General features: G+C 59.7%; 55 protein-coding genes (2 of these 55 cut by a window edge). 37 read left to right on the forward strand and 18 right to left on the reverse strand.

Annotation, left to right across the window (positions count from 1 at the left end):
* From QSJ80_RS09000 to QSJ80_RS09020, 5 genes are all read right to left on the reverse strand, one after another.
* Positions 1-559, reverse strand: the 5' portion of a protein-coding gene (locus QSJ80_RS09000; protein ID WP_285764103.1) for a pyridoxine 5'-phosphate synthase. It extends 203 nt beyond the left edge of the window; only the first 559 of its 762 coding nucleotides appear in the window; the start codon lies at positions 557-559; its stop codon lies off the left edge, out of view.
* Between the two features lie 80 nt (positions 560-639).
* Complete coding sequence (locus tag QSJ80_RS09005) at positions 640-1,230, reverse strand: peptidylprolyl isomerase (protein WP_285764104.1); 591 nt, start codon at positions 1,228-1,230, stop codon at positions 640-642.
* Between the two features lie 119 nt (positions 1,231-1,349).
* Complete coding sequence (locus tag QSJ80_RS09010) at positions 1,350-2,045, reverse strand: TIGR04211 family SH3 domain-containing protein (protein ID WP_285764105.1); 696 nt, start codon at positions 2,043-2,045, stop codon at positions 1,350-1,352.
* A 28-nt stretch (positions 2,046-2,073) separates the two neighbouring features.
* Positions 2,074-2,373, reverse strand: a complete 300-nt coding sequence (locus tag QSJ80_RS09015; RefSeq protein WP_285764106.1) for a YciI family protein — start codon at positions 2,371-2,373, stop codon at positions 2,074-2,076.
* Between the two features lie 46 nt (positions 2,374-2,419).
* Complete coding sequence (locus tag QSJ80_RS09020) at positions 2,420-3,145, reverse strand: VC0807 family protein (protein ID WP_285764107.1); 726 nt, start codon at positions 3,143-3,145, stop codon at positions 2,420-2,422.
* Between the two features lie 135 nt (positions 3,146-3,280).
* Between QSJ80_RS09020 and QSJ80_RS09025 the strand changes: the two genes are divergently transcribed.
* The 5 genes from QSJ80_RS09025 to rluB all read left to right on the forward strand — a co-directional run bounded on the left by QSJ80_RS09025 (position 3,281) and on the right by rluB (position 7,796).
* Positions 3,281-4,150: a PHP domain-containing protein gene (locus QSJ80_RS09025; RefSeq protein ID WP_285764297.1), complete on the forward strand. Its 870-nt coding sequence runs from the start codon at positions 3,281-3,283 to the stop codon at positions 4,148-4,150.
* A gap of 56 nt (positions 4,151-4,206) precedes the next feature.
* Positions 4,207-4,827, forward strand: a complete 621-nt coding sequence (locus tag QSJ80_RS09030; protein WP_285764108.1) for an L-threonylcarbamoyladenylate synthase — start codon at positions 4,207-4,209, stop codon at positions 4,825-4,827.
* A gap of 198 nt (positions 4,828-5,025) precedes the next feature.
* Positions 5,026-5,871 carry a segregation and condensation protein A gene (locus tag QSJ80_RS09035; RefSeq protein ID WP_434219177.1) on the forward strand — a complete coding sequence of 282 codons (846 nt, stop codon included), beginning with the start codon at positions 5,026-5,028 and terminating at the stop codon, positions 5,869-5,871.
* Positions 5,868-6,827, forward strand: coding sequence for an SMC-Scp complex subunit ScpB (gene scpB / locus QSJ80_RS09040; protein WP_285764109.1), 960 nt, complete (start codon positions 5,868-5,870; stop codon positions 6,825-6,827). The genes QSJ80_RS09035 and scpB overlap by 4 nt, the downstream gene beginning before the upstream one ends.
* A 96-nt stretch (positions 6,828-6,923) precedes the next feature.
* A complete protein-coding gene (gene rluB, locus QSJ80_RS09045; RefSeq protein WP_285764110.1) occupies positions 6,924-7,796 on the forward strand; it encodes a 23S rRNA pseudouridine(2605) synthase RluB in 873 nt (290 codons plus the stop codon).
* Positions 7,797-7,802: 6 nt separating this feature from the next.
* On the opposite strand, the gene QSJ80_RS09050 is transcribed toward rluB, so the two are convergent.
* The 4 genes from QSJ80_RS09050 to QSJ80_RS09065 all read right to left on the reverse strand — a co-directional run bounded on the left by QSJ80_RS09050 (position 7,803) and on the right by QSJ80_RS09065 (position 12,797).
* The gene (locus tag QSJ80_RS09050; protein WP_285764111.1) at positions 7,803-8,720 is read right to left on the reverse strand and encodes a DUF1853 family protein; all 918 of its coding nucleotides are present in this window, start codon (positions 8,718-8,720) and stop codon (positions 7,803-7,805) included.
* A gap of 35 nt (positions 8,721-8,755) precedes the next feature.
* Positions 8,756-10,618: a DUF4382 domain-containing protein gene (locus QSJ80_RS09055; protein ID WP_285764112.1), complete on the reverse strand. Its 1,863-nt coding sequence runs from the start codon at positions 10,616-10,618 to the stop codon at positions 8,756-8,758.
* Between the two features lie 70 nt (positions 10,619-10,688).
* Positions 10,689-12,095 carry an ATP-binding protein gene (locus tag QSJ80_RS09060; protein ID WP_285764113.1) on the reverse strand — a complete coding sequence of 469 codons (1,407 nt, stop codon included), beginning with the start codon at positions 12,093-12,095 and terminating at the stop codon, positions 10,689-10,691.
* Positions 12,096-12,110: 15 nt separating this feature from the next.
* Complete coding sequence (locus QSJ80_RS09065) at positions 12,111-12,797, reverse strand: response regulator transcription factor (RefSeq protein ID WP_285764114.1); 687 nt, start codon at positions 12,795-12,797, stop codon at positions 12,111-12,113.
* 177 nt (positions 12,798-12,974) lie between these two features.
* Here QSJ80_RS09065 and QSJ80_RS09070 point away from each other — a divergent pair, with 177 nt between their 5' ends.
* Positions 12,975-13,475 (forward strand): Spy/CpxP family protein refolding chaperone, encoded by a 501-nt coding sequence (locus tag QSJ80_RS09070; protein WP_285764115.1) that lies wholly within the window; start codon positions 12,975-12,977, stop codon positions 13,473-13,475.
* 122 nt (positions 13,476-13,597) lie between these two features.
* Positions 13,598-14,140, forward strand: a complete 543-nt coding sequence (fldB, locus tag QSJ80_RS09075; RefSeq protein ID WP_285764116.1) for a flavodoxin FldB — start codon at positions 13,598-13,600, stop codon at positions 14,138-14,140.
* Between the two features lie 12 nt (positions 14,141-14,152).
* On the opposite strand, the gene dapE is transcribed toward fldB, so the two are convergent.
* The 4 genes from dapE to QSJ80_RS09095 all read right to left on the reverse strand — a co-directional run bounded on the left by dapE (position 14,153) and on the right by QSJ80_RS09095 (position 18,324).
* Entirely contained in the window at positions 14,153-15,301 is a 1,149-nt protein-coding gene (gene dapE / locus QSJ80_RS09080; protein ID WP_285764117.1) for a succinyl-diaminopimelate desuccinylase, read from the reverse strand.
* Positions 15,301-16,338 carry a 2,3,4,5-tetrahydropyridine-2,6-dicarboxylate N-succinyltransferase gene (gene dapD, locus QSJ80_RS09085; RefSeq protein ID WP_285764118.1) on the reverse strand — a complete coding sequence of 346 codons (1,038 nt, stop codon included), beginning with the start codon at positions 16,336-16,338 and terminating at the stop codon, positions 15,301-15,303. The genes dapE and dapD overlap by 1 nt, the downstream gene beginning before the upstream one ends.
* Before the next feature lie 42 nt (positions 16,339-16,380).
* Entirely contained in the window at positions 16,381-16,728 is a 348-nt protein-coding gene (locus QSJ80_RS09090; protein ID WP_285764119.1) for an ArsC family reductase, read from the reverse strand.
* A gap of 93 nt (positions 16,729-16,821) precedes the next feature.
* On the reverse strand, positions 16,822-18,324 hold the full coding sequence (locus QSJ80_RS09095; protein ID WP_285764120.1) for a putative bifunctional diguanylate cyclase/phosphodiesterase: 1,503 nt from the start codon (positions 18,322-18,324) through the stop codon (positions 16,822-16,824).
* Between the two features lie 156 nt (positions 18,325-18,480).
* Here QSJ80_RS09095 and QSJ80_RS09100 point away from each other — a divergent pair, with 156 nt between their 5' ends.
* Both QSJ80_RS09100 and QSJ80_RS09105 read left to right on the forward strand, forming a co-directional pair.
* Positions 18,481-19,635, forward strand: a complete 1,155-nt coding sequence (locus QSJ80_RS09100; RefSeq protein WP_285764121.1) for a low temperature requirement protein A — start codon at positions 18,481-18,483, stop codon at positions 19,633-19,635.
* 300 nt (positions 19,636-19,935) lie between these two features.
* A complete protein-coding gene (locus QSJ80_RS09105; protein WP_285764122.1) occupies positions 19,936-22,476 on the forward strand; it encodes a TonB-dependent receptor in 2,541 nt (846 codons plus the stop codon).
* A 62-nt stretch (positions 22,477-22,538) separates the two neighbouring features.
* Here QSJ80_RS09105 and nth read toward each other — a convergent pair whose 3' ends face one another.
* The 3 genes from nth to map form a co-directional block, all read right to left on the reverse strand.
* Complete coding sequence (gene nth / locus QSJ80_RS09110) at positions 22,539-23,207, reverse strand: endonuclease III (protein ID WP_285764123.1); 669 nt, start codon at positions 23,205-23,207, stop codon at positions 22,539-22,541.
* A 37-nt stretch (positions 23,208-23,244) separates the two neighbouring features.
* A complete protein-coding gene (locus tag QSJ80_RS09115; RefSeq protein ID WP_285764124.1) occupies positions 23,245-25,950 on the reverse strand; it encodes a [protein-PII] uridylyltransferase in 2,706 nt (901 codons plus the stop codon).
* A gap of 128 nt (positions 25,951-26,078) precedes the next feature.
* Positions 26,079-26,849 (reverse strand): type I methionyl aminopeptidase, encoded by a 771-nt coding sequence (gene map / locus QSJ80_RS09120; RefSeq protein ID WP_285764125.1) that lies wholly within the window; start codon positions 26,847-26,849, stop codon positions 26,079-26,081.
* A 373-nt stretch (positions 26,850-27,222) separates the two neighbouring features.
* Between map and rpsB the strand changes: the two genes are divergently transcribed.
* The 15 genes from rpsB to rnhB all read left to right on the forward strand — a co-directional run bounded on the left by rpsB (position 27,223) and on the right by rnhB (position 42,312).
* On the forward strand, positions 27,223-27,966 hold the full coding sequence (gene rpsB, locus QSJ80_RS09125; protein WP_285764126.1) for a 30S ribosomal protein S2: 744 nt from the start codon (positions 27,223-27,225) through the stop codon (positions 27,964-27,966).
* A gap of 128 nt (positions 27,967-28,094) precedes the next feature.
* On the forward strand, positions 28,095-28,958 hold the full coding sequence (gene tsf, locus QSJ80_RS09130) for a translation elongation factor Ts (RefSeq protein ID WP_285764127.1): 864 nt from the start codon (positions 28,095-28,097) through the stop codon (positions 28,956-28,958).
* Positions 28,959-29,086: 128 nt separating this feature from the next.
* On the forward strand, positions 29,087-29,830 hold the full coding sequence (gene pyrH, locus QSJ80_RS09135) for a UMP kinase (RefSeq protein ID WP_285764128.1): 744 nt from the start codon (positions 29,087-29,089) through the stop codon (positions 29,828-29,830).
* On the forward strand, positions 29,820-30,377 hold the full coding sequence (gene frr, locus QSJ80_RS09140) for a ribosome recycling factor (protein WP_285764129.1): 558 nt from the start codon (positions 29,820-29,822) through the stop codon (positions 30,375-30,377). Before pyrH ends, frr begins: the two co-directional genes overlap by 11 nt.
* Before the next feature lie 25 nt (positions 30,378-30,402).
* A complete protein-coding gene (uppS, locus tag QSJ80_RS09145; protein ID WP_285764130.1) occupies positions 30,403-31,143 on the forward strand; it encodes a polyprenyl diphosphate synthase in 741 nt (246 codons plus the stop codon).
* Positions 31,136-31,990: a phosphatidate cytidylyltransferase gene (locus QSJ80_RS09150; RefSeq protein ID WP_285764131.1), complete on the forward strand. Its 855-nt coding sequence runs from the start codon at positions 31,136-31,138 to the stop codon at positions 31,988-31,990. Before uppS ends, QSJ80_RS09150 begins: the two co-directional genes overlap by 8 nt.
* Before the next feature lie 15 nt (positions 31,991-32,005).
* Positions 32,006-33,181 carry a 1-deoxy-D-xylulose-5-phosphate reductoisomerase gene (ispC, locus tag QSJ80_RS09155; protein ID WP_285764132.1) on the forward strand — a complete coding sequence of 392 codons (1,176 nt, stop codon included), beginning with the start codon at positions 32,006-32,008 and terminating at the stop codon, positions 33,179-33,181.
* 66 nt (positions 33,182-33,247) lie between these two features.
* Complete coding sequence (gene rseP / locus QSJ80_RS09160) at positions 33,248-34,603, forward strand: RIP metalloprotease RseP (protein ID WP_285764133.1); 1,356 nt, start codon at positions 33,248-33,250, stop codon at positions 34,601-34,603.
* A 228-nt stretch (positions 34,604-34,831) separates the two neighbouring features.
* Complete coding sequence (gene bamA / locus QSJ80_RS09165; protein ID WP_285764134.1) at positions 34,832-37,414, forward strand: outer membrane protein assembly factor BamA; 2,583 nt, start codon at positions 34,832-34,834, stop codon at positions 37,412-37,414.
* Positions 37,415-37,485: 71 nt separating this feature from the next.
* Positions 37,486-38,001, forward strand: coding sequence for an OmpH/Skp family outer membrane protein (locus tag QSJ80_RS09170; protein WP_285764135.1), 516 nt, complete (start codon positions 37,486-37,488; stop codon positions 37,999-38,001).
* A gap of 25 nt (positions 38,002-38,026) precedes the next feature.
* Positions 38,027-39,067: a UDP-3-O-(3-hydroxymyristoyl)glucosamine N-acyltransferase gene (gene lpxD, locus QSJ80_RS09175; RefSeq protein WP_285764136.1), complete on the forward strand. Its 1,041-nt coding sequence runs from the start codon at positions 38,027-38,029 to the stop codon at positions 39,065-39,067.
* A 131-nt stretch (positions 39,068-39,198) separates the two neighbouring features.
* Positions 39,199-39,636 carry a 3-hydroxyacyl-ACP dehydratase FabZ gene (gene fabZ, locus QSJ80_RS09180; RefSeq protein WP_285764299.1) on the forward strand — a complete coding sequence of 146 codons (438 nt, stop codon included), beginning with the start codon at positions 39,199-39,201 and terminating at the stop codon, positions 39,634-39,636.
* A gap of 92 nt (positions 39,637-39,728) precedes the next feature.
* A complete protein-coding gene (gene lpxA, locus QSJ80_RS09185) occupies positions 39,729-40,508 on the forward strand; it encodes an acyl-ACP--UDP-N-acetylglucosamine O-acyltransferase (RefSeq protein ID WP_285764137.1) in 780 nt (259 codons plus the stop codon).
* Positions 40,509-41,699, forward strand: coding sequence for a lipid-A-disaccharide synthase (lpxB, locus tag QSJ80_RS09190; protein ID WP_285764138.1), 1,191 nt, complete (start codon positions 40,509-40,511; stop codon positions 41,697-41,699).
* 1 nt (position 41,700) lies between these two features.
* Positions 41,701-42,312, forward strand: coding sequence for a ribonuclease HII (gene rnhB / locus QSJ80_RS09195; RefSeq protein WP_285764139.1), 612 nt, complete (start codon positions 41,701-41,703; stop codon positions 42,310-42,312).
* Here rnhB and QSJ80_RS09200 read toward each other — a convergent pair.
* Together QSJ80_RS09200 and QSJ80_RS09205 are read right to left on the reverse strand one after the other, a co-directional pair.
* Complete coding sequence (locus tag QSJ80_RS09200) at positions 42,309-43,583, reverse strand: HlyC/CorC family transporter (protein WP_285764140.1); 1,275 nt, start codon at positions 43,581-43,583, stop codon at positions 42,309-42,311. The two genes, rnhB and QSJ80_RS09200, sit on opposite strands and share 4 nt — an antisense overlap.
* Before the next feature lie 63 nt (positions 43,584-43,646).
* Entirely contained in the window at positions 43,647-44,438 is a 792-nt protein-coding gene (locus QSJ80_RS09205) for a cytochrome C assembly family protein (protein ID WP_285764141.1), read from the reverse strand.
* 174 nt (positions 44,439-44,612) lie between these two features.
* Between QSJ80_RS09205 and ffh the strand changes: the two genes are divergently transcribed.
* From ffh to QSJ80_RS09270, 13 genes are all read left to right on the forward strand, one after another.
* Positions 44,613-46,040: a signal recognition particle protein gene (ffh, locus tag QSJ80_RS09210; protein ID WP_285764142.1), complete on the forward strand. Its 1,428-nt coding sequence runs from the start codon at positions 44,613-44,615 to the stop codon at positions 46,038-46,040.
* 207 nt (positions 46,041-46,247) lie between these two features.
* Positions 46,248-46,490, forward strand: a complete 243-nt coding sequence (gene rpsP / locus QSJ80_RS09215; RefSeq protein ID WP_285764143.1) for a 30S ribosomal protein S16 — start codon at positions 46,248-46,250, stop codon at positions 46,488-46,490.
* Between the two features lie 38 nt (positions 46,491-46,528).
* Positions 46,529-47,068, forward strand: a complete 540-nt coding sequence (gene rimM / locus QSJ80_RS09220; protein WP_285764144.1) for a ribosome maturation factor RimM — start codon at positions 46,529-46,531, stop codon at positions 47,066-47,068.
* Between the two features lie 11 nt (positions 47,069-47,079).
* Positions 47,080-47,847 (forward strand): tRNA (guanosine(37)-N1)-methyltransferase TrmD, encoded by a 768-nt coding sequence (trmD, locus tag QSJ80_RS09225; protein WP_285764145.1) that lies wholly within the window; start codon positions 47,080-47,082, stop codon positions 47,845-47,847.
* Between the two features lie 117 nt (positions 47,848-47,964).
* On the forward strand, positions 47,965-48,318 hold the full coding sequence (gene rplS, locus QSJ80_RS09230) for a 50S ribosomal protein L19 (RefSeq protein ID WP_285764146.1): 354 nt from the start codon (positions 47,965-47,967) through the stop codon (positions 48,316-48,318).
* Positions 48,319-48,575: 257 nt separating this feature from the next.
* Complete coding sequence (gene xerD / locus QSJ80_RS09235; protein ID WP_285764147.1) at positions 48,576-49,481, forward strand: site-specific tyrosine recombinase XerD; 906 nt, start codon at positions 48,576-48,578, stop codon at positions 49,479-49,481.
* Between the two features lie 211 nt (positions 49,482-49,692).
* On the forward strand, positions 49,693-50,430 hold the full coding sequence (locus QSJ80_RS09240; protein WP_285764148.1) for a DsbC family protein: 738 nt from the start codon (positions 49,693-49,695) through the stop codon (positions 50,428-50,430).
* Positions 50,431-50,660: 230 nt separating this feature from the next.
* Entirely contained in the window at positions 50,661-51,980 is a 1,320-nt protein-coding gene (locus tag QSJ80_RS09245; protein WP_285764149.1) for a homoserine dehydrogenase, read from the forward strand.
* 44 nt (positions 51,981-52,024) lie between these two features.
* Entirely contained in the window at positions 52,025-53,413 is a 1,389-nt protein-coding gene (thrC, locus tag QSJ80_RS09250; protein ID WP_285764150.1) for a threonine synthase, read from the forward strand.
* A 64-nt stretch (positions 53,414-53,477) separates the two neighbouring features.
* Positions 53,478-55,211, forward strand: a complete 1,734-nt coding sequence (recJ, locus tag QSJ80_RS09255) for a single-stranded-DNA-specific exonuclease RecJ (protein WP_285764151.1) — start codon at positions 53,478-53,480, stop codon at positions 55,209-55,211.
* Positions 55,199-56,146: a DMT family transporter gene (locus QSJ80_RS09260; RefSeq protein ID WP_285764152.1), complete on the forward strand. Its 948-nt coding sequence runs from the start codon at positions 55,199-55,201 to the stop codon at positions 56,144-56,146. The genes recJ and QSJ80_RS09260 overlap by 13 nt, the downstream gene beginning before the upstream one ends.
* The gene (locus QSJ80_RS09265; RefSeq protein ID WP_285764153.1) at positions 56,143-56,769 is read left to right on the forward strand and encodes a LysE family translocator; all 627 of its coding nucleotides are present in this window, start codon (positions 56,143-56,145) and stop codon (positions 56,767-56,769) included. Before QSJ80_RS09260 ends, QSJ80_RS09265 begins: the two co-directional genes overlap by 4 nt.
* Positions 56,770-56,953: 184 nt before the next feature.
* Positions 56,954-57,671: the start of a M1 family metallopeptidase gene (locus QSJ80_RS09270; protein ID WP_285764154.1), read on the forward strand. Its footprint extends 1,646 nt past the window's final position; 718 of the gene's 2,364 nt are visible here — the first part of the coding sequence; its start codon is at positions 56,954-56,956; its stop codon lies off the right edge, out of view.

Genomic DNA, 57,671 nt, shown 5'->3' on the forward strand with positions numbered 1-57,671 from the left:
GCGCCTGCAGCAGGGCAGGTAAGTCGGCGGACTGCTGTTGTGCGGCCCAGGCAAACGGACCTGTATAGAGTTCAATCCTGTCTGCGCCAACGTCCTTTGCCAGGCTGATCTGTTCGATATCCGGGTCCATAAACAGACTCACACGCATACCGGCATCCCTGAGCTGCGCGATTACCGGGCGCAGTTTGTCGCCACTGCTTTTCAGGTCAAAACCATGGTCGGACGTGAGCTGGTCGTCACTGTCCGGCACCAGCGTGCACTGGTCCGGGCGGGTTTCAAGCACCAGCGGAATGAAGCCCGGGTAGCTGCCTTTGGCCGGCGCAAACGGGTTGCCCTCGACATTGAATTCGATCCCCGCCTTTTGGCGGCAGAGTGCAGCCAGTGCGCGGACGTCGTCGGGGCGGATATGTCGCTGGTCCGGACGCGGGTGCACAGTGATACCGTGGGCGCCGGCGGCGATACAGGTTTCCGCATGCGCGACGACACTGGGGTAGTCACCTTCACGTGAGTTGCGGATCAGGGCGATCTTGTTGAGGTTGACACTGAGTGCGATCGTCATTGGTGCTTCCGTTGCTAGCGGGAATTGGAAGGTTGAGTGTCGCGCGCGCGACACTGCAACAAGTATATTGTGGGAGGGGCTTATTGCGTGGTGTCGTTCGAGGCGTTGCGCGCTTCCGCTGATTCGACACGGCGCGCTTCGAGGATGCGTACCGGCACGTTTGGTGCGTCCGGCCACATGCGATAGATACCGCGCGGCTCTTTTGCCAGCTGGTCGATCACGCGCATGCCCTCGACAACGTGCCCGAATACGGCGTAGCCCGGCTTGTCCTTGCTGCCATCCAGGCGCTTGTTGTCCACGAGGTTGATAAAGAACTGCGCGGTTGCACTGTCCGGATCATTGGTGCGCGCCATGGCGACCGAGGTACGGACGTTGCTCAGGCCGTTGGCTGATTCGTTCACAACCGGCTCGCGGGTTTCCTTTTTCTGGAAGTCGAAAGTGTAACCGCCGCCCTGCGCCATGAAGCCGGGGATCACCCGATGGAAAATGACGCCGTTGTAGAAGCCGCTGTCGACATACTGAAGAAAGTTTTCCACCGTCTGGGGCGCCTTGTCCTTGTCCAGGCGGAGCTTGACGTTGCCCAAGTCTGTCTTCAGTTCAACGAAAACCGGTTCTGCAAGTGCGGTTGAGGCGAGCAGGGTGGCCGCGAGGCCGATCAGCAGTTTCTTCATTGCAAATTTCCTTTTATGTTCGTCTGGCGACGACCCCGGTGCGGCACAATCCGTCACCGGGGGAGTTCCATTACCCAATTATCCGGACCCGACGGGCCAGGCGGCTGGTGGGTAGCTTGTCAGTTGGCCCACTCGGAATGACGGCGCTTGCGGCGCGGCATCAGCAGCGGTGCAATCACGGCCAGAAAGAATCCTCCGGCCAGGGTCAGGCCGCCGTAGGCATACCATTTGTGTGCGTCAGCCTTTTCCAGCCGCTGGACTTCCGCCGACGACATAACGAACTTCTGTTTCAGCAGCTCGTGCTTTTCCAGCAGGTCCTGGTGCACCTTGTGCAGGTTTACTGCATCTTCCGAGATGGCGCGCAGTTCGCGCAGCTGCTTGTCCAGGGTGCTGGCCGTCTGGCGGGTGGTCTCCAGCTCGGCGGCCAGCTGGTTATTGGCGTCTTCCAGGCGGCGGACTTCGCCGCCCAGATTGCCCTGCAGTTTTTCAAAGCGTTGCAGGCGTGCTTCTGCTTCAGCAAGCTTCAGCTGGGCGACCGGCTCGCTGACCAGGTACTGGCGGCGTACCCAGCCTTCTGTGCCGCCGCTGGTGACGATACGGGCCCAGCCCTCATCGGGGGCGTCCTCAAGCAGCTCCATTTGGGTGCCTGAAGGTAGGCCGCGGTGAACGATGCGGAATTCATTGCCCTTTCCCGCGCGCACAGGTACGTGCAACTGGTCGGTGATATAACGGGTCTCCGCAGCGTGTCCTTCGAACGGTGCAAGCAGGAAAACGGGTGCGAACAGTGCGATGGTCTTGGTGATGTGCTTTTTCATTTTTATCGGGTACAGCTTTTAATGAAATTCAGGGTAATACTTTTTTATAGGGTTTGACGGTGACGCTGGCATATACGCCGGCTGCAACGTAGGGGTCTTCATCGGCCCAGGCTTTCGCCTCTTCAAGGGAGGCAAATTCGGCAATGACGAGAGAACCGCTGAAACCGGACTCGCCCGGGTCTTCCGCATCGATGGCGGGGTGCGGGCCGGCGACCAGCAGCCGCCCCTGCTCCTTGAGCCTGGTCAGTCTCGCAATATGGTCTGGCCTGGCCTGCTTGCGCAGGGGCAGGCTGTTTTCAACATCTTCACTGATAATGGCATACCACATGGTCTATCCCTGTTTTCGTTATAAATGTCTGGTTACGGGTGGCTACTTACTGGTGTACGACAATCTCTTCCAGGGTTAATTCCGTTAACCGGGTAATACGGCGGAACAGGAAGAACATGGTCGCCATCAGTATGAGCATGGCCGGCAATGCGATAACCGGGAAGCTGAGGGCGGTCATCTTGCCGAGTTCCTCGTTGAAAGCTTCGGTGCCCGGAGGGCTCACCAGCAGAATTTTTGCCAGCAGGTAATTTAGGGTCGAGGAAACAAAAAACGAGCCGGCAATCATCCAGGAAGCATGGCTGAGTGTCTGATCGAAGCGCGCACTGTTACCTTTTTCGGCCAGGGCGCGGGCAATGCGCTCTACCTGCAGGACGCGGTCGTTATACAGCAGCGTCTTGACCAGCGGCCAGGGGGTATACAGGGAAATCACCGTGGCGATACCAAGCAGGCCCGGAATGGCGGCTTCCTTGATGGCGATGTACTTGGCGTCGAGTTCCAGCAGGCTGATGCCACCGGTGAGGCAGATGCTGATCACGCCGAGTGCGGAGAAAAAGTTGACCTTGCCGGAGCGCAGCAGGTCGCGTGCACCGTAGGCGAGGGGGAACGCCAGCGCTACCACGATGGCCCATTTGGTACCGAGCATATCCTCGCCTGACGCCTTGGTCAGGATCAGCGTCGGGATCAGGATGTTCAGGGCCAGGTTGGCCAGAAGGCTCTCGCGCTTTTCAGGCTTGGCGACAGCGTTACCGGCGTTTTCGGGAGTTTCGGTCATTTGCAATTCCAGTGATAATACCTACCCATCGCTGGGCGGGCTCAGGGCCGCCTATTCTACCGCATCTAGGAGGCGCCTGATTTGTGTACTGCTGAGTCACCGCAGAATTCCCGGTCAGTCGGGCCGTCGCGGGAAATGCCGTTTCACGGGCAGGTTGACCTGCACTGTCACAGTAGCTGTTCGGACGGTATTTTAAGTCCTGCGGCGCTGGTGTCGAGGGCGAAGGCTAACGGTGTGGAAGTACTGGCGCTGACTGATCACGACACCTGTGCCGGGATTGCCGAGGCTGTTGCCGCTGGCGCAGGCCTGGGCGTCGAGGTGATCGCCGGTATCGAAGTGTCGGTAGCCTGGGGCAAGCGCCAGTTACATGTGCTGGGCCTGGGGGTAGACCCTGAGCACCCATCAATGGAGGCGCTGGTGCAGGCGCAGCGCCGGCGGCGCGAAGCGCGTGCGGAAATTATCGCGCAGCGGCTGGAAAAACGCGGTTTCCACGGCGCCTTGGCTGGTGCCAGGGCGCAGATGGAAGAGGGGGCGGAAGTGCTGGCACGCCCCCATTTCGCGCGCTGGCTGGTTGCGGCGGGGCATGTGGACAGCGCCACCCGCGCCTTCAAGAAGCTCCTCGGGCCGGGCAAGATCGGCGATGTGAAGCCCGACTGGCCCGAACTCGCTGAAGTTGTGGAATTGTTGCATGAGTGTGGCGGCCTCGCGGTACTGGCGCACCCATTGAAGTACGGCTTCACCCGCACGGTATTGCGGCGCCTGCTGTCTGCGTTTGAGGAATGTGGCGGCGATGCGGTGGAGGTGGTCTGCGGGCAGCAGACGCCGGTGCAGACCCGGGACCTGGCCGCGATGGCAGTGGAGGCGGGCCTGGCGGGCTCGATCGGCAGCGATTTCCATACGCCGGGTCAACCCTGGGCGGAACTGGGTATCGCGCGGATGCCCGATGGTGTCGAGCCGGTCTGGAACTTGTGGCAGAATGGTCGCCCAATCCGGCCAGTCCGGTAGGGGGCGGGGGCCCAACGTATCAGTAGCGCTGAGAAGCGAAGTTTGGGGGAGTAGAAGTGGCCCAGTTTTTCCAGATTCATCCGGAGACGCCACAGACGCGTCTTATTGCACAGGCTGCCGGCATTGTCGCCGCCGGTGGCATCATCCTTTTTCCGACGGATTCGGCTTACGCGATAGGCTGCCGGCTGGGTGACAAGCTGGCGATGGAGCGTATTCGTGCGCTGCGCCAGTTGGACAAAAACCACAATTTCACCCTGATGTGCCGGGACCTTTCCGAGCTGGCTACCTACGCCAAGGTAGACAACCAGATGTTCCGTCTGCTCAAGAACCATACACCGGGTCCTTACACCTTCATCATGCCGGCAACCGCGGAAGTCCCGCGTCGCCTGATGCACCCCAAGCGTAAGACCATCGGTATGCGGGTGCCGGATAACCCGGTGGCGCTGGCACTGATCGAATCACTGGGCGAGCCGATCATGACCTGTTCCCTGATTTTGCCGGGGGAGGAACAGCCGCTGACCGATCCGTATGAGATGCGTGAACTGCTCGAGCATCAGGTCGAGCTGATTATCGATGGCGGTTTCTGTGGGCTCGAGGCCACTACCGTCGTGGACCTCACCGGCGACGAGCCGCAGGTGCTGCGCCATGGTTGTGGCCCCGTAGACGAACTCACCTGAACAAAAAATGGTCAGTCAGTTGTCCCGGGGAGGATTTCCTCGGGTATAATGGCCGGCTGTTTAAAATCCCGCCGCCAGAGGCTGCGGGTAACCGGTTGATATTGACCGCGCGCGTGCGCAGATAATGAAAAGGGCGGTAGTGTGTCGAGCCTGACAGACGAGCTGGTCGAAGAAGCCGTGGCCGAAGCCGCGGCTGAAATCGAAAGCGAGCAAGAACAAGAAAAACAGGAAGCTGCTTCCAGCGAAACGCATGGTCCGGCGCAGGGCGAAATGCCGTTTGCGGTCGTGGCCGGCGAGGCCGTTACCGAGCTGCCAAAAGACCTGTATATCCCGCCGGATGCGCTGGAAGTGATCCTGGAGGCCTTCGAGGGCCCGCTGGATCTGCTGCTGTACCTTATCCGGCGCCAGAATATCGATATCCTCGAAATCAATGTCGCGGCCATTACCGAGCAGTACATGACCTATGTCGAGGCCATGTCGGCGATCCGTTTTGAATTGGCCGCGGAATACCTGGTGATGGCCGCGATGCTGGCGGAGATCAAGTCGCGCATGCTGCTGCCGCGACCGCCAGCTGCGGAAGAAGAGGAAGGTGAGGATCCGCGTGCGGCGCTGATTCGCCGCCTGCAGGAGTACGAGCGCTTCAAGACTGCAGCGGAAGATATCGATGAGATGCCGCGCGTCGGCCGCGATATCCACCAGGCCTCGGCCCAGGCCCCGGACCGCAATGCGACCCGCCCGGATCCTGACGTCGACCTGCGCGAGGTTCTTCTTGCCCTGTCCGAAGTATTGCGCCGTGCGGACATGTTCGAAAGCCACCAGGTAGAAAAGGAAAAGCTTTCCACCCGTGAGCGCATGACCCAGGTGCTCGACCGTATCAGGCATGGCCAGTTCACGCCGTTCGTATCCCTGTTTACGCCGGAAGAGGGGCGTCTGGGCGTGGTTGTGACCTTCCTGGCAGTGATGGAGCTGGTCAAGGAGTCGCTGGTAGAGCTGGTACAGAATGAGGCCTTCGGCCCGATCCATGTGAGAGTTGTCAGTCAATGAGTATTTCCAATGAGCTTCTGCGCCGCATCGTTGAAGGCGCATTGCTGGCCTCTAGCGGGCCGCTTTCCGAGGACCGCCTGCTGGACCTTATCGAAGAGGGCGAGCGCCCGGAAAAAAGTGTCCTGCGAGAGGTGCTTGCAGAAATCGAGCAGAGCTGTGGTGATCGCGGCTTCGAGCTGAAGCAGGTTGCCAGCGGCTGGCGCTTCCAGGTGCCGGCAGATCTGGCCCCGTGGGTGAATCGCCTGTGGGAGGAAAAGCCGCAGAAATACTCCCGTGCGGTGCTGGAGACTCTTGCGATTATCGCCTATCGCCAGCCGATCACCCGTGGCGATATCGAGGAAATTCGCGGCGTTGCGGTGAGCTCCCATATCGTCAAGACACTGAGTGAGCGCGACTGGATCAAGGTGGTCGGGCACCGCGATGTTCCGGGCAAGCCGGCGCTGTTTGCGACTACACGGGCATTTCTGGACTACTTTAATTTGAAGAGCCTCGACGATTTGCCAACCCTGAGTGAAATTCGCGATATCGACAGCCTGAACCAGGCGCTGGACCTGGGCGAAGGTATGGCAGGGGTTGCGGCGCAAGAAACCGCAGAAGAAGTGGCGGAAGAAAGGGCGGAAGAAACGGCGGAAGAAACGGCGGAAGAAGCGCAAATCGCCACAGAGGGTGAAGCGGCTGCCGATGAAGTGAGTGAAGACGCAGCGCTGCACGACGAGGCTGCTGCCGAGGAGACCGAGCGGATGCTGGCAGAGCTGCAGGCCGGATCCCAGGAAATCCCGGTGACAACGATCGAGCGGGAAGTGCCGGAGCAGGCCCCGCAGCAACCGGAACCAGAGTTGGAAGCAGGATCGCAGCCAGCTGAAGAGCCGGAAGCGCAGGACCAGGAGCCAGCTGCTCTGGAAAGCGCAGATTTTGAAGATGATGCCGGCGCCAAGCCGGAAGCCGACACGATTTAACCCCGCAACAAGCAGGCGCCGTGTCGGATACTTCGGCCGGCGCTGTCCCCAGGTCACCCTTCGGGAGAAGGGCACCGCAATTGATGAATTCAACGAATGTCTAAAGACGAAACCCCGACGGGTGAAAAATTACAGAAAGTGCTCGCACGTGCCGGACTTGGCTCCAGGCGCGAGATGGAACGTGCGATCGAGGCTGGCCGAGTTGCCGTAAACGGGGTCGTGGCCTCGTTGGGTGAGCGGGTTGTGCCGGATGACAAGATCGAGCTGGACGGCCGCCCTGTGAATGAAAGCGACGTCGTCGCGGAGCGCACACGGGTGATCCTGTACAACAAGCCGGTCGGGGAGATCTGTTCCCGCCACGATCCGGAAGGGCGGCCGACGGTCTATGATCGCCTGCCGCGCCTTGGCAGCGGTCGGTGGATTTCTGTGGGTCGCCTTGACTTCAATACCAGTGGCCTGCTGCTGTTCACCAACAACGGGGAGCTGGCCAACCGCCTGATGCACCCCTCTTCGGTGATTGATCGCGAATACCTGGTGCGTATCCAGGGCGATGTCGACGAGGCCATGAAGAAGCGCCTGCGCGAGGGCGTGCTGCTCGATGACGGCATGGCGCGCTTCACCGATATTGTCGACAGCGGCGGTGAGGGCACCAACCGCTGGTACTACTGCGTGGTGATGGAAGGGCGCAACCGCGAGGTACGGCGCCTGTGGGAGTCGCAGGGCGTGCGCGTGTCGCGCCTCAAGCGAGTGCGCTACGGTAGTGTGTTTATTCCTTCGCATGTGCGGGTCGGACAGTGGGTGGAAATGGAAACCCGCGAGATCAACGACCTTCTGGGGATGGCGGGGCTGAACAAAATTCGCCAGCGACCGCTGACACAGGCAGAAAAAAACAAGAAGGAGCGACATGAGCGCAAGCTGCGCAAATCGCCGAGTCGCTCGGGTGTGCCGTCCAAGCCGCGCAAGCGCTAATTTTCTTTAACCCTTCGTGCCGGCCCGGTCGCCCTGCAATGTACGTTGTGCGCGATCGGGCCAATCCGCGGGTGTGACAAACCCCCGGGTGATTTCCGTCCCTGAATGGTCAATTTGTGCAATACAGACCGGTCGCCGCAGCGAGTTCACCGCCTTCGCGGCCTCTGCCCGACTGGGGGTGGCGTCGTCCACTTGATGCAGGTCCGCCAGCCACTCGGTTCTCTTTAGGGGCCGCCATAATTCTCCACACTCACTGTCCTCATCCAGGAAACTGTCTAGATCGGTCCACCAGTTTCTGTGGGTGCCATGAGTGGCATGGGGCTGTTGTTGGTGGTAGTGGTGGAACAGGCGGCCGGGCACCAGCGCGCAATGGCGCGAAACCGCCATGCCTTTTTCAAGTAACAGGGCTGTCGCCCGGTCATCGGTTGCGATTGGGAACTGGTGATTCGCCATGCGGGCGAGCTTCACATCCAGCCTATCCCGCAGCCCGGGCCCAACCCAGACGGTCTGCCCGGTCCCGTCACGAACCTGCAGGTAAAACTTCACCGCTACTTCCCAGTGCTCGATTGCCTGTTCCGGCAGATACTCGAGTACAAAATCCAGTTCGCCCAGTGTTTTCCCAGAATCGCGAATCGGCAGGTTGCGGGCCAGCAGGCGATAGTCCGGGTGGTGTTCGAAAATAAAAGCGCACAGGTCCTCGAAGTAAATACCGAGACGCCTGTGCGGATATTCTTTAAAGCGCTTCTCCAGCAGTGGCTCCAACGCGGGACGGGTCTGTGGCCGGACATAAAACTCGGCCAGACCCTGCAGCCTGGAGGGCTCTAGCCAGGGCAGTGGGGCATTCGGCGCGATGGCCTCCTGTGTGACTGTCCACAGGAGGTTATGCCAGTGCAGACAGCAGGTCTCTTTTTGTTCTTCGCTCAAGGAACGCGTGTTCTCACTGGCCTATTTTCCCCATTTTATTTGATTGCCGCTGCGAGGCGGTAAAAATGGAAGCTGTTGGCTTCACTGCGATAGCCCCCGACTGCATGCAGTGCTCGCACTCCCGAACCGCGGTTCAGTCGCCCTTGCAGGTCGGAGGCAAAGGCTGCAAAGCCCGAGTGCAGGGTAATGGCACCGTCCTCGGCTATGGCATAGAGGCCGCGCTCCGCCCGCGGTTGCATCGATGGCACGCTATCGAGTCCCAGCAGGTCTGTGATGATGCCGCCGCGACGCAGGTGGTGCACACGCGTCAGGTCATTGGCCTGCAGCGCCAGGGTGAAACCGTTGGCATCGAGTGTTGTAAAGGGGTTTCCAGGCGCGTCACCTTTCCACCCCACAAGCAGCTGCGCGCGGGAGTTGGAAAAATCGATCGCGGACAGGGCGTCGAAGTCCGGCCCGGTATTGGGTGCCGGGGTGACGAAACCGCGAAAATGCAGGGGGGCACCCTCGGAAAACCCGGTTTGTAGCTGGCTGGTGCTGACCTGGTAATTGGCGGGGTCCGTTTCCATGCCGGTGAAGTCGAACAGGTCGACCGGCCTTCCATTAAAGTTGCGCACATCAATGAATGCGTCGCTATCCGTTTGCTGGAGGAGTATTCCTGCCGCGGTGGTGATGTGCAGTCGGGCGAAGCCTGCTGTCGCGTCGAGCATATCTTCCCCGTCAATCCACTCGCCCAATATGGATACCCGCTGCCCAATAGAAAGACTGTCGGTATTTTGCTGTTCATGCGGGAAGCGTGGTTTCCTGACGGTTGTTTCCGGTCCTACCAGTACCAGCATCGTATCATTGAAAGTGACGCTGCCATCGGCACGCACCAGCCGTGCACCTTTCAGCATCAGTACGTCACCTTCGCGTGAAATGATGTGTCCACTGATAGCGTCCAGGCTGCCGCCCATTACGCTGCTCGCGGCGTAAACCATTTCTGCCGTGAAGCGGCGCTCAATGCGATCGAAAGTGCCGAAGGCAACAGTCGCGGTGCCTTCCCCCTCGGAAGCGAGCTGGGTCAGGCCCTGTGCACCTACAAACCCCTCGCCACCGATCTCCCAGGTGGTCTGCTCGTCGATATGTATGTCGAAGCCGCCGTGACGCGCATCCCTGAGCAGGAATGGGCGTACTGCAATGCGATACTGGTTATCTGTTTCACTGGTGCTTATGAGTGGTCCGCGTACGCGGAATTCGCGCTGCTCCAGCGGGTTGATCTCCGCGGTAAGGACCGGTAACAGCTCCGCAGTGATTGGGGTTTGCTCCAGGTTGATCTGGTGTGACGCGGCGAGGTTGAAATCCACCTCCAGCAGTGCCGGTATGCCGGGTGCAACGGTTAGTTGGCGACGGTTATCGATCTGAAGCTCGAGTGTCACTTCGTTAACAGGGCTGCCGTCGCTGTTCACTACGGATGCAGTTTGCGCAACGCCGTCCAGCTCAACCTGTATGTCGCTGTCGCTGTAAGAAAGGATGATTTCCCCGCTTGTATAGGTGCCAGCGGGTACAGTGGCGGCGGTGACCAGCTCGCTCAGTTCAACGTATTGGGCAAAGTCCACCATGCTTCGAGTGGGTAGCACGCTGACCGTGGTACCGTCTGCACGAGAGAGGTTCAGGGATAAGACTTCGACACTGTAGGTCCTGAAGTCCCCGTCAGCATCTGTCATGCCAATCAGTACATTGCCGCAATCGCTGTCGGAGGAGCCATTGTCGCTGGTGACACAGGTGGCCCCGGGTGTCGGTTCGGGCTGCTCCACTTCGGCGCTGCCGCCGCCACCGCCGCAGGCAGCGAGGAGTGCGGTCAGGAAAAGTGCCGCGAAATATTTCAGGCCGCGAGCCGGTATGTGTATTGCTTGGAACATGGACTTATCCTTTTTTGTTTCCCTCAGGCAATACAAAACGCAGTGGGCAGGAAATGGTTGACAGGCCAGGTTAAAAATCTGTCTCCAATATTGGCAAGAAAATCTCCACGCGCAGACCCCGGTCCGTCGTGTTCCGCGCCAGAATTTCACCTTCGTGGGAGCGGATGGTGCGCTGGGCGATCGCGAGACCCAACCCGTAGCCGCCGCTCTCGCGGGCGCGCGCTTCGTCAGTGCGGTAGAAGGGGCGGAAAATGGCGTCGAGTTTTTCCTCGGGCACGCCCTGGCCGGCATCCTCGATGGTGAGCTTCAACCGGTGTTGCTTGTCTTTTCCTGCTCGCACGCTTGCACCAGCGGAAATGCCAATGCGGATGTCCGATTGTTCGGGGCTGTAGCGGATCGCATTGCGCAGGATGTTTTCCAGTGCGGCAGTGAGTGAGCTGCCGCGGGTTGCAACCAGCGCCTCGTCGACGGAGCTGTTGAAGTCGATGGCAATGGACTTGCCGGCGGCCTCATCTCCGAGGTCTGCGATCAGGGCGTGAATAAGGCCATTCATCTCGACGACATCGTCCAGTGGTCGCTCATCCGCGCCGACCACTGGCATGGACAGGATGTCGCCGATGATGTCCTCAAGGTAGTCAGCCGCCTTTGCGATCTTGTCGAGCTCCGGATTGATGTCGCCGTTACCCTGCTGTTTTTGCCGGGCCAGCGCGAGCGCCACCTGCAGCCGCGCCAGCGGCGAGCGCAATTCGTGGCTCACGTCCTTCACCAGGCGACGCTGCTCTGACATGGATGCGTCGAGCTTTTCTGTCATGGAGTCGAATTCCCGCGCAAGGCGCGCGAGCTCGTCCTCCCGGTTGCCAAGCGTCGGCGCGACCCGGTGATGCAGTTCACCTTCCGCTACTTTTTGCGTTGCCGCGCTGATTTTCTGGATTGGCCGACTCAGGTAGCGCGCCAACAGGAAGCAGGCAATGCCGGAGACCAGTAGAGACAGCAGGAGGATGGGACCAAAGCGCTTCAACAGGAATTTGAGCAGCAATTCTTCCTTGCTTTCCTGGGCGCTGATGGCAATACGCAGGTGGTTGCCATTGCGCATGGGCACGAAAAAACCGAAGACTGGTTTTCTGTCTACCAGTATGCGGCTCTCGCGGTTGCGCGGATTCAATGTACGGAACAGGGTATCCAGTGATTCGGGGATGGGGCGGTCGAGGATTTCGCGCCCACCCATATCCACCACGTAGATGCGGTCGGCGGTGCCTTCAGGGAGGCGCCTGAGCCAGTTGCGGAAATGTTCCGGGCCATGTCTGTGTGTCCTGCGCAGGTTGCGCATCATCGCATCGAAGAGTAGAGGTCCTTCCCAGCGGGCGTCTTCACTCGGATCATCGAAGTTTGCGAAGTGGGTGATGTATACGGTGGCCGCCACCATCACTGTGACAGTGAGCCAGGTGCCGATAAACATTTTCCAGAACAGGCTGCGCACGGTCCGGTCCTGCCCCTAGTCCTGGTTCCGGCGCAGCTGGTAGCCCGCACCGCGAATGTTGATGATCAGTTCCTTGGGGGCTGAGGCTGCCACCAGTTTCTTGCGAATATTGCTGACGTGGACATCAATGCTGCGGTCGTAGGGAAGCAGTTTGCGTCCGAGTGCCTCTTCCGTGAGGGTCTCCTTGCTGACCACTTCACCCGCCTGCTTGAGGAGCACCTGCAATACGGCAAACTCCGCTCCCGTGAGCGGCAGGGGTGTCTCATGCCAGTGGGCGGAATGCCCGGACGGGTCAATGACGAGGTCGCCGGATTGCAGCAGGGAGGGAGGCTTGTCGTCCGGTGAGTGACGGCGCAGGACCGCTCTCAGGCGGGCCGTCAGTTCCCGTGGGTCGCAGGGTTTGGGCAGGTAGTCATCGGCGCCCATTTCCAGGCCCACAATACGGTCTACTGTGTCGCCCTTGGCTGTCAGCATCAATACGGGTAGCTGACTGTTTTCCCGCAATTTGCGCAGGAGCTGGAAGCCACTGTGCACCGGCAGCATAACGTCCAGAACTGCGGCATCGAACTTTCCGCTGCGGGCTTTCTCAAGACCCGTGCCACCATCGTTGGCCACTTCTACCGAGAAGCCCTCACCCTCCAGGTACTGGCGCAGAAGCTCGGTGAGTTCGACATCGTCATCGACGAGCAGGATCTTTGTCATTATTACTTCCGAACATTGGGTTGGTCTCCAGTATAAAGGCGTTGCGGTTTGCAAATGGTGCAATTTTGTCCTGTTTTTACTTTTTTTAACATTTGCTTGCCGGCGCTTAACCCACCGGTTGACCGGTTGCTTCTAGTATTTGAATAACCGAAAGGAAAATACGCCAGGAGCGACATCATGTTGAATCAGACCCTTCCCCGTAACTTCTCCCTTTTTGCGATGCTCGCAATACTGATGACTGCGGTCAGCTTTTCCGCGCATGCGGTTGCCCGCGACCATGCGCGGCATCACGGTAGCTGGGGGGAGCACCGCCTGGAAAAAATGGCGAAGGAACTGCAGTTGACCGAAGAGCAGCAGGCCAAAATCAAGGCACAGCGCGAAGCAGCACGCGCGCAGTGCAAGGAGCGGCATGAGCGTATTAGCGAGATTCGGGAGGAAATCGGCACGCTGCTGGAAGGCGGTGGCGAAGACAGCAAGCTCGATGCACTGGGGGCCGAAATGGGGCGCCTTAAGGTCCAGTGCATGAAGACCCACCACGACAGCTTCAAGGCCATGCGGGAAATGCTGACCGACGAGCAGAAGGCCAAGCTGGATGAGATGAAAGCCGAGCGCAAGGAGAAGGGCAAGGAGCGCCGCAAGCACCGGCACATGCACCAGAAGGACAAGTCTGCGAGCTGAGGTCCCGTTTCCCCATGACTGACCGGTTACCAACCCATCCCGGGCGGCTATTGCTGGCCGGGGTGTTTGTTGGGAGAATAGCCGCGCAAAAATGAGCAGTAACTTATTTGGGTGGCGTCAGCGTGAAGAAAATCGGCCTGTTTTACGGCAGCGATGAGGGCAATACCGAAGCCGTGGCATTCCGAATCCAGTCCCGCCTCGGCGAGGACCTGGTTGAGGTGCGGGATATTGCGGACCTGACCCAGGTGGACTTCGAGGATTACGACCAATTGATCCTGGGTATCCCCACGTGGGATTTTGGCCAGATCCAGTCGGACTGGGAGGATTTCTGGGAAGACCTCAGGGAAGTCGACTTCACCGGCAAGACCGTTGCCCTGTTCGGCCTGGGCGATCAGTTCGGTTATGGGGACTATTTCCTCGATGCCATGGGCATGATGCACGAAGTGCTGGTGGCCAATGGTGCGCAGATGGTGGGTTACTGGCCGACCGAAGGCTACGAGTACGAGGCCTCCAAGGCGCAGCTGGCGGACCAGCCGCTATTTGTGGGCCTCGGTATCGATGAAGACCAGCAGGAGGAGCTGACCGCAGGGCGCCTGAACCAGTGGTGCCAGCAGTTGGTGGCGGAGTTCAATCTGCCGACGGTGGCGCTGGAGCTGGACGACTAGTTAAAACGCCGTTTAAGCCGTCGCCCGGGCCAGCAGATTCTCAAGAATCTTTTCATACATCGCGCTGAGGCTGTCCAGGTCTTCAGCGCGCACACACTCGTCCACCTTGTGAATGGTGGCGTTGACCGGCCCCAGCTCCACAACCTGTGCGCCTGTCGGGGCGATAAAGCGCCCGTCAGAGGTGCCACCCGCGGTGGACAGGGTGGTTTCCCTTCCGGTGACCGCTGCGATGGCAGCCACAGCTGCATCCACCAGCTCGCCCTCTGCCGTCAGGAACGGCTGGCCCGATAACCGGAAATCCGCATCGTATTCCAGCCCGTGTTTGTCCAGGATGGCCCGCGCCCGCGCCTCGATGGCTTCCGCTGTGAGCTCGGTGGAAAAGCGCCAGTTGCAGACCAGCGCCACTTCCCCGGGGATGACATTGGTTGCCCCGGTGCCGCCATTGATATTGGACACCTGGAAGCTGGTGGCCGGGAAAAAGTCGTTGCCGTTATCCCAGTGCTCCGCTGCCAGCTCGGCCAGTGCCGGGGCCAGCAGGTGAACCGGGTTGCGTGCCAGGTGCGGGTAGGCCACATGGCCCTGCACGCCGCGTATGGTCAGCCACAGACCAAGGGAGCCGCGGCGGCCATTCTTGATGGTATCCCCGGTCCAGTCGGTGCTTGAGGGTTCACCTACCAGGCACCAGTCGATCTTCTCACCGCGCTCCTCCAGCCACTCCACGACTTTGACAGTGCCATTAGTCGCGGGGCCTTCCTCATCACTGGTAATCAGGAAGGCAATGCGACCGCGATGGTCCGGGTGCTGCGCCACGAAATTTTCGCAGGCCGTCACCATGGCTGCGAGTGAACCCTTCATGTCCGCTGCGCCACGGCCGTGGATCATGCCATCCTGCTCCACCGCGTCGAACGGTGGAAAGCGCCACTGCTCTTCCGGGCCGGTGGGGACCACATCGGTATGCCCGGCGAAGGCGAACAGCGGCCCGCTGTCGCCGCGCACAGCCCAGAAGTTCAGGGTGTCGCCGAAGGGCAACAGCGTGGCCGAAAAACCGACTTTCTCGAGTCGCTCGATCATGACTTGCATGCAGCCGGCATCTTCCGGCGTTACCGAGCGACGGCGAATGAGTTCGCGGCACAGGTCTCTGGTTGGTGTAGAGTCTGCCATCAGTTGTTCGCGTGCAGCGCCTCGTTCAGTTCCACCGCGCTCTTGTTGGTCAGGCACTCGACCGCGCCATTGACCGAGTTGCGACGGAACAGCAGATCCGGTTTGCCCGCAAGGTCCCGGGCTTTTGCGTATTCCACCAGGTTGCCCTGGTCATCGAGCACTGCCACCTTGGTGCCCGCGGTGACGTACAGACCGGATTCCACCGTGCAGCGGTCGCCAAGGGGAATGCCGATGCCCGCGTTGGCGCCGATCAGGCAGCCGTCGCCGACGGAAATTACGATATTGCCGCCGCCGGACAGGGTGCCCATGGTCGAACAGCCGCCGCCCAGGTCCGAACCGGCACCGACCATCACCCCCGCGGAGATGCGGCCTTCAATCATGCCGGGCCCTTCCGTGCCCGCATTAAAGTTGACGAAACCCTCGTGCATGATGGTGGTGCCTTCGCCAAGGTAGGCGCCGAGCCGCACGCGGGCGGTGTGCGCAATGCGTACGCCGGCTGGCACCACGTAGTTGCTCATTTTCGGGAACTTGTCCACGCAGGCTACTTCAAGTACTTCCCCGGCAAGGCGTGCCTGCAACTGGCGCTCCGGCAGTTCCTGCAGGTCTACTGCACCCTGGTTGGTCCAGGCTACGTTGGGGAGCACCCCGAAGATACCGTCGATATTGGTACCGTGGGGCTTCACCAGGCGATGGGAGATCAGGTGAAGCTTGAGGTAGGCTTCCGGAACGGAGGCCGGCCCGGCGTCTGATTCCAACAGTACTGCGACCAGCGGGCGCTTGCTGCTGCGGAACTGGCTGAGGCTTTGCAGCAGTTCTGCCGGGGCGCCGGCTTGTTCGAGTTGTTCGTGCAAACCCGGCAGCTGGGCCTGCTGGATTTCGATGGCCTGGTTGCCACCGTTGTAACCCAGTGCCGCGGCAATTGCGCTGGCAGTTTCGGAAGCTGGCGCTAGCAGGGGATGGGGGAAGAAGACCTCGAGCCATTCACCTTTCTGGTTTCTTGTTCCGACGCCAAGCCCCAGGCTGTACATTGCGGTCATACGGTAATTCCTTTTAATCAAATTGAGTATTTTGCGCGCGGGTCAGGCCAGGTGCGCCTCGTAATCCGCCGTCTTGAAGCCGAAAGCAGGTGTTTTCCCGGGCATGGTGAGAACCGGCCGTTTGATCAGGGTGGGTTCCTTCTGCGTACATGCAGCAGCAAGCGTGTCGTCCATGCCGGTTTTTTGCTCGTCTGACAGTGCCCGCCAGCTGGTGCTGCGCTTGTTGAGTACTTTTTCCCAGCCCAGCGTGTTGATCCATTCATCCACCGGTACTGAATCCATACCGTCTGAGCGGAAGTCGTGAAATTCGTAGGAAACCTGGTGCTGGTCGAGCCACTTGCGGGCCTTTTGTACGGTGTCGCAATTCTTTATGCCGTAAAGCCGGATCATCCTCGCCTCCGGGGAAGTAGTCTGGGATATGGGGTTAGCTAGGGCGCAGGATTCTATCAAAAATTGTGGAGACTGTGTGCAGGCGTACGAATTCTAGTCAAGCAGTTCGGGGATTTTCTCTGCAGGCAGGGGTTTGGAAAAATAGAAGCCCTGGCCGCACTGGATGCCAAGCTCCAGCAGGGGGGCAATCTGGCGGGGATCCTCGATGCCTTCCGCAACGACATTGATGTTGAATTGCCGCGCGATCTGGGCCGTGGCAGCAACGATTGCGCGATCGCGCGCATTCTTGTGTACATTGCTGATGAAGCTGCGGTCGAGTTTTACGGTATCGATGGGGAGCTGGCGCAGGTAGCTGAGCGACGCGTAGCCGGTACCGAAATCGTCGAGGGAAATTCTTACCCCCATGTTCCTCAGTACCCGCAGGATCCGGGCTGCCTGTTCGGGATCGCTGGCAGCGCAGGTTTCCGTAATCTCGATTTCGAGCGCATCGCTGGGCAGGCAGGCGCTGGCCAGAAAATGGCGCACGGTATCCACCAGGGCGCCGGAACTGAGCTGACGCAACGATACGTTGACAGCGACCGTGAGGGCAGGCCGGTTGAACTGGGAACGCCAGCGTGCAAGCTGTGCACAGGCGGCCTCCAGCACCCATTCGCCCAGCGGGATGATCAGGCCGGACTCTTCCGCAACGGGAATAACCCTGGACGGCGGCACATTGCCGCGAGACTCATGCTGCCATCGGAACAGGGCCTCGAGGCCCAGTACCTCCCCACTTTGCAGGTCGAGCTTGGGCTGGTAGTGCAACTGGAATTCGCTGCGCTCCATCGCCCCCTGCAGGTCGCTGACCATACGGAAATAGTCGCGCTTATGTTCCTCCAGTTCACGGCTGAACAGGCGAATGCTGTTGCGACCATTGGCCTTCGCCTGGTACATGGCAGTATCGGCGTTGCGGAGTAGTGCGGAGGGGGCGGTGGCATCCTGCGGGTATCTGGCGATACCCACGCTGGCGCCGATCCTCAGGCTCTGGCCCACCAGAACCAGGGGCTCATTTACAGCCTCCACCAGACTTTCTGCTGCTGCAAGAGCAGTGGCGTCGAGCTTGTCCGCCTGAATGATTGCGGTGAATTCATCGCCGCCGAGACGCGCAACGAGCTTGAGTCCGGTTGTATTGCAGCCTTTCAATCGCTGTGCAATGTGCCGAAGAAGTCCGTCGCCGGCCTCGTGCCCGTAAACATCATTCACATGCTTAAAGCCATCCAGATCGATAAATAGCAGCGCGAACTCCAGTGAGTCCTCGCTTTGGCAGAGTGCTTCAAGTTTCTCCAGGAAACTGGCGCGATTAGTCAATCCGGTCAGGTCATCTGTATAGGCAAGTTCCCGCAGTTCTTCGGCCGTTGGTCGCGCATTAGCTGTGTTGTTGCGGAAAATATAAATGCGTTGCAACAGCTGCCATGCGGGTTGTGCAAGAAATGCGCCTCCAATACCGCCAACAGTCAGCCAGAGTACGCTGCTGAAGCCAGAAATTGCGGCGGCAAAAATAACAAGCAATACAAGGAAAGCGGCGATGAGGCGGGGATCGGAGGAGGCGGGAAGTGCCATGCCCCACAGGGATCTGTGCTTCTTGTCGCAATTCGCATTCCTTTTCATGGAGGCTGGGGCCTTATCAGCGTTTTCCCGGCCATAAAGTTTAGTCGGCACAGGGCAGGGCGTTGCGGGTCTATGCTCCTGAAGAACTATCTGATTCGGAGGCCTGCGATGGGGTCGGGCAGGTATTTGCGGGCGTTACTGCCGCGGGACCGGGATGAGGAATTCCGCGCTGCCACCCAGCTCGAGCTGCTGTTTGACCTGGTATTTGTGATCGCAATTGCCGCCGCCGCCCACGGTCTCGCTCATGCCATCGTCGCCGGACACTGGCAGGAGGGGCTAATCAAGTTCCTGCTGGTGTTCTGGTGTGTCTGGTGGCCGTGGAACCTGTTTACGTGGTTCGCTTCCAGTTTCGACAATGATGACGTGGGTTATCGCATCGTGGTGATGGTGCTGATGGTCGGCGCACTGTTCATTGCCGCGAGCACCTCGGGCTTCTTTGAGGGCGAGGACCTGCGCTACATGTTTGCCGGCTACGTGGTGATGCGGCTCGCGTTCGCATTCCTTTGGGTCCGGGTCGCGCGCGCAAAACCCTGTTACCGCGGTACGGCACTGATCTATGCCGGTGGTCAGGTTTTGATGCAGTTCTACTGGGCGCTGGTGGTGTTTGTGGTGCCCCGGGAGGGGCACTTGTTTACAGGCCTGTTTCTTCTGGGGGTCGTCATCGAAATGGTGATTCCGGTGCTGGGTGAGCGAGCAGGTAACACCCAGTGGCACCGCCATCATATTGTGGAGCGCTTCGGCCTGCTCAATATCATCGTGCTGGGAGAGGTGCTGCTCGCCAGTAGTGAAGCACTGCGCAGTGCCATGGAGACCGGTTTCTGGGGCAATTTCCTGTTGCTTTCTCTGTGCGGTGTGTTGATTGCCTTCTGTCTCTGGTGGCTCTACTTTTCCGCGGAGGGCGAGCTGGATGTTGCCAGGCTCGACCGGGTCTTCCTCTGGGCTTACGGTCACTTTCTTGTCTTTGCCGGCGGCGCTGCGGTGGGTGCCGGGCTGGTGGTTGCAACAGATGCGCTACATGAAGAAGGGCACATAACGAGGCTGGCCGGAATATCCGTTTCCGTGCCGGTGGCTATATACCTGTTTGGCCTCTGGCTGGTACGGGATCAGTTTATGCTCAAGGACCGCAACTGCTGGGTGCTGCTTATGTTCGTGCCTTTCGTGCTGTTGGCCGGCTGGACGTCGCGACCGCTCACCTGGCTATCGGTACTGCTGGTCGCCTGCCTGTTTCTGCGCCTGCGCGGTCACTTGCCGGACGTCGACTGAACCTGCTGGCGGCGGGCCCTTTCCATAGGCTCTGGTAGGTGCTGGCAGGCGCTGGATTCGACATTTGTCCTATGTTAACTTCGAGCTTCGCGCAATGCGGTCGATTTGCGGTGGGGGACAAAAAATAACCACTTGCATTTTGTTTGCGTCAGGAACCGCCGGGCTTCCCCAGCCTGGTCGGTGCCTCGGGAAAGCAAATTCCTTGATATCCAGCTGATTCGCCTGGCGCCTGCGGGAAAGGACCGCGCTGTGCTAAGGCCCTTTGATCACAATAAAAAATATTAAAAATAGGGAAAAGCCATGACACCTGCCAACCTGTTCAAGAAGGCACAACTACCTCTTGCGGTCGCGATACTATCGCCATTGATCTATGGCGCGTCGCCCGCGATGGCCGAGGACAAGTCGCTGGAGGAGATTGTCGTTACCGCACAGAAACGCGAACAGAATGCGATGGATGTACCGGTAACTCTGGACACATTTTCTTCCGATGACATGACCGAGACCGGTGCGCTGACCATTGCCGATATGGATGCGTATATTCCGGGCTTTGATGCCGGCGACGGTGTGACACAGGCGAGCCTTTCTATTCGCGGCATCTCCAGCCCGAACATCAGCGCGGGCGGCGACCCGTCGGTATCCACTTTCTATGATGACGCTTACCTGCCTTCGGCGGCGACTACCATCGCGTTTTCCGATATGGAGCGCGTTGAGGTATTGAAGGGTCCGCAGGGTACGCTCTTCGGACGCAATTCCGCAGCGGGTACCATGAATATGGTACCGCATCGCCCGGTGAATGAATTTGATGCTTTTGTATCCACCAAGGTCGGTAATTACGGACTGATGCGCTCGGAAGCCATGGTGAATGCACCGGTTTCCGACAGTGTTTATATGCGTGCGAACCTGCTGACGAACAAACGCGATGGTTATATCGAGAATGTGGCGGGCCGCGACGGCGGTGAACAGGATGTACTGACCGGCCGGGTATCCATGCTCTGGGATATCAATCCGGAAACCGCGTTGCAGGTGTCCTACGACTGGGATTCCGTCGATAACTCGCCGCGCTCCGCAATCGGCTTCAGTGATTACTCCCTGAATGCCGATCCGTTCTCCCGGGTGGTGGCCAATGACCTGATCAATGCGGAAGAAACCCGCGATATGCAGGCGGTGAACATCAAGTTCACTCACGAGATTTCCGATAATGCCAGCGTAAAGCTGGTACACGCCTATCGCGAGTTTGAAACAACCAACCGCGAGGAAGAGGACGGTACCGCAGAGCCGAGCGTATACCTCGATACCAACAATATTTTTGATAACGACATCAGCTACACCGAAGTACAGTTCAACTACAGCGGTGATCGGTTCAACGCGGTCGCGGGTGCGAATTACTCTTCCGAGTCCATTCACCAGGAAACCCAGGTAACCGCGCTGGGCGACTCCGTCATGCGTCTGGTAACGGGTGATGTGAAGAACGGGCTCAACGCCCAGATTGTCGGCCTCGCCTACCAGGAGGTGGCGCCCGCTGTCGCCGCCGGCCTGATCTCTCAGGCCGAAGCGGATGCACTGGTCCAGCAGGCTACCGCGGAGCCGCTGGCGGCAGTGGCTTCCATCGATCACTTGTGGAACCCCAACGACTGGGCGACGTTCACCAATATCCTTGGCCAGGGCGCAGTGCCCCAGGCCGATGCCTACTACGACCTGTTCGCGCAGGCGCTGGGCACCAGCATGCTGTTCGGCCCGGGCTATGCCGGAATGGAGTGGCGCGAGTCCGTGATCAACGATGGTGAGTTCGTCAATTACGGTGTTTACGCCGATGTCGAATATAGCGTGACGGATGCATTCAAGGTTTCCGCCGGTCTGCGTTATTCGAACGATGAAAAAGAGTTCAGCTGGCTGGTACCGGGCGTCGAATTTGACCGTGCGACCGTACCGGGCACCGCGCCGATCGAGGCGGTTATCTTCCGCGGCGGCGACGGTTACCAGATTGGCGACGACCTGCTGGTTGCCAAGGAAGACTGGAGCAAGGTCACCGGACGCCTGGTAGGCCAGTACGACATCAACGACGACGCCATGGTGTTCCTGTCGTATGCCACCGGCTACAAGTCCGGCGGCTTCGATAGCCTGGACCAGTCCTCCGCGATCAACCCGATCAAGCCGGAAGAGGTGCAGAATATCGAGCTTGGCTTCAAGGGTGACCTGTTCGACAACCGCGCCCGTATGCAGGTGAGCTACTTCGACATGACCGTCGATGACCGCCAGCGCAGTGTGGAAACCCTGCCGCCAGGTCAGACCAATGCACTGCCGCGGGTAATCAACGGTGACCAGTCTATAGACGGCATCGAAGTGACATTTGACTGGCTGCCGACTGATACCGTACAGCTGGGTCTTGTGACCACCATCCGTGACACTGAGTCCGAGTGGGAGGCTTTCTATAATGCCCGCGGCGAACTGCAGGCGGACAAGTCCAGCGGCTCAACCGACACTGCCTACACGCTGACCTTCAACTGGTCGCCGGAGACGGTGTTCGGGGATGTAAACCTGTATGCGGATTACATCTATGCAGAGAACAATGCGGAGAAGGATCCGGCTGCGATCACTTCCGTGATGGTGGGCGGCGTCGATACCCCGATCCCGGGCTTCGGCGAGGACACTTCCCTGCTGAACGCACGCCTTTCCTGGGCGAGCACCGAGGGTCAGTATGAACTGGCGCTGTGGGGTAAGAACCTGCTGGAGAATGAAGTTACCGGCAGTGTGAGTGGCCGTACGCTGGACGTATTCGGCACCGGTTACCTGGGTATTTCTGCGCCGCGCACCTACGGTGTGGACCTGCGCTACAACTTCTGATTTTTCAGGCTGTAACGAAAAACCGGCGCGATCGCGCCGGTTTTTTTATGCCTGCTGTATGGTCAGGCCTTCTTCGTTTTCTTTGGTTTTTTCCTGTTTGGGTAGCAGGTGGTGCAGATCTCGCACACGGTGCCGTCGCAACCGCGCGCGGAGCAGAACTCGCGCCCGTAGAAAATGATCTGCAGGTGCAGTTTGTTCCACTTGTCTTCCGGGAAGAGGCGCTTCAGGTCTTTTTCGGTCTGGGCCACACTCTTGCCACTGCTCAGGCCCCAGCGCTGCGCGAGCCTGTGAATGTGGGTGTCTACGGGGAAGGCGGGCACGCCGAATGCCTGTGCCATGACTACGCTGGCGGTCTTGTGACCGACCCCTGGTAGTGCCTCCAGGGCCTCCATGTCGGCGGGCACCTCACCGTCGTACTCCTCCATCAGGATTTCCGACAGGCGCTTGATGGCCTTCGATTTTTGCGGCGACAGGCCGCAGGGGCGGATTACCTCGCGGATTTCCTCAACGGACCTGGTTGCCATATCGGCGGGGTTGTCTGCGAGCTTCCAAAGGTTCGGGGTCACCTGGTTCACCCGCTCATCGGTGCATTGTGCCGACAGCAGTACCGCCACCAGTAGCGTATAGGGATCCAGGTGATCCAGCGGGATCGGTGTTTCCGGGTAGAGGCTTTCCAGCCTGTCCAGGATAAAGGCAACGCGGTCGGCCTTGAGTAGGTGGTTACTGCTCATGGGTAAATCAGTCTGAATGTTTTCGTGCTCGATATAATTATTCGATCTGCGCGTCCAGCGACTTGCAGATGTCCTCTTCCAGGCTGCGGCAGGATTCCGGATCGCGCAGCGGATTACCCTCTGCGTCGACAATATGGAAGATATCCTCGATGCGCTCGCCGAGGGTTGCAATCTTCGCGTTCAGCAGGCTGATCTCGTGCCGCATGAAGCATCGGGCTATGCGGGCCAGAAGGCCGGGCCGGTCTGCGCTGGTGACTTCCAGGGTGCTGAAGTTTGCACCCGGTTCGGTATCGACAATCGCGTGAGTCTTCAGCGGGAACATTTTAAGGCGCCGCGATGTGCGTCTTTCCACCGCGCGTCCGCAGTCGCCCAGGAGGGACAGCTCGCCCTGCATCATCTGGCTGATGCGGGTGCCCAGCTCCGGGTCTTCCGGGAGCGGGCGTCCGTCTTCCTGCAGAACATAGAAGGTATCGAGGGTGTATCCGGACGCGGAGCTGTAAAGGTGCGCATCGTGAATGGACAGGTGCAATTGATCGATCGCGCTGGCCGCCGCGGCAAACACATTGGCGCGGTCCAGGGTGTAGATAAAGATTTCGGTAGCGCCGTCGTGTTTGCCGGTGCCGGTATTGCGGGTCAGCACCAGCGGGGCACCGGACGGGTTTTCCGCCTGGGCAATGGCAGCGGTATGCCAGGCGATGCTGCCGGCGGTTTCCCGCACGAAGTAGTCCTCACCCATCTGTGCCCAGATGCGGGTGACTTCCTCCTCCGGTACCTGGTCGCCAAGCAGTTGCAGGGCCTGCAGGCGTGTTTCCGCGATGATCTCCAGGCGGTCGATCGGGTTTTCCAGGCCGCGCTTGAGCGCGTTTCTTGTCGTCTGGAACAGCTGTCGCATCAGGCTGGCGCGCCAGCTGTTCCACAGGTCCGGATTGGTCGCATTGATGTCGGCAACCGTGAGTGCGTAAAGGTAATCGAGGTGTTGGCGGTCACCGACTTCGCGCGCAAATTCATGGATGACATCGGGGTCGGAGATATCGCTCTTCTGCGCTACCTGGCTCATCAGTAGGTGCTTTTCCACCAGCCAGCACACCAGGCGCGTGTCGCGCGCGGAAAGCCCGTGGCGCTTGCAGAAGTCTGCCGCATCCACTGCGCCGAGGGTGGAGTGATCCCCGCCCCGGCCCTTGGCGATGTCGTGGTACAGGCCGGAAATGTATAGCAATTCCGGTTTCGGCAGGCGCTGCATGATCTCGGCCGCAACCGGGAATTTTTTTTCTGCATCGCTGTGGCGGAAGCGGCGCATATTGCGTACCACCTGCAAGGTGTGTGCATCCACGGTATAGATGTGAAACAGGTCGTGCTGCATCTGGCCGGTTACCTTGCCAAACTCGGGCAGGTAGCGACCGAGGATGCCGTAGCGGCTCATGCGGGTCAGTTGCGTGGCCAGTGCGTGTGGCGAGCGCAGTAATTCCATGAAGAGTTGCGCGTTTTCCGGGTTTGCGCGGTAGCGCTCGTCGATCAGGTGGCGGTTTTCCCGCAGCAGCCGGATGGTGGAGGCGCGCACACCCTTGATTTCCGGGTGGTTCGCCAGCAACAGGAAAACCTCGAGTAGGGCGGACGGGTTTTCACGGAACACAAAAATCTGGGTGGCCTCGAGGAAACCGTCGCGCAGCTGGAAACGCTCATTCAGCGGTTCCACCCGCTGGCTGCGGCCACGCTGCAGGATCACTTCATTGAGGTACTGCAGCAGTACGTCGTTCAGCTCGCGCAGGGCCAGCACCACACGGTAGTAATCGTGCATGAACTGTTCCACTGCAAGGCGCTTGTTGTCCTCGTAACCGAACATCTTTGCCAGTTCGCGCTGGTAGTCGAACAGCAGGCGTTCGTCCGCGCGCCCGCTCACCAGGTGCAGGCCGTAGCGCACGCGCCACAGGAATTCCTCTCCGCTCTGCAGGATCGCAAATTCGTCTTCGGTAAAGAAACCCTTGCCCTGCAGGCTCTTCAGCGTATTCACGCCGAAGTAACGCTTGGTGACCCAGGCGATAGTCTGGATGTCGCGCAGCCCGCCCGGGGCTTTCTTGATATTGGGTTCGAGGTTGTATTCGGTATCGCGGAATTCGGCGTGGCGCTCGATCTGCTCATCGCGTTTGGCGATGAAGAAAGCCTCCGCCGGCCAGATGTTGTCCGGCGCAACCAGTTTCTGCAGCGCTTCGTGCAGCGCAGGGTCGCCGGTCACGGTGCGGCTTTCCATCAGGTTGGTGGCGACCGTGATGTCGTCCTGCGCCAGGGTGATGGTCTCACTGATGCCCCGGACCGAGTGCCCGATATCCAGGCCCAGGTCCCACAGCATGGTGACAAAACTCTCGATATTTCCGGCAGTTTCATCCGGGCAGGATGCGCGCAGGGCATCATCCAGCAGAATCAGCAAATCGACATCCGAGTGCGGGTGCAGCTCCCCGCGCCCGTAGCCACCCACTGCAATCAGTGCAATACCACTACTCCAGCGGAACTGGTGCCAGGCGTAATGCAGGATGCAATCGGTAAACAGGGCGCGATCGTAAACCAGGTTGCGCACCTCTTCACCTTCGCGAAAGCGGTTCTCGAGATGCGCGTCGGCGGCCTTGATGGCACTTTTGAAGATCGACAGGGTCGCCGCGCCGGATGCCAGGGCGGCCTCCAGGTCCTCGCGGAAGCGAGTCTGCTCGAAAAAAACCGGGGCACAGGGCGGGTAGGGCATGTCCTGCGGCATGGTTTTCAATTCCTTCTTATTTGGTTCCGATTTTGTAACCGGTTCTTGTAACCGGTTCTTGTAACCGGTTCTTGTTGCCGGTTTTTCTGGCGATGCTTGCTGCCAGGGGCAGGTGTCCGAGCGGCAGCCTAGAAAGATTCCTCGGTGCGCGCGGTCAGGATCTCCACGCCGTCTTTGGTGACGACCATGGTGTGCTCCCACTGCGCTGACAGGCGACGGTCCACAGTGACCGCGGTCCAGCCATCCTTGAGTACGCGGGTGCCCGCCTTGCCGGCGTTGATCATGGGTTCGATGGTGAAGGTCATGCCCTCCTGCAGTGCCGGGCCGGTACCGGGTTTGCCGTAATGCAGGATCTGGGGCTCTTCGTGGAATACGTCGCCGATGCCGTGGCCGCAGAAGTCCTTGACCACGGAGTAGTAGTTGTTCTCTGCGTGCTGCTGGATGACATGGCCGATATCACCAAGGGTGGTACCCGGGCGAACGATTTCAATCGCCTTGTACAGGCACTCCTGGGTAATCTTGACCAGTCGCTCGGCGTGCGGTGCCGGTTTGCCGACGAAGTACATCTTGCTGGTATCGCCATACCAGCCGTCGTAGATCACGGTGACGTCGATATTGATGATGTCGCCCTTTTTCAGGACCTTGTTGTCCGAGGGAATGCCGTGGCATACAACCTCGTTGACCGAGGTGCAGATGGACTTGGGAAAACCGCGGTAGCCCAGGCACGCCGGCACAGCCTTCTGTACATTGACGATGTGTTCATAACAGCGCCGGTCAAGCTCTTCTGTGGTCACGCCCGGGACTACGTATTCGCCTATCATTTCCAGTACCTCGGCGGCCATGCGGCCAGCGGTACGCATCTTGGCGATCTGCTCGGGAGTCTTGATCGAAACGCTCATTTTCTAGTCTTTTCCTCTGTATAGCTGCCGGGCGTCCGGTTTCGTGCCCGGGGCAGTCTTCTGCTCCGTGGCGCCGCGTGGTTCTGTCCGCTTTCGGGGGACACTAAACTTGGGGCCGGCGGGAAGCGCGCTATTGTAGCGGATTCGCTGCCACCGGGCACCCGTGGCGCTATTTGGCGCTTTCGTCGGGCGGCTGGGTATGGTATAAAGCGCGCCGCCGTGGGGCTAACCGCCTTGCTGCGAATTCGAAACTAAACAGTCACACATATACCGGCACATGCGCCTGGGTGCCTGCGAAAGCGGGTTGGCGGATGGGGTATATGGAGGATTAACCCAGGAAGGCCCTGCCTTCCGCACAATTGAGGTTTTTTTTATGCCCGTAGTAAGCATGCGCGATATGCTGCAGGCTGGTGTGCACTTTGGCCACCAGACCCGTTACTGGAACCCGAAGATGGGTGAATACATCTTTGGCGCTCGCAACAAGATTCACATCATCAACCTGGAACACTCCGTACCGGCCTTCAATGAAGCCCTGGAAGTTGTGAAGGGTATGGCTGCCCGGAAGAAGAAGATCCTGTTCGTTGGTACCAAGCGCGCTGCGCAGAAGTCCATCCGTGAGCAGGCTGAGCGCTGTGGCCAGCCGTTCGTAAGCCACCGCTGGCTGGGCGGTATGCTGACCAACTACAAGACCATCCGTGCTTCCATCCGTCGCTTCCGCGAGCTGGAAACCCAGAGCCAGGACGGTACCTTCGAGAAGCTGACCAAGAAAGAGGCGCTGATGCGCACTCGCATGATGGAAAAGCTGGACAAGTCCATCGGTGGTATCAAGGACATGGGCGGCCTGCCGGACGCACTGTTCGTGATCGACGTTGAGCACGAGCGCATCGCGATCCAGGAAGCCAACAAGCTGGGTATCCCGGTAATCGGTATCGTGGACACTAACAGCGACCCGGTCGGTGTTGACTACGTTATCCCGGGTAACGACGACGCCATCCGCGCGATCAAGCTGTACACCACTGCTGTTGCAGACGCCGTCCTGGAAGGTGCTGCTGACGCTTCCGGCTCTGCGACCAAGGACGAGTACGTGGAAGCTGGCGACGACGCCGCTGCACAGTAATCGACTGAAAGCGGGGCGAGTAATCGCTCCGTTGCGCAGGAAAAGGGGCCAGTTGATTGGGCCCCTTTTTTCAAGGCGCGCAAACCAATCCGAATTTAAACATCTAGAGATACCCAGGGGATAGGATCATGGCGATTTCTGCTTCTATGGTTAAAGAGCTGCGTGAGCGTACCGGTCTTGGCATGATGGAGTGCAAGCGCGCTCTGGCTGAAGCTGACGGCAGCATCGAAGTTGCAATTGAAAACCTGCGCAAGGCTTCCGGTCTGAAGGCAGCCAAAAAAGCCGGTCGCACCGCTGCTGACGGCATCGTGGTAGCCAAGGTTGCCGACGACGCTTCCTACGGCCTGCTGCTTGAAGTTAACTCCGAGACTGACTTCGTTGCGCGTGATGAAGGCTTCAAGTCCTTCGTAAACACTGTTCTGGAAGCTGCTTTCGCTGCCAAGCAGACTGACGTTGCCGCGCTGATGGCGGGTGAGCTGGAGTCTGCGCGTGAAGCGCTGGTGCAGAAGATCGGTGAGAATATCACCGTTCGTCGTGCCGAGCTGGTGGAAGGCGCAAAGGTTGGTGCATACGTACACTCCAACAGTCGTATTGCTGCACTGGTCGCCCTGAGCGGCGGTGATGCAGAAGTGGCGCGCGATGTGGCCATGCACGTGACTGCGGTTAACCCGCAGGTTGTTAAGCCTGAAGATATGCCTGCCGAAGCGGTTGCCAAGGAAGAGGAAATCATCAAGGCGCAGCCGGATATGGAAGGCAAGCCTGCTGAAATCGTCGAGAAGATGATGGGCGGCCGTATCAAGAAGTTCCTGAAGGAAAACAGCCTGATCGAGCAGCAGTTCGTCAAGAACCCTGAGCTGACTGTTGGCAAGCTGGTTAAGGATGCAGGTGCCGAAGTTATCAGCTTTACTCGTTACGAAGTTGGTGAAGGCATCGAGAAGGAAGAAGTGGACTTCGCTGCTGAAGTAGCGGCGCAGGTCAAGGCCTCTTCCTAACCTTTTCCCGAGTGGTCCCTGCGTGGATCCACTCTCCCGGCGGGGTGTTTCCGGCCATCGATTTGTCGATGTGCGTGGGGGCACCCCGCTGTGGTATTGTGTGGCAACTTTTGCCTGTGGAGATCTCAATGCCCGGAATTAAAGATCGTAAATACAAGCGCATTCTGCTCAAGCTCAGCGGCGAGGAGCTGATGGGGGACCAGGGTTTTGGTATCAGCCCCAAAGTCCTGGACAAGATGGCGCTGGAGATCGGTCAGCTGGTGGGTATCGGGGTGCAGGTGGGGCTCGTTGTCGGTGGCGGCAACCTGTTCCGGGGCGCGGCGCTCAGCGCAGCCGGCCTCGATCGCGTATCCGGGGACCACATGGGTATGCTGGCGACCGTAATGAATGCGCTGGCACTTCGGGACGCCCTGGAGCGCTCGAATATTTCTTCCCGCGTAATGTCCGCTATCCCGATGAGCGGCATTGTCGATCACTATGATCGTCGCGCGGCCATGCGCTACCTCGAGGGTGGGGATGTGCTGATCTTTGCAGCCGGCACCGGTAATCCCTTCTTTACAACCGATTCCGCAGCATGCCTTCGCGGTATCGAGATTGATGCCGAGCTGGTACTGAAGGCCACCAAGGTCGATGGCGTATACTCCGCCGACCCGGTCAAGGATCCTGCTGCCACTAAATTCGATCGCCTGACCTACGATGAGGTGCTGGATCGCAAGCTGGGTGTGATGGACCTGACTGCAATCTGCCTGTGTCGCGACCACAATATGCCCGTGCGGGTATTTCGAATGGACAAAGCGGGTGCCCTGCTGAATATCGTTGTTGGCGGGGACGAGGGCACCCTGATTCTGGAGGAAGTGAATAATGACAACTGATATCAAGAAGAGTGCTGAAGCACGGATGAAGAAGGCCATCGAAGCGCTTGGCCATAATTTCAACAAAATCCGTACTGGTCGTGCGCATCCGAGCATTCTCGATGGCATCATGGTTTCCTATTACGGCTCTGATACGCCGCTTTCACAGGTTGCCAATGTCAATGTTGAAGATGCCCGCACCCTTTCTGTTACCCCGTGGGAAAAGCAGCTGGTGCCGGATATCGAAAAGGCGATCATGAAGTCTGACCTGGGCCTGAACCCGGCTACTGCGGGCACCGTGATTCGAATCCCCATGCCACCTCTCACCGAGGAGACCCGCAAGAACTTCACCAAGCAGGCGAAGTCAGAAGCGGAGACCGCCCGCGTGTCCGTGCGTAACGCGCGCCGCGATGCCATGGGTGAGATCAAGGCACTGTTGAAGGACAAGGAAATCTCCGAGGACGACGAGCGTCGTGCACAGGATGAAATCCAGAAGCTGACAGACAAGTACGTCGCTGAAGTCGACGCTGCGCTGGCGGTTAAAGAGAAAGATCTTCTCGAGATCTGACCTATTCGGTAGTCGGGGCAGTTTTATGGCCGAATCAGTACCGCGACATATTGCGATCATCATGGACGGCAACGGTCGCTGGGCCGCCAGGCGTGGCAAGCCGGCGTCTGCCGGTCACCGTGCTGGTGCCGAGCGTATCCGCGATGTACTGCGTGCCTGTCGCGATCGCGGGGTGAAAGCCCTGACGCTGTTTGCCTTCTCCAGTGAGAACTGGCAGCGTCCACCGCGCGAAGTGGAACTGCTGATGGGGATGTTCTACTCCTACCTGGGGCGCGAAGCCGAACGCATGCGTGAAGAGGGTGTGCGCCTCCGGGTTATCGGTCGCCGCGACCGTTTTTCGCCGCGACTCGTCAAGGCGATCGAGCGGGCAGAAGCCCTGACCGCCGGAGGTAGCGAGGGTGACCTGGTGATTGCCGCGGATTACGGCGGTCACTGGGATATTGCAAATGCCGCGCGGCAACTGGCGGAACAGGTCGAAAAAGGGGAGCTTGCGGCCGCGGATGTGACCGAAGAGCGCCTGGGTATGGGAATCCAGCTCGCAGACCTGCCGCCCGTTGACCTGCTTATTCGCTCCAGCGGTGAGCAGAGAATCAGTAACTTTTTGCTGTGGCAGACTGCCTACAGCGAGTTTTTCTTTACCGACGTGCTTTGGCCGGACTTCGGCGAGCGCGAAATTGATGCGGCCATTGCCGCATTCAGTACGCGTGACAGACGATACGGCGGTAGGGGTAACCAGTGCGACCTGGGAGCAGCATCGGGTGCTTAAACAAAGAATAATTACAGCTATCATTCTTATTGGTCTCCTGTTGTGGGCGCTGTTCCGGCTCCCCCTGGACACCTTTGCCATTGTCGTCGCCGGGGTCATCCTGATCGCCGGTTGGGAGTGGGCCAATCTGGCCAGCCTGAATCGGGCGCTACGCTTCGTGTTTATCGCGACGCTGGGTGCCGCCCTGATCGGTGTGGCCCAGTACGTATTCGATATGAATTTCTCTGCAGGTGATGAAGACCGGGCACAGCGTGTGCTGGTTGTCGCCTGCTTCTGGTGGGCGCTGGCGCTCCTGTGGGTGCAGGGTTATCCGGCCAGTGCACTGTTGTGGGGCAATCGCTGGGTGCGCGGCGTTATCGGCCTGTTTGTGCTGGTCCCGGCATGGTTGTCGGTAGTGATTCTGCGTGGCATGGAGCAGGGCGCTTGGGTGGTCCTGTTCGTGGTGGCGGTTGTGGCCGCGGCTGACGTGGGTGCCTATTTCGTTGGCAAGCAGTTCGGGCGTCACAAGCTCGCGCCGGAAGTAAGCCCGGGCAAGTCCTGGGAAGGCTTCTTTGGCGGCATGGCGGCCTGCGGCCTGCTGGCGACAGCAGTCGCCTTCGGCCTGGGCCTGCCCATGAAAAACAGTATTCTCTTCATTGTCGGTGTCATCATCACCGGCCTGGCTTCCGTGCTGGGTGACCTCTCGGAAAGCATGTTCAAGCGTCACCGCGGCATCAAGGACAGCAGTAGCCTGTTGCCAGGGCACGGTGGTGTACTGGATCGCCTCGACAGCCTGTCTGCGGCGTTGCCGGTATTCACCGTCGCCGCCATCGCAAGCGAGCTCCCAAAGTACCTTCAAGACCTGTAACGGCGGTTGGACCAGATGCAAGCGGTAACAGTTCTTGGTGCCACAGGTTCCATCGGGGTCAGCACGCTGGATGTGCTGGCCCGTCATCCGGACCGGTATTCCGTATATGCGCTGACGGCGAATAGCCGTATTGAGCAGTTGTTCAACCAGTGTCTCGAGTACCGGCCCGTGTACGCCGTAATGCCTGATGAATCGCTCGCGGCGGACCTGCAGGGACGGCTCGAGGCCGCAGGGTCCGGGACACGCGTGCTGGCCGGTGTCGAAGGGTTACAGCAGGTTTCGTCCGCGGAGGCTGTGGACGTGGTCATGGCGGCAATCGTGGGTGCGGCGGGTCTGCGCCCGACGCTTGCAGCAGTGCGCGCTGGCAAGCGGGTATTGCTGGCCAACAAGGAAGCGCTGGTGATGGCCGGGCCGCTGTTCATGCGGGCGGTTGTGGATGCTGGCGCCGAACTTCTGCCGATCGACAGTGAGCACAACGCCATCTTCCAGTGCCTGCCGGAGCGGTATCAGGGCCTCGAGGCCGGCGGCGTGCGCAAGATCCTCCTTACCGGCTCTGGCGGCCCCTTCCGTGAGTTGCCGCTCGAGCAGTTCGCCGAAGTCACCCCGGATCAGGCCTGTGCCCATCCCAACTGGGATATGGGACGGAAAATTTCCGTCGACTCTGCCACCATGATGAACAAGGGGCTGGAGTTTATAGAAGCGTGTTTCCTGTTCGATGCGAAGCCTGAGCAAATTGAGGTCGTGTTGCACCCGCAGAGCATCGTCCATTCGATGGTGCAGTATGTGGATGGCAGCCTGCTTGCGCAGATGGGTAACCCGGACATGCGCACTCCAATCGCGCATGCGCTGGCCTTCCCGGAGCGTATCGAGGCGGGTGTCGCATCGCTTGACCTGGTTGCAGCTGGCCAGCTGGATTTCGAAGCGCCCTGCGAGCAGCGTTTTCCATGCCTGCGCCTGGCGAGAGAAGCCATGCTGGAAGGCGGAACCGCGCCAGCGCTGCTGAATGCCGCCAACGAAGTCGCTGTGGCGTCATTCCTCGAGGGCGAATTGCGCTTCTCGAATATCCCGGTCGTGATCGAGTCGGTGCTTGAAGCGCTCCCGGTAGCGGAACTGGATTGCCTGGAAACCGTCGAAGAAGCGGACGGGCAGGCCCGGGTTGCGGCCGCAGGGGTAATCCAGCGGCTGGTGTAGCCGCCGATTAGAATCTTAAGGGTGTGGCTTCCGCTGCCACTTCCGAATAATTAGAAGCTGCTAGTGATGGAATTACTGCAAACAATACTATGGGCACTGGTAGCCCTCGGCGTACTGGTGACTTTCCACGAGTTCGGGCACTTCTGGGTTGCGCGCCGCTGCGGTGTGCGCGTGGAGCGTTTCTCGGTGGGTTTTGGCAAGCGCCTTGTCAGCTGGTACGACAAGCACGGCACTGAATTCACTGTCGCTGCCATTCCCCTTGGCGGCTACGTCAAAATGCTGGACGAGCGCGAAGGGCCGGTGGACGAGGATATGCTCGATCAGGCCTTCAATCGCAAGAGTGTCTGGCAGCGCATCGCCATTGCTGCGGCGGGTCCCATCGCCAATTTTATCCTCGCGATTTTCCTGTTCTGGCTGGTTTTCCTGGGTGGCACCGCCGGCCCGGCACCGATTGTGGACAAAGTCACGCCGGGCAGCCTGGCTGACATGGCAGGCCTGGAGCCCCGCCAGGAGATCGTGGCACTGGACGGTCACGCCACGCCTACCTGGCAGGCTCTGAACTGGCGCCTGGCAAAGCGTCTCGGCGATACCGGTGAGATGGAGTTCACGGTCCGCTACCCGGATTCCCACCTCGAATACGAGATGGTGGCGGATATCAACCGCTGGCTGTCCGGCAAGGAAGTCCCGGATCCGCTGGCGGAGATCGGTATCGAGCTGTATCGGCCGCCGGCAACCATGCGCCTCGCCGTGATCGCACCGGACAGCCCGGCTGAGAAAGCCGGATTGCGCGCCGGCGATACTGTAGTCAGCAGTGATGGCCAGCCATTTACCACCTGGGAAGACTGGACGGCGTATATACGCGAGCGCGCTGGCAAGGCCATCAGTGTCGGTGTCGAGCGGGACGGCGAAACCGTGACCCTGGAGGTGACACCGATAGAGCACAAGCTGGAATCCGGTGAAGTGGTGGGGCGTATCGGCGTGGGGCCGTTCGGCACCCCGTGGCCGGAGGAAATGATTCGCCGCTACGAGTACGGTATTGGCGGCGCTCTGCTCAAGGGGTTGAATGAAACCTGGGAAAAAACAGCTTTTACCCTGGCGGGGCTTAAGAAATTGATTTTCGGGGAGATTTCCCCGAAAAACTTGAGCGGTCCGATCACCATTGCTAAAGTGGCGGGCACTTCAGCCGAGTCGGGCTGGCAGTCATTTCTCGGATTGCTGGCACTCCTGAGCATCAGCCTTGGCGTCCTGAACCTGCTTCCGATCCCGGTATTGGATGGCGGTCATTTGTTGTACTACTTTGTCGAGGCGATACGCGGCAAGCCCGTATCAGAACGTACTCAAATTATCGGGCTGCAGATTGGCATGGCGATGATCATCGGCATCATGATGCTGGCGCTGTATAACGATATAACGCGGCTCTAGCGAGACGCTAATGGCTTCAGTGCCACGCTAATGGCTTTAGTGCCAGGGCAAGGGCATTAATGTCGCGCTTTTGGCATTGGCCATGAATTTTTTCCCGGCGCCAGGGTCAGACAAATAACAATTGTTCCGCATATCAGGGAAAGGAGTTTCCCGCGGGGCTCTCGATAATAAGCATTTGCTGCCAGAAATCGGGCGGCAATGGATGTAAGTGATCGGATAATGCACAGTATGAAGCGTTTGTTTTGGGCAGTTTCTTTCGGCCTGCTCCTGCCTGCCATCGTATGGGCGCAGTCTTTTGTTGTCAGCGATATTCGGGTTGAGGGCCTGCAGCGCGTCTCTGCCGGTTCGGTGTTTGCCGCACTGCCCGTTCGGGTCGGCGACCAGATAGAAGCGCTCGATATCCAGAATGCTACCCGGGCACTGTTCCGTACCGGCTATTTCCAGGACCTGGAAATCGGGCGGGAGGGCACTGTGCTGGTAGTCACCGTGCGTGAGCGACCCGCCATCAGCAAGATCGAGCTGACTGGTAACAAGGCGATCAAGAGTGAGGACCTGCTCAAGGGTATGGCTGAAAATGGCCTTGCCGAGGGGCAGATTTTCAAGCGCGCCACCCTTGAGGGGCTGGCACTGGAGCTGGAGCGTCAGTATGTGGCGCAGGGCCGCTACGGAGCATCTGTAGCCACTGAGGTCAAGGAGCTGCCGCGCAACCAGGTTGAGCTGATCATCACTGTAGATGAAGGAAAGGTTGCCGCGATCAAGCACATCAATATTGTCGGCAACGAGGCTTTCTCTGACGACGAACTGCGCGACTCCTTCGAGCTGCAGACCACCGGCTGGCTGTCCTGGCTGCGCAGCGATGACAAGTATTCCCGTGAAAAGCTCACCGGCGACCTGGAGCGCCTCGAGTCCTATTACCTGGACCGCGGTTACCTGCAGTTCAGCATCGATTCCACGCAGGTTTCCCTGAGCCCGGACAAGCGCAGCGTATTCATCACCGTCAATATCAACGAGGGTGAGGTGTTCTCCGTCAGTGAGGTAGAGCTAGCGGGTGATCCGGTACTGCCGGAAGAGGAAATCCGCCGCCTGCTGCTGGTAAGGCAGGGACAGACTTTCTCTCAGGTGCTGATGACCACCACCTCCGATTACATTACCAAGCGCCTGGGTAACGAGGGTTACACCTTCGCAGAGGTAAACGGTATCCCGGAAAGCGACGATGCTGAAAAGACCGTAAAGGTCACCTTCTTTATCGACCCGGGCAAGCGCGCTTACGTGCGCCGTGTCGAGTTCCGTGGCAATACCCGTACTTCGGACGAGGTACTGCGCCGTGAAATGCGTCAGATGGAGGGTGCTTCTGCATCCTCCGCACGTATCGAGCAGTCCAAGGTTCGCCTTGAGCGCCTCGGTTACTTCAAGGAAGTACAGGTCGAGACCGAAGAAGTGCCCGGCACCTCGGACCAGGTGGATGTCGAGTACACCGTTGAAGAACAGCCGTCCGGTACCGTGGGCGCCACCGTTGGTTATGCGCAGGGCAGTGGCCTGGTGCTGGGTGCCAATGTGCAGGAAAACAACTGGCTGGGAACGGGTAAGGCGGTAGCGTTTGCGGTAAATACCTCGCGCTGGCAGACCGTGTATAACTTCTCCTACACGGATCCGTACTTTACCCCGGATGGCGTGAGCCGCGGCTTCAATGTCTTTTACCGCGAGCGTAACTTCGACGAGATCAATGTATCCAGCTACTCCACCGATAGCTATGGTGCCGGCCTGAATTTTGGCTACCCCATCTCCGAAGTATCCCGCGTGGGCCTGAATATCGGTTACAGCCACCTGGAAGTGCAGACCGGCCCGTTTGCAGTGCAGGAAATTTCCGGTACGCCAAAGCCGATCGGCTTCAGCGACCTGAACCCGCTGGGTGTGGTGGACAACTACATTCTGCAGAGTGAGCTGGAGAGCGGAGATTTTGAACTCGGCGACTGGATGGGGCAGGTGTTCCCGGTTGAGGGCTCTGAAGAGCTTTTCCAGATGCCGGGTGAGGGCTTTATCGACGCCAATGGTGATTCGTTCGACAACTTCAGCCTGACCGGTTCCTGGGCGCGCTCGACCCTGAACCGCGGCATTCTGGCGACGCGCGGTTCGTCCCAGCACGTTTCCGCTGAGTTCACGCTGCCGGGTGCAGACCTCGAGTACTACAAGTTTATCTATACGGGCCAGTATTTCCGTCCGTTGACCAAGAAGCTGACCCTGCGCCTGCGTACACGTCTGGGCTGGGCGGACGCCTACGGTGATACCACCGAGCTGCCGTTCTTCGAGAACTTCTTTGCCGGTGGCTTCGGCTCCGTGCGCGGTTTCGAACGCAATACCCTCGGCCCGCGCTCCACGCCGGCCCAGATCTATGACCTGCAGACCATCACTGTGACCAACCCGGATGGCACGACATCCACGCGGAACGTCTACGTTTCTGACGATACGGAGTTCACCAGTGCTGCGCGGGATCGCCGACCAGATCCATTTGGCGGTAACGCGTTGATCGAGGCGAGCGCCGAGGTGATCTTCCCGATGCCGTTTGTGAAGGATCAGCGCAGCATCCAGTCGGCGTTCTTTATCGATGCAGGTAATGTGTTTGATACCAGCTGTGGTTCGCAGCAGATCAATTGCTTTGATATTGATGCGGACTACCTGAATGTCTCTGCCGGTATCGGCGTAACCTGGATTACCGGTTTTGGCCCGCTGACATTCAGCCTCGCCAAGGCGCTTCGCGAAAACGAGTTCGACGATCGTGAAGCCTTCCAGTTCTCGCTGGGTAACTCTTTCTAAATTGCTGTTGCGGCTTTGCCCGGAACTGTTTTTTGTCGCGGCCCCTGGCCGGAAAATGTGGAGAAATAGACGTGCTGAAACAATTACAACTTACAATAGCGCTGATTGCTGGACTGGTTCTTGCGGGTAACGCACTGGCGCAGACCAAGGTGGCTACCCTGAGCCCACAGGCAGCAATGCTGAATACCAAGTTTGCCAAGTCCAAGCTAGACGCGCTGCAGACCAGCTCTGAGTTTTCCAAGCTGAAGAGCAACATCGAGTCCATTTCTGCTGAAATCACCAAGATGCAGGAAACCGCCAAGAAAGACGGTATGACCTGGTCTGACGAGCAGAAGACCGAACACCAGCGCAAGCTGCAGTTCAAGGCAGCTGATGCGCAGACTGCACAGAAGAAGCTCCAGGCCATGCAGGGCCAGGCCATGCAGGAAATCCAGCGTGAGCTGATGCCGAAAATGCGTGAAGCAGTCAAGGCTGTGGTGGAGAAGGAAAAAATCGACCTGGTTCTGGATGGCAGCGTAATCCTGTACGCGCAGGACAATGTCAATATCACCCAGAAAGTGATCGATCGCCTTAACGCCGCCAAGTAACTGCTGGCGGGAGCGTCCCCTCAGGGTGAAAAATTTCAGTCTTGATCATGTCGCGACTGAGTTGGGTGCAGAGCTGCGGCTCGCGCCTGGCGCCGGTTCGGCAGACGATATCACCGGGCTCAATACGCTCGCCGCAGCCGCGGCGGGCGACCTCAGTTTTCTGGCCAGTGCAAATTACCGGCGCTTCCTCGAAGATACTGCTGCGACGGCGGTCCTCGTAAAGGAAGCGGATGCGGCTGATTGCCCGGTGACGGCGCTGGTTGTCGAAGACCCTTACCTCGCATTTGCCCGTGCCACCGCGCTGTTTGATGATACTCCTCACTACGCGCCGGGCATCGAGCACGGTGCCCAGGTGCATGAGAATGCCGAGGTAGACCCCACTGCCGTAGTGCGCGCGGGTGCCGTTATTTCAGCCTTTGCCAAGATTGGTGCGGGCGCGGTAATCGGCCCAAACTGCGTGGTGGGTGAAGACTCCGTTATCGGTGCGGGTACCCAGCTGCGGGCGGGTGTCGTGGTTTACCACAGTTGCCATATCGGCGAGCACTGCATGATCCACAGCAACAGCGTGATCGGGTCCGATGGTTTCGGCTTCGCACCTGCTGCCGATGGCTGGGAGAAAATCTATCAGCTGGGTGGTGTGGAGATCGGCGATCACGTCGAGATCGGGTCCTGCACCACCATCGATCGCGGCGCGCTTGGCAATACTGTCATCGGGCGCGGCGTCAAGATCGACAACCACGTACAGATTGCTCACAATGTCGAGATTGGTGACTATACGGCCATGGCGGCCTATTCGGCTGTCGCCGGTAGTGCAAAGGTAGGTAAGCGCTGCCTTATCGCGGGGGATGCCGGCATCGTGGGGCACATCAGCATTGCTGATGGCACCCAGGTCATGGCCAAGACACTGGTTACCAGCTCGATAGACAAGCCGGGCTCCTATTCCAGCGGTACGCCATACTCGGATACGCGCAGCTGGCGTAAAAACGCGGTGCGTTTCTCGCAGCTGGACAAGATCGCGCGCAAGGTCGCGGAGCTGGAAAAGAAGGTCGGCAAAGCGGGCAAGTAAGCGCGCTGTCAAAATAAACGTAATGGCTGCCTGTTGAGTGTTAATGGCGCTCTGGTCACAGGCGGCCTTTTTATCTTATCTATACCTGTAGTGGTGGATGACCACCGGGTGATTTCAGGGATACCGATATGTTGATGGATGTTCAAGAGATCCGCGAATACTTACCTCATCGCTACCCGTTCCTGCTGCTCGACCGTGTTGTAGAGCTGGAGCTGGGCAAGACGATTCGCGCTTACAAGAATATCTCCGTGAACGAGGAAGTCTTCAATGGCCACTTTCCGGAAGCGCCGATCTTCCCGGGTGTGATGATCGTAGAGGCCATGGCCCAGGCCTGTGGCGTCCTCGGCTTCAAGACCCTTGGTCAGAAGCCGGCTGACGGCTACCTGTACCTGTTTGCCGGCATCGACGATGTACGCTTCAAGCGCCAGGTAGTCCCCGGTGACCGCCTCGATCTCGAAGCCGAGGTGATCTCCGAGCGCCGCGGTATCTGGAAGTTCGCCGGCAAGGCGACCGTGGACGGGCAGCTGGCGGCTTCGGCTTCCATCCTTTGCGCCGTCAAGAAAGTCTGAGCGGTTTTGCAAGGATGATTCTGTCGCCATCGCGGCGCGGAATCTGGTAGGGTGGTACCAGACCTTTTCGGGCTGGCGAATGGACTAAAACTGTGACTGACTACATCCATCCCACGGCGATTATCGACCCCTCGGCCAGGCTGGGCGAGGGCGTCCGTGTTGGCCCTTACTCCATCATCGGCGCTGATGTCGAGATTGGTGACGGTACGGAAATCCTGTCTCATGTGGTGTTGAGTGGGCCTACCCGTATCGGCCGGAACAACCGCATCTACCAGTTCGCTACGGTCGGCCAGGATACCCCTGACCTGAAATACCAGGGGGAGCCAACCACGCTGGTCATCGGCGATAACAATGTCATCCGCGAGGGTGTCACGATTCATCGCGGTACCGTTCAGGATCGCGGTGAAACCACTATCGGCAATGACAACCTGCTGATGGCGTACGCGCATGTCGGCCATGACAGCATCATCGGCAACCACTGTGTCCTGGTGAACAACACGGCCCTTGCGGGGCACGTTGAGGTGGGTGACTGGGCGATTCTCGCCGGCTTCACCCTGGTGCATCAGTTCTGCAAGATCGGCCCGCACGCTTTTACGGGCATGGGGGCTGGCGTATCCAAGGATGTGCCGGCCTATGTCATGGTGACGGGCAACCCCGCCGAGGCGAAAACCATCAATGCGGAAGGCCTGCGCCGTCGCGGCTTCACCCGTGAGCAGATCAGCCTGCTGAGCAAGGCCTACAAGGTGATCTACCGCCGTGGCCTCACCATGCAGGAAGCGCTTGAGGCCCTGCAGGAGCTACGCGCCGAGTCCGATGTGGTGCAGCCGTTTATCGATTCCCTCAGTAACTCCAAACGCGGTATTACCCGTTAAATGAACCCTGTCGAAACCCGCACGGTGAGGGTTGGCATCGTCGCCGGTGAGGCGTCCGGCGATATTCTGGGTGCCGGCCTGATTCGCGAGCTGCGTCAGCATTACCCCAACCTGGTTGTGGAAGGCATTGCCGGCCCCCTGATGCAGGAGGAAGGTGCCAGTAGCCTGTTCCCGATGGAGCGCCTGTCCGTCATGGGGCTGGTGGAGCCGCTGAAGCGCCTACCGGAACTGCTCGGCATCCGCCGCTCCCTGGTCAGGCATTTCACAGAAAACCCGCCGGATGTATTTATCGGCATCGATTCCCCGGACTTCAACCTGTCGCTGGAAGAAAAATTGCGCAGGGCAGGGGTGCGCACGGTGCACTACGTCAGCCCGTCGGTTTGGGCTTGGCGTCAGGGGCGTATCAAAAAAATTGCACGCGCGGTCGATCATATGCTGGCGTTGCTGCCGTTCGAAGCGCGTTTTTACGAAGAGCACGATGTGCCGGTGACATTCGTCGGCCACCCCCTCGCAGACAAAGTGCCACTGCAGATTGATACCGAGGCGGCGCGCGCGTCTCTGGGCATAGATCCCGGTACGGAGATGGTTGCCATGCTGCCGGGCAGTCGCGGCGGCGAGGTCAAGTTGCTGGGGCCCCTGTTTATCGAGGCCGCGCGCTGGTGCCTGCGCCAGCGTCCGGCGCTGCAGTTCGTGATCCCGGCGGCCAGCCCACAGCGCAGGCAGGAGCTGGAAGCGCAATTGCAGGGCGCGGAAGACCTGCCGATCACATTGGTGGATGGCAGGGCGGGAGAGGTTCTGGCAGCGGCGGATGCGGTGCTGATTGCCTCGGGCACGGCAACGCTGGAGGCCATGCTGTACAAGAAGCCGATGGTGGTGGCCTATCGCCTTGCGCCGCTTTCGTACGCGATCTTCTCACGCATGATCAAGACACCCTGGGTGGCGCTGCCGAACCTGCTGGCGCAGCGGGAGCTGGTGCCGGAGATCATGCAGGATGACGCCACGCCGGAATCTCTCGGTAGGGCACTGCTGCAGTATTTCACGGACCCGGTGATGGGTGATGCGCTGTCGCGGGAATTCGACGCGATCCACCAGGTGTTACGCCGCGATGCCTCCGGACGCGCAGCGGCAGCGGTCGCCAGCGTCATTGAGGCCGGCCGCGAGCCGGGCCAGCAGGAAACGGAAAAGCATTGATATGAGCAAGCTTGAAGTATTTGAATGCGCCTATCGCGGCAACTTGCTGGCAGGCGTTGATGAAGCAGGGCGCGGCCCGCTCGCGGGGGATGTGGTCGCCGCTGCTGTGATCCTCGATCCGGCGAACCCCATTGAGGGGCTGGGGGACTCCAAGAAGCTTTCCGAAAAAAAACGCGAACAGCTTTTTGATGTGATCCGCGAGCGCGCGCTGGCCTATGCGATCGCGCGCGCGTCCGTACAGGAAATTGACGAGCTGAATATCCTGCACGCCAGCATGCTGGCGATGAAGCGCGCGGTGGAGGCTTTGTCGCCGCAACCGGAATACGTGCTGGTGGATGGCAATCGCCTGCCGCGCTGGCACTATACCGGCGAGGCAGTGGTGAAGGGCGACGGTCGTGTGGCCACCATCGGTGCCGCGTCCATCCTTGCCAAGGTCACGCGCGACCGCGAGATGCTGGCACTGCACGAGCGTTTCCCGCAGTACGGCTTCGACAAGCACAAGGGTTACCCGACCAAAACGCATATGGCGGCGGTAGAGCAGTACGGGGTAACAGACCAGCACCGGCGCAGCTTCGGGCCCGTTGCCCGGCAGCTGGGCCTGCTGGAGGTCTAGTCCTTGCCGATCTTCCGCACCCGGGCAGATTCGATCACCTTGTCCGTCACTTGCACTGTTTCCACCAGGTAGCGACCCAGGTAGAAACTGATATTGGCATCGGGGATGTTTTCCAGGTGTTCGATGGCGAGGCCATTGAATGTCTTGGGGCCGTCTGTCGGCAGGTCCCAGTTGAGGGTGCGGTTGATTTCACGGATCGATGTGCCACCCTCGATCAGGTGCCAGCCGGCTTCCTGCTCAGTGATTTCCTCAGAGCTGTCATCTTCGCCGGCGGTGGTAAAGTCACCAACGATTTCTTCCAGTACATCCTCGAGCGTCACGATGCCGAGGACCTCACCGTATTCGTCTACCACCATCGCCATGCGCGCTTTGCGTTGCTGCATGTTCTTGAGCAGGGTCGGCAGCGGGGTCGCTTCCGGCACGAAGTAGGGCTCGTCGGCGTAGCGCTTGATCGACTCGACCGAGAAACTCTCGATATTGCTGCTGAGGAAACGGTTCGCCTTGCGCAGGTGCAGTATGCCGATCACCTTGTTGATATCGCCCTCAAATACGGGCAGGCGGGTGTATTCGCTGCTGCGGATGCATTCGAGCAGATCCTCGACGGAATCCTCCAGGTCCAGCCCGTCAACTTCATTGCGTGGAATCATGATGTCTTCCACGGTGGCCTGGTCGAGATCGAGAATGTTGAGCAGCATGCCTTTGTGGCGTGACGGGATCAGCGCGCCGGATTCGAACACCACGGTGCGCAGCTCTTCCGGCAGCAGGTGTTCCTCGCCGGTATGTTTGGCCGCATCCACGCCGAACAGCCGCGCCAGCGCGTTGGAAAGAGTGTTCACAAAGCGCACCACTGGTGAGAGCACCACCAGCATGGGCTGCAGCACCAGCGATGCCGGGAAGGCGATGGACTCCGGCTTCAGTGCGGCGATGGTCTTGGGGGTTACTTCGGCAAAAATCAGGATGACAAAGGTAAGGACACCGGTTGCGACCCAGACGCCTGAATCGCCGTAGAGCTTGGTAAACATTGCGCCCGCGATCACCGAGGCGAGGATGTTGACCGCATTATTGCCGATCAGGATCACCCCGATCAGCCGGTCCGGCCGCGCGAGCAGACGCGACGCACGCAGGGCTGCCTTGTCGCCGCTCTTCGCCTTGTGGCGCAGGCGGTAGCGGTTCAGCGACATCATGCCGGTTTCAGAGCTGGAGAAGAAGGCAGATATGAGGATCAGCAGTGCCAGCAAACCAAGCTGGGCACTGAGGGATAAGTCGTCCAAAAAGGGGAGCCTTGTGTGCTTGTCGAAGGGTGATATTGCGTCAAAACCGCAGCTTCGGCAAGGTCAGGCCCGGTCGAGGATGATCTCCAGTACCAGCTTGCTGCCGAAGTAGGCCAGCATCAGCGCGGCAAAGGCGCCGAGGGTCCAGCGCACCGCGGTGCTGCCGCGCCAGCCCCAGCGCCAGTGGCCCCACAGGAGTACCGCATAAAGGGCCCAGGCCACCAGCGATAGAACGGTCTTGTGCAGCAGGTGCTGGCCGAGGATATCGTCGACAAACAGCAGGCCGGTAATCAGCGATGCAGTCAATAACAGCTCACCGAGTGCCAGCAGCCAGAAAAGCAGGTGCTCCATGGACTGCAGGGGTGGCAGAAAACGGCTGATGCCGCCCAGCCTGCCGTGGCGCAACTGATGATTCTGGAAGGCGAGGTAAAGCGCCTGCAGGGTGGCGATGGTGAGCAGGGAGTAGGCTGCCACGGACAGCGCTATGTGGCTGGCCAGCTCTGGCGACATCTTCGCGTAGTCGGCGGCGCCGCCCCACTGGTAAAAGGCTGCGGACTCTGCCAGCAGGCCCGCGGGCGCCAGTAGCGGCAGCAACAGTTGCAGCGGATGGCGCAGGGTGAGCAGCAGAACCAGGAAGTTGACGGTCAGCAGGACCAGGGAAAGGCTTGCGGAAAAGTCGAGGCGATAGCCTTCTGGCGATACCACGGACTGCCACAGCGCCACTGCATGACAGGCGACGGCAATCGCAAACAGCGCCAGGCTGGGGAGCTTGCGGGGTTGTTCGCTGCGCGCCAGTGAGGCAATGACCGGTACTGCGCTGGCAGCATAGAAAGCGAATGTGAGCCAGTGGAACAAGTTGCCAATCCGTTCTTATATCCTTGTGACTGTGGAGTTTGTCATACCCTCCGCCGCCTGAGAAGGGTGCCATGGCGTCATTTGTGCCGGACTCCCTAATGGCGCCCGGCTCCGGTATAATCCGCGACCCGGCCCTGCTGGGGCCGGAACCAGAAAGAGATTTGAGATTTCCCTATGTTCACGAACCTGACTGACCGCCTGTCCGCCTCGCTCAAGAAAATCACGGGCAAGGCGCGGCTCACCGAGGACAATATCCGCGATACCCTGCGCGAGGTGCGCAAGGCCCTGCTCGAGGCTGACGTGGCGCTGCCCGTGGTCAAGGCCTTTATCCAGCAGGTGCGCACTGAAGCGGTTGGCAAGCAGGTCAGCAAGGCGCTGAATCCGGGCCAGCAGTTCGTCAAAATCGTACAGGACGAACTGGTCAAGGTAATGGGCGCTGAAGTAGAGCCGCTCAAACTGGCCACCCAGCCGCCGGCTGTAATCCTGATGGCCGGTCTGCAGGGCGCGGGTAAGACGACTTCCGTTGCCAAGCTGGCCAAGTACCTGCAGGACCGGGAAAAGAAAAAGGTCATGGTGGTGTCTGCGGACGTCTACCGCCCGGCGGCGATTCGCCAGCTGGAAACGGTGGCGGCAGAAGTGGGTGCCCAGTTCTTCCCCTCCAGCCCGGAGGACAAGCCTGTCGATATTGCCCAGGCCGCACTGGCAGAGGCGAAGAAGCAGTTTGCCGATGTGCTGATCGTGGATACCGCGGGCCGCCTGCATATCGACGAAGAGTTGATGGAAGAGATCAAGGGGCTGCACGCGACCCTGAACCCGATCGAGACGCTGTTTGTGATCGACGCCATGATCGGCCAGGACGCGGTCAATACTGCTTCCGCGTTCAATGAGGCTCTGCCGCTGACGGGTGTCATTCTCACCAAAGTCGACGGCGATGCGCGCGGTGGTGCGGCCCTGTCCGTGCGTCATGTGACTGGCAAGCCAATCAAATTCATGGGTGTTGGGGAGAAGACCGACGCGCTGGAGCCGTTCCATCCCGACCGTATTGCTTCCCGAATTCTCGGCATGGGCGACATTATGTCGCTTATCGAACAAGCCGAGCAGACCATTGACAAGGCCAAGGCCGAAAAGCTGGTCAAGAAGGTCAAGAAGGGCAAGGGCTTTGACCTGGAAGACCTGCGCGACCAGCTGCAGCAGATGCAGAATATGGGCGGTATGGGCGCCATGCTGGACAAGCTGCCAGGTATGGGCGGCATAGCCCAGGCAGCGCAACAGGCCGATATGGGCAAGGAATTCAAGCGTATGGACGCCATTATCAGTTCCATGACGCCCGCCGAACGCCGCAACCCGGATCTGCTGAACGGTTCGCGCAAGCGCCGTATTACCGCGGGTTCCGGTACCCAGATCCAGGACCTGAACCGCCTGCTCAAGCAGCACAAGCAGATGAGCAAGATGATGAAGAAGCTCAAGGGCGGCGGCATGAACAAGCTGATGCGAGGCATGGGCGGCATGATGGGTGGCGGCGGTATGCCAGGTGGCGGCGGTATGCCAGGCGGCATGGGCGGTATGCCCGGCGGTCTGCCTCCCGGTTTTGGCAAGAAGTAAGGGCCCGAAACGGCGCCTTTACCGGCAGATTCACCCCGGACTGATGGGTCCGGCTGGCGGGGATTTTTTTACCGTTCCCCGTGTGTACATGGCTGGCGCGTTCCTTTAGAATACGCCGCCTTTCGGCGAGCCTTGCTCGCTATTGTTGTATGAAGCGCTTAAGTCCGCCCGCGGTGGCAGCGCGACTAAAACTTACAGGAAAGTTAAATGGTAACTATTCGTTTGGCTCGTGGTGGCGCTAAGAAGCGTCCTTTCTATCACCTGACAGTTGCCGACAGCCGCAAGTCCCGCGACGGTCGCTTCATTGAGCAGGTTGGTTTCTTCAACCCGGTTGCACGCGGCCAGGAAGAGCGTCTGCGCGTTGACCGTGAGCGTGTTGAATTCTGGCTGGGCCAGGGTGCACAGCTGACCGACCGTGTAGCCAAGCTGCTGAAAGATCAAGCTGCTTGATTGCTGCTGACCAATTTTCGCTGTTTTGAGGCGTAATCGTGTCTGAACCCGAAAAACTGGTCACAATTGGACGGATAACCTCGGTATACGGGGTGCGGGGCTGGGTGAAAATCCACTCGTTCACCGAACCGATGGAAAACATTCTCGCGTTTTCCCCCTGGTGGCTGCGCGGCAGCAAGGGGTGGGAAAAGGTCGAGATCGCCGAGGGGCGCAGGCACGGCAAGGGCCTGATTGCCCGCATCGAAGGTGTCGATGATCGCGATGTAGCGCAAGAGCAGTACTGCCAGCGTGACATTGCGGTGGAAAGCTCGCAGATGCCTGCATTGCAGGAAGGCGAGTTCTACTGGCACCAGCTGGAGGGCCTGGAAGTCGTCAGCGACTTTGAAGGCAAGCAATACCAGCTGGGCAAGGTTGTGCGCATCATGGAAACAGGTGCAAACGACGTGCTGGTGGTGCGCGGTGGCAGTGACGGCATAGAGAGCCGTGAGCGCCTGGTACCTTATGTGCCGGGTGAGTTTGTCACCTCCATCGATCTGGAGCTCGGCAGGGTCACAGTGAACTGGGACCCGGAGTTCTGAGGCGTCGTGCGATGACGCAGCAGACTCAAAAACGCATCGCGGTGGTGAGCATTTTTCCGGAAATGTTCAGCGCGATCAGCGACTTCGGTATTACCGGCAGGGCAGTGAAGGAAGGGCGTATTGCCATCCGTTGCTGGAACCCGCGGGAATTTACCGAAGACCGGCACAGAACCGTTGACGACCGCCCCTACGGTGGCGGCCCCGGGATGGTGATGCTGGTAGATCCGCTCAGGCAGGCGCTGGAAACGGCGTGCGAGTGGGCCGGTGAGGCAGGCGGGGAAACCCGGGTCATATACCTGTCGCCACAGGGCCGCAAGCTGGAGCAGGCGGGTGTCGAGGAGCTGGCCGGTGTCGATAACCTGGTGTTGCTCGCGGGTCGTTACGAAGGTATCGACGAGCGCGTGATCAGCAACTGGGTCGATGAGGAATGGTCCATTGGTGACTATGTCCTGAGCGGCGGCGAATTGGCAGCTATGGTATTGGTAGATGCGGTAACGCGACTGATACCGGGGGCGCTGGGCCATGCCCAGTCGGCGCAGGAAGACTCCTTCGCGGAGGGCTTGCTGGACTGTCCGCACTATACTCGCCCCGAAGTGTACGAAGGTATGCGGGTTCCGGAGGTACTGCTTTCCGGCAACCACGAGCTGATCAGGCGCTGGCGCCTGAAGCAGTCGCTGGGTCGCACCGCTGAGCGGAGACCCGACCTGCTGGAGAAGGTCGAGCTGGATGCAGAGCAATCCAGGCTGCTGGCCGAGATACTGGCAGAGAAAAAGCAGTAGAAGAATTCTGGGGTTGGGGCGTTGAATCGCCGCAGGCCTGTAGGCAAGGTTCGCCGGGAGGCGAAAGAAACCGGGCCAAAACTAGCTGAGAAGCTACACATAGTGTTGGAGTAAACCATGAGCACTAACAAGATTATTTCCCAACTGGAAACTGAGCAGCTGAAAACCGACCTGCCGGAATTTGCCCCGGGTGACACCGTTGTTGTCCAGGTAAAGGTAAAGGAAGGTAACCGCGAGCGTCTGCAGGCTTTCGAAGGTGTTGTTATCGCCAAGAAGAGCCGCGCGCTGAACTCTTCCTTCACCGTTCGCAAGATCTCCCACGGTGTTGGTGTTGAGCGTACTTTCCAGACTCACAGCCCGCTGGTTGACACCATTACTGTCAAGCGTCGCGGTGACGTACGTCAGGCCAAGCTGTACTACCTGCGCAACCTGACTGGTAAGGCTGCTCGAATCAAAGAGAAGCTGGGCTAATCGCGCTCCTGCACTCTTTAGAAAAAACCGGCGTTTATCGCCGGTTTTTTTATGGCCGGGGAAATTGTTTGATTGTGTGGGCGAAACAGTGGGTCGAGCCTTTCAAAACCTTGCGCGGCAGGGTGGTGCGGCATTCCGACGGCGCGCAGGAGCTACACGGATGTATTTATGCGTTTTTGAAAGGCGAGGGCCGCTGGATCGCCTGTGGTAGGTCCTTTCAGGTTTACCGGCGACGCCGGTGCTGTTAGCTTGGCCCCATGGTCGAAACTAAAACAGACATTCCGCTCGAGTCCGCGCGCCTGATCGGTGATTGGCTGGACAACCTGTGGGCCGAGCGCGGTATTGGTGAGCATACCCAGGCGGCCTATCAGCGCGACCTGGAGGCGTTTGCGCGCTGGCTGCGTGCGCCGCTCGAAGGCGTCGGTCAGGAGCAGGTGCAGCGCTACCTGGGGGAGAAGACCCGCAACCACTCCGCGCGCTCGACCGCTCGCGCACTGGCCGCACTGCGCAGTTTTTACCGGTACCTGCTGCGTTTGCGCATCGTGCACGAAGATCCGCTGGCCCGTATCGATAACCCCAGGTTGCCCAAGGCCCTGCCCAAATCCCTTTCTGAGCGCGACGTGGAGTCCCTGCTGGCGGCGCCAGATTGTGAAACCGCTATCGGCCTGCGTGACCGTACCATGCTGGAGTTGCTGTATGCCTGTGGCCTGCGGGTAACCGAGCTGGTGGAGCTGCAGGTGGGGCAGGTGAACCTGCGCCAGGGTGTACTGCGGATATTCGGCAAGGGGCGCAAGGAGCGCCTGGTACCGGTGGGCAGCGTGGCCCAGACGTGGCTGGAGCGATACCTGCGCCAGGTGCGCCCGGATTACCTGAATGGCCAGGTAGCCGACTGGTGTTTTCCCGGTCGCGGCGGCAATGCCATGACCCGGCAGACATTCTGGCACCGGATCAAGCACTGGGCCACAGTCGCAGGTATCGACAAGCCGCTTTCCCCGCATACCCTGCGCCACGCCTTTGCCACGCACCTGCTGAACCACGGTGCAGACCTGCGCTCGGTGCAGCTGCTGCTGGGGCACTCCGACCTTTCCACGACGCAGATCTATACTCATGTAGCGAAGGTGCGTTTGCAGGCCCTGCACGCTGAACACCACCCGCGTGGATAGTGCTGGTGTGGGTAGTGCTGGTGTGGACAGTGCCGGCGGGTTCGCCGGAGTACCCGGTTTGTGGTAAAAAGTGCGCTTTCGCACGCGCGTCGCGCGACGGGGAACCGAACTGGCGGCGGCCGGTCCAAACTCCCGAATGAATGAACAGTTCCGGTCCCGGTGCAGCGCACCCGAGGGCCGTGAGGGCAAACGGATAGTAATGAAGAGTCTGATGAAGATCGCCGCAGTTGCGGCACTGTGCGCGCCTTTCCTGGCGCCGGTAACCGTGACTGCTGAGATCGACCCGGTCGTTGCAGAGGCAATTCGCGATCGCGTCCAGCGCGCCAACCCCAAGATGCGGCTCGGTGAGCTCAAAGAGAGCCCAATGCCCGGTATTTTCCAGGCGGAAGTTGTTGGCAACGGCACCGTGTATATCAGCAAGGATGGCGGCCACTTTGTGTTTGGCGACCTGTTTCGCGTGAGCGATGAGGGCCTGGTGAACCTGTCCGAGCTCAAGCGCCTGAAGACACGGGCAGACACCATGGCTGGGCTGAATATCGACGATATGATCGTGTTCTCGCCGGCCGGTGAAGCCAAGGCGCATATCTATGTCTTCACCGACGTGGATTGCGGCTACTGTGTAAAGCTGCACCAGGACGTGCCGAAACTGAACAAGATGGGTATCGAGGTGCGTTACCTTGCCTACCCGCGTGCGGGGCTGAATTCCGTTGCCTACCGCAAGATCGCTACCGCCTGGTGCTCGGATGACCGCAACGCGACGCTGACGCGCCTGAAGAACCGGGAGAATATTTCCATCTCGGTATGTGACAAGAACCCCATCGCGGAGCAGCTGCGCCTCGGGGATGAAGTGATTGGTGTACGTGGCACGCCGACGATCGTGATGCAGGACGGTACCGTGGTGCCCGGGTATATCCCGCCGGAAACCATGGCCAAAGCGCTGGGTATCTAGCGGCCGATCCGGATTGTGCAGGAAGGGTGGCGAAAGCCACCCTTTTTTTATTCAAGTGACGAATATTCCGGCGCTGGCTGCATGGAATTTCGCCATTCTCGCCCGGCAAAGTGCCAGTCGCGCAATTACATTGACATAAATGCACTGGCCTCAGTATTGTTGACGCCGTTTTTCATTGAATTGTTGTAATTATTGCGCGACTGCAATCGGTCGCCGGGAGTTGGGAAGTCTTGGGCAGCAACAAGCCGAAAGCCGTAAAAATAGGGATCTGTGGCCTGGGTACCGTTGGCAGCGGTACGGTCAATGTACTGCAGCGCAACGCGGAAGTGATAGCGGCACGCTGTGGTCGCGAGATTGAGATCGTTCAGGTGGGTGCGCGCCGCGACAATCCTGCATGTGATACCAGCGCATACAACGTCAGTCGTGAGATATTCGATGTCGCCACCAATCCGGAAGTGGATATCCTGGTGGAGCTGATCGGCGGCACAACCGTTGCCCGCGAACTGATTCTCGCGGCCATCGAAAATGGCAAGCATATTGTCACTGCGAACAAGGCCCTGATTGCGGAATTCGGCACTGAGATTTTCGAGGCGGCTGCACGCAAGGGTGTCACCGTAGCCTTTGAAGCCGCCGTTGCAGGCGGTATCCCGGTGATCAAGGCGCTGCGCGAGGGCCTCTCCGCGAACCAGGTGGAGTGGCTCGCCGGCATCATCAACGGGACCGGTAACTTTATCCTCACCGAGATGTGGGAAAAGGGGCGCGACTTTGGCGAGGTGCTGAAGGAAGCACAGGCGCTGGGCTACGCCGAGGCGGACCCGACCTTCGATGTGGAGGGGATCGACGCGGCGCACAAGCTGGTGATTCTGGCCTCCCTGGCGTTCGGCATCCCGCTGTCCTTCGACAAGGTGTATACCGAAGGCATTTCCCGCATCGAAACCACGGATATCCAGTACGCGGCAGAGCTCGGTTACCGCATCAAGCACCTCGGGGTTGCGCGCCGGCGCAACGAGGGTATCGAGCTGCGTGTGCACCCGACCCTGATTCCCGAGAAGCGCCTGATAGCCAACGTCAACGGCGTGATGAATGCGGTGCTGGTAAAAGGGGACGCGGTTGGCCCAACCCTTTACTACGGCGCCGGTGCGGGCGCAGAGGCGACCGCATCTGCGGTCATCGCCGATATAGTGGATATTGCGCGTACCCTCGAGGTCTTGCCCGGGCAGCGCGTTGCACCGTCCGGCTTTTTCAGTGACAGCCATTGCTCCTCCGGTGTGCTGCCGGTGGACGATGTGGAAACCGCCTACTACCTGCGTATGTCTGCCCACGATAAGCCGGGTGTAATGTCGCAGGTTGCCAGCATCTGCTCGGACGAGGGCATCAGCATCGAGGCGCTGATCCAGCATGAGCCGGGTGAGGGTGAAGACCATGTGCCGGTTGTCATCCTGACCAGTCGCGTGCAGGAAGCAAAGCTGCAGTCGGCGGTGCGCAAGATCGAGGCGCTGGACAGTATCGCCGGTGCCGTTACCCGGATTCGGGTAGAATCCCTGGGGTAACCCGCTGACGGGATGGATACAGTTTTTCAAGGGATGTCGAATTCGTGAAGTTTATCAGTACCCGCGGCCGCGCTCCGGCTGCCAGCTTTTCTGAAGTAGTACTTGCAGGTCTGGCCGGTGACGGTGGCCTCTATGTGCCCGAGGAGCTGCCAAAATTCAGCCGCGAAGAAATTGCGGCAATGGCCGGCATGGATTACGTGCAGCTGGCGCGCACTGTCATGCGCCCGTTTGTCGCGGAAGACCTGACGGAAGAAGAGCTGGACGGGCTGGTTGAGCGCGCATACGAAACCTTCAACCACAAGGCGATTGCGCCGCTGGTTCAGCTGGATCACAACCTGTGGGTGCAGGAGCTTTTTCACGGCCCGACGCTCGCGTTCAAGGATTTTGCACTGCAGTTTCTCGGCCAGCTGTTCGACCTGCTACTGAAAAAGCGCGGTGAAAAAGTGGTGGTCATGGGGGCGACCTCCGGGGACACCGGTTCGGCGGCGATCGAAGGTTGTCGTCACTGCGAGAACATCGATATCTTCATATTGCATCCGCACCAGCGCGTATCCGAGGTACAGCGCCGGCAGATGACCACGATTCTGTCGGACAACGTCTACAATATCGCGTTGCAGGGCAATTTCGATGATTGCCAGCGCATGGTCAAGGCCAGTTTTGCGGACCAGTCCTTCCTGCCAGACGGGCGGCGCCTGGTGGCAGTCAACTCGATCAACTGGGCCCGCATCATGGCCCAGATCGTCTACTACTTTTATGCCGCATTGCACCTGGGCGCGCCGGCGCGAGCGGTCAACTTCTCCGTGCCCACCGGAAACTTTGGCGATATATTTGCCGGTTACCTCGCGCGCGGTATGGGCCTGCCGGTGGAGCAGCTGATCGTTGCCACCAATGCCAACGACATCCTGCACCGCTGCCTGAGCGCCAATGATCACAGTCGCAAGCCGCTGCAGCACAGTCTTTCCCCGAGTATGGATATCATGGTGTCCAGCAACTTCGAGCGCCTGCTGTTCGATCTCTATGGTCGCGACGGCAATGCCATTGCTGAGCTCATGCGGCACCAGGGCGGTGAAATGAAGCTGGCAGCGGAAGTCGTGGAGCGCGCGGCCGCACTGTTCAGTTCGCACCGGGTTGACGATGCCGGCACGGTGGCTGCGATTCGCAACATCAGTGAGGAAACCGGGTACCTCGCAGACCCGCACACCGCAATCGGTATCGAGGCGGCCAGGCAGTGCCGGCGCGATCCAGCCCAGCCAATGGTCTGCCTGGCGACGGCGCACCCGGTCAAGTTCCCGGAAGCGGTGCAGAAGGCGCTGTCGGGCCAGGAATTGCCGCTGCCATCCCATCTGGCCGACCTGTTTGAGCGCGAGGAGCGCTATGAAGTCCTGCCGGATGATATGATGGTGGTTCACAAATTTATGGCCGAATCCCTGTAGGCCGCCGGTTCACGGCGCCAGCGGGGCCCGGTCGCGATTCGAAGCGATTTCCCGTTGGCTGGCAATGTCTGAAAAACTGATCCAGAGACGGCCGGTGGATGTATCCTCCGGCCGTTTTTCGTCCGAAACCCCCGAACTGATCCAGCGTATTCTGCTGGCCCGCGATATCCACAGCGAAGCCGCGCTGGAACACGGCCTGTCTGCACTGTCCGCGCCAAAGGCCATGCGTGGCCTGGACGCTGCTGTGGCTATCCTGGCGGATGCGGTGACCGCTGGACGGCGCCTGCTGGTGGTGGGGGACTTCGATGCGGACGGGGCTACCAGCAGCGCACTGACTGTACTTGCGCTGCGGGCCATGGGTGCCGCCAGCATAGAGTTTCTGGTACCCAACCGGTTTGAATACGGCTATGGCCTGACGCCCGAGATCGTGCAGGTCGCGGCGGACTACACCCCGGATGTACTGATTACCGTGGACAACGGTATTGCCAGTATCGATGGCGTTGCCGCAGCCAAGGCACGTGGCTGGCAGGTGGTGGTGACCGATCATCACCTGGCCGGCGCACAGCTGCCCGACGCCGATGCCATCGTCAATCCCAACCAGCCCGACTGTGGTTTTCCGAGCAAGAGCCTGGCCGGTGTCGGCGTGATCTTTTATGTGCTCAGTTGCCTGCGCACCGAACTGCTGCAGCGCGGCTGGTTCGAGGACCAGGGTATCCCGGTACCGAATATGGCGGAGTACCTGGATATTGTCGCGCTGGGCACGGTGGCGGATGTGGTACCGCTCGATCGCAACAACCGCGTGCTGGTCCATCAGGGGCTGGAGCGCATTCGCGCCGGTCGCTGCCGCCCGGGTATTTCTGCGCTACTGCAGGTTGCCGGCAAGGAGCAGCGCCGGGTGGCCAGTTCGGATATCGGGTTTGCGCTGGGCCCGCGCATCAATGCGGCGGGGCGCCTGGATGACATCAGTACCGGTATTCGCTGCCTGATGGCTGAAGACTGGAATGAGGCCCTCGAGCTGGCAACCGAGCTGGATAGCCTGAATCGCGATCGCAAGGCCATTGAGGCAGGGATGCAGCGCGAGGCCCTGGCAGCGCTGGAGGGTATCGGTCTCGACGGTGACCTGCCGTGGAGCCTATGTATATACGATGCCGAATGGCACCAGGGTGTGGTGGGTATTCTGGCGAGCCGCCTGAAAGACCGCTTCCATCGCCCGGTGATCGTGTTTGCCGATGGTGACAACAACCTGGTCAAGGGTTCCGCGCGCTCGATTCCCTGTCTGCATATCCGCGATGCGCTGGATGACGTGGCCACCAGTCACCCGGGGTTGTTGTCCAAATTCGGTGGGCACGCCATGGCCGCTGGCCTCAGCCTGCCGAAGGAAAATCTCGAGGCCTTTCGCACCGCGTTCGAGCAGGCGGTGCGGGGCAGGCTCAGCAGCGACGACCTGCGCGCGGTAATCGACAGTGATGGTGAGCTGTCGCCGGCAGAGTTCAACCTGGAGCTGGCCTGGCAACTCAAGTACCTGGCGCCCTGGGGGCAGGCCTTTCCGGAGCCGGTGTTCGACGGTGAGTTCGAACTGTTACAGCAGCGCATCGTCGGTGAGCGCCACCTGAAGATGGTACTGGCACCGGCCGGGTATCCGCAGCAGGCGATCGACGCCATCGCGTTCAATGTGGATACGGAGTTGTGGCCCAACAACGCTGCCCGCAGGGTCAGGCTTGCCTACAAGCTGGATATCAACGAATATCGCGGCCGCCAATCTGTACAACTGCTGGTGGATTACCTGTGTCCGGTGTAGCGATCAACAAACAAACACGAGCCGAAGGCCTGCTGCTGGTCGCAGCACTGCTTTGGGGCATTGCCTTTGTCCCGCAGAAAATAGCCATGGATCATATCGAGCCATTGGCATTCAACGCCTGGCGATTCCTGCTGGGTGGGCTGCTGCTGATTCCGGTGGTGTACTGGATGTCCGGTCGCCGTGAGGGGCAGGGCAGTCGCGATGTGATTTACAGCTGGCGGGCCTGCCTGCCGGGTGGTGCGGTGCTGGGCGTGTGGCTGTTCCTCGGGGCAGCGCTGCAACAGGCAGGCCTGCTCTATACCACCGCCGGACGCGCGGGTTTTATTACCGGGTTCTACCTGCTGCTGGTGCCGTTGATGGGGCTGGCGCTAGGCCATCGCACCAACCGCGGCACCTGGATGGGAATCGCCATGGCGATGGTGGGGCTGTACCTGCTCAGCGACCTGGAAAGCGAGGCCCAGCTGGTGGGGGATATGATGGTCTTTGCCAGCGCCTTCGTATTCGCCGCGCAGGTACTGACCGCAGACTTTCTCGTCGACCGCTTCGATGCGCTGCGCCTGTCGGCTATCCAGTTCCTGGTGTGCGGGCTCCTGTCGGCGATTGCGTCCGCGTTTCTTGAAGACGCGAAGCTGGCCCATGCCGCCGCGGCGTTCTGGCCGATTGTCTATCTCGTGATTTTTTCCACCGCCATCGGATTTACATTCCAGCTGCTGGGCCAGCGCGATGCGCACCCCTCCCATGCAACGGTGATCCTGAGTCTCGAATCGGTATTCGCGCTGGCGGCTGGCTGGCTGTTCCTGAATGAATACCTGAACTGGGTCGAGCTTGCCGGTTGCGGCCTGATGGCGGCTGGCATGCTGATCAGTCACTTTGGCAACGACCACGCTGTGGCGGAGCCGGCCCACGGTGGCGTGGTGCCCGGAGAAGCCGAGTGATCGACAGCGCGGCCCTGGCCCTGTTTGTGCCGACCTTTTTCTTTGTCTCGCTCACCCCGGGCATGTGCATGACCCTGGCTCTGACACTGGGTATGCAGGTGGGGGTGCGGCGCACCATGTGGATGATGATTGGTGAGCTGGCGGGGGTAGGTCTTGTTGCCGTTTCCGCCGTGGTGGGGGTGGCAGCACTGATGTTGCGCTACCCGGATTTCTTCTTCTATTTCAAGCTGGCCGGCGGTGCCTACCTCGGCTGGCTGGGTGTGCAGATGTGGCGCTCGCGCGGCACCATGGCGCTGCAGGTAGATGGTGACCCGGCGTCCGCAGGGCTGTCGCGCATGCAGCTGGTGACCCAGGGCTTTATCACTGCGGTCGCCAACCCGAAAGGCTGGGCCTTCTTCATCGCATTGTTACCTCCGTTCATCTCAAGCGAACTCCCGCTGGTCCCTCAACTTGCGGTGCTGTTGAGCATCATCCTGCTGCTGGAGCTGGTCTGTATGCTGATCTACGCAAGCGGGGGCAAGACCCTCGGCAGGCTGCTGGGGCAGGCGGGCAACGTACGTCTGGTCAACCGTGTGGCCGGTTCCCTGATGCTGGGCGTGGGTGTCTGGCTGGCCGCCGGCTAGCGTTCGCCTGCGGCAATAGGCCACAGCCAGTCATCCTGGCAAGCCCCTCGTTTCCCCTGAAAACCTGCTAGAATCGGCGCCATTTTCCGGCCGGTGTTTATTTTTGCGCCAAAGTGGGCATCGTATGATGACCGCTGCGGCGTGACCGGTCGCTTCGATAAAAACCGATAGTGTTAGGTTGCCTATGAAAATCACGAGCCTGATCCAGCGCCTGGGCACCGCCCTGGTGGCTTCTGTTGTGGCGGCGGGCGCGCTTGCTGCGGACCCGCTCAATGTCACCGGAGACAAGTTCCGCCAGCTGGAAGAACTGCTGCCGACCCCGAACACCTATCGCGCCGCATCTGGTGCGCCGGGGCACGAGTACTGGCAGCAGCAGGCGGATTACGATATCCGTGTTTCCCTGGATGACAGCAAGCAGCGCATTACCGCCTCCGAGACCATCACCTACACCAACAACTCGCCGGATACCCTGCGTTACCTGTGGGTGCAGCTGGACCAGAATCGCTTCAAGCCGAACTCTGCCGGCAACCTGGCGCGTCCGACGGTGATGGATCCGGCCATGCCGGATACTGTTTCCTTCCGCAGCTTCCGCGCGGAAATGGTGTCCAAAGATTTCAAGGGCGGTTACGACATCACCAAGGTGGCCGATGCAAGGGGCAAGCCGCTCCAGCATGCCATTGTGGATACCGGCCTGCGTATTGACCTGCCGCAGCCGCTGAAGAGCGGCGACAAGGTCACTTTCCAGATAGATTGGGAATTCAACATCATTGAGCAGAAGGCCCTGAATGGTCGTTCCGGCTGGGAGTTCTTCGAGCGCGATGGCAACTACCTGTACGAGCTGGCGCAGTGGTTCCCGCGTATGGCGGCCTACAACGACGTTTCCGGTTGGCAGAACAAGCAGT

The organism is Biformimicrobium ophioploci (genome assembly GCF_030270605.1).
In the GTDB taxonomy this organism is placed as follows: Bacteria; Pseudomonadota; Gammaproteobacteria; order Pseudomonadales; family Cellvibrionaceae; genus Biformimicrobium; species Biformimicrobium ophioploci.

Excerpts from the sequence above, each read along its gene's own strand:
- tsf (WP_285764127.1), top strand. The coding sequence starts at position 28,095 with ATGGCGATTTCTGCTTCTATGGTTAAAGAGCTGCGTGAGCGTACCGGT.
- nth (WP_285764123.1), bottom strand. The coding sequence starts at position 23,207 with ATGAGCAGTAACCACCTACTCAAGGCCGACCGCGTTGCCTTTATCCTG.
- uppS (WP_285764130.1), top strand. The coding sequence starts at position 30,403 with ATGGCCGAATCAGTACCGCGACATATTGCGATCATCATGGACGGCAAC.
- rnhB (WP_285764139.1), top strand. The coding sequence starts at position 41,701 with ATGAGCAAGCTTGAAGTATTTGAATGCGCCTATCGCGGCAACTTGCTG.
- recJ (WP_285764151.1), top strand. The coding sequence starts at position 53,478 with ATGTCTGAAAAACTGATCCAGAGACGGCCGGTGGATGTATCCTCCGGC.
- rplS (WP_285764146.1), top strand. The coding sequence starts at position 47,965 with ATGAGCACTAACAAGATTATTTCCCAACTGGAAACTGAGCAGCTGAAA.
- pyrH (WP_285764128.1), top strand. The coding sequence starts at position 29,087 with ATGCCCGGAATTAAAGATCGTAAATACAAGCGCATTCTGCTCAAGCTC.
- dapE (WP_285764117.1), bottom strand. The coding sequence starts at position 15,301 with ATGGCAGACTCTACACCAACCAGAGACCTGTGCCGCGAACTCATTCGC.
- frr (WP_285764129.1), top strand. The coding sequence starts at position 29,820 with ATGACAACTGATATCAAGAAGAGTGCTGAAGCACGGATGAAGAAGGCC.
- QSJ80_RS09100 (WP_285764121.1), top strand. The coding sequence starts at position 18,481 with ATGGGGTCGGGCAGGTATTTGCGGGCGTTACTGCCGCGGGACCGGGAT.
- QSJ80_RS09090 (WP_285764119.1), bottom strand. The coding sequence starts at position 16,728 with ATGATCCGGCTTTACGGCATAAAGAATTGCGACACCGTACAAAAGGCC.
- rpsB (WP_285764126.1), top strand. The coding sequence starts at position 27,223 with ATGCCCGTAGTAAGCATGCGCGATATGCTGCAGGCTGGTGTGCACTTT.
- QSJ80_RS09070 (WP_285764115.1), top strand. The coding sequence starts at position 12,975 with ATGTTGAATCAGACCCTTCCCCGTAACTTCTCCCTTTTTGCGATGCTC.
- QSJ80_RS09005 (WP_285764104.1), bottom strand. The coding sequence starts at position 1,230 with ATGAAGAAACTGCTGATCGGCCTCGCGGCCACCCTGCTCGCCTCAACC.
- map (WP_285764125.1), bottom strand. The coding sequence starts at position 26,849 with ATGAGCGTTTCGATCAAGACTCCCGAGCAGATCGCCAAGATGCGTACC.
- dapD (WP_285764118.1), bottom strand. The coding sequence starts at position 16,338 with ATGACCGCAATGTACAGCCTGGGGCTTGGCGTCGGAACAAGAAACCAG.
- QSJ80_RS09065 (WP_285764114.1), bottom strand. The coding sequence starts at position 12,797 with ATGACAAAGATCCTGCTCGTCGATGACGATGTCGAACTCACCGAGCTT.
- ispC (WP_285764132.1), top strand. The coding sequence starts at position 32,006 with ATGCAAGCGGTAACAGTTCTTGGTGCCACAGGTTCCATCGGGGTCAGC.
- trmD (WP_285764145.1), top strand. The coding sequence starts at position 47,080 with ATGACGCAGCAGACTCAAAAACGCATCGCGGTGGTGAGCATTTTTCCG.
- QSJ80_RS09010 (WP_285764105.1), bottom strand. The coding sequence starts at position 2,045 with ATGAAAAAGCACATCACCAAGACCATCGCACTGTTCGCACCCGTTTTC.
- QSJ80_RS09095 (WP_285764120.1), bottom strand. The coding sequence starts at position 18,324 with ATGGCACTTCCCGCCTCCTCCGATCCCCGCCTCATCGCCGCTTTCCTT.
- QSJ80_RS09055 (WP_285764112.1), bottom strand. The coding sequence starts at position 10,618 with ATGTTCCAAGCAATACACATACCGGCTCGCGGCCTGAAATATTTCGCG.
- ffh (WP_285764142.1), top strand. The coding sequence starts at position 44,613 with ATGTTCACGAACCTGACTGACCGCCTGTCCGCCTCGCTCAAGAAAATC.
- QSJ80_RS09020 (WP_285764107.1), bottom strand. The coding sequence starts at position 3,145 with ATGACCGAAACTCCCGAAAACGCCGGTAACGCTGTCGCCAAGCCTGAA.
- QSJ80_RS09240 (WP_285764148.1), top strand. The coding sequence starts at position 49,693 with ATGAAGATCGCCGCAGTTGCGGCACTGTGCGCGCCTTTCCTGGCGCCG.
- rseP (WP_285764133.1), top strand. The coding sequence starts at position 33,248 with ATGGAATTACTGCAAACAATACTATGGGCACTGGTAGCCCTCGGCGTA.
- xerD (WP_285764147.1), top strand. The coding sequence starts at position 48,576 with ATGGTCGAAACTAAAACAGACATTCCGCTCGAGTCCGCGCGCCTGATC.
- QSJ80_RS09015 (WP_285764106.1), bottom strand. The coding sequence starts at position 2,373 with ATGTGGTATGCCATTATCAGTGAAGATGTTGAAAACAGCCTGCCCCTG.
- bamA (WP_285764134.1), top strand. The coding sequence starts at position 34,832 with ATGAAGCGTTTGTTTTGGGCAGTTTCTTTCGGCCTGCTCCTGCCTGCC.
- scpB (WP_285764109.1), top strand. The coding sequence starts at position 5,868 with ATGAGTATTTCCAATGAGCTTCTGCGCCGCATCGTTGAAGGCGCATTG.
- rluB (WP_285764110.1), top strand. The coding sequence starts at position 6,924 with ATGTCTAAAGACGAAACCCCGACGGGTGAAAAATTACAGAAAGTGCTC.
- QSJ80_RS09115 (WP_285764124.1), bottom strand. The coding sequence starts at position 25,950 with ATGCCGCAGGACATGCCCTACCCGCCCTGTGCCCCGGTTTTTTTCGAG.
- QSJ80_RS09105 (WP_285764122.1), top strand. The coding sequence starts at position 19,936 with ATGACACCTGCCAACCTGTTCAAGAAGGCACAACTACCTCTTGCGGTC.
- rpsP (WP_285764143.1), top strand. The coding sequence starts at position 46,248 with ATGGTAACTATTCGTTTGGCTCGTGGTGGCGCTAAGAAGCGTCCTTTC.
- QSJ80_RS09025 (WP_285764297.1), top strand. The coding sequence starts at position 3,281 with ATGCCGTTTCACGGGCAGGTTGACCTGCACTGTCACAGTAGCTGTTCG.
- lpxB (WP_285764138.1), top strand. The coding sequence starts at position 40,509 with ATGAACCCTGTCGAAACCCGCACGGTGAGGGTTGGCATCGTCGCCGGT.